The organism is Stenotrophomonas sp. YJH_SMC_91, from assembly GCF_059368495.1.
Window position 1 is genome coordinate 111975 of sequence record NZ_JCAFRT010000006.1, and the last position, 55141, is coordinate 167115.

General features: G+C 66.7%; 53 protein-coding genes and 1 other RNA gene (2 of these 54 only partly in view). 28 read left to right on the forward strand and 26 right to left on the reverse strand.

The annotated features are described in order from the left end of the window. From AC5P5X_RS10125 to AC5P5X_RS10135, 3 genes are all read left to right on the forward strand, one after another. Positions 1 to 919, forward strand: the final stretch of a protein-coding gene (locus AC5P5X_RS10125; protein WP_099497829.1) for an efflux RND transporter permease subunit. Its footprint begins 2255 nt before the window's first position; the window shows 919 of its 3174 coding nt (coding positions 2256–3174); the start codon falls outside the window, past its left edge; its stop codon occupies positions 917 to 919. Positions 920 to 983: 64 nt separating this feature from the next. Continuing rightward, positions 984 to 1721 carry an SDR family oxidoreductase gene (locus tag AC5P5X_RS10130; RefSeq protein WP_005409112.1) on the forward strand — a complete coding sequence of 246 codons (738 nt, stop codon included), beginning with the start codon at positions 984 to 986 and terminating at the stop codon, positions 1719 to 1721. Beyond that, positions 1715 to 3136, forward strand: a complete 1422-nt coding sequence (locus AC5P5X_RS10135) for an efflux transporter outer membrane subunit (protein WP_099497830.1) — start codon at positions 1715 to 1717, stop codon at positions 3134 to 3136. Before AC5P5X_RS10130 ends, AC5P5X_RS10135 begins: the two co-directional genes overlap by 7 nt. 41 nt (positions 3137 to 3177) lie before the next feature. Here the strand turns inward: AC5P5X_RS10135 and AC5P5X_RS10140 are convergent, their stop codons facing one another. Further along, positions 3178 to 3555, reverse strand: coding sequence for a VOC family protein (locus AC5P5X_RS10140; protein ID WP_099481065.1), 378 nt, complete (start codon positions 3553 to 3555; stop codon positions 3178 to 3180). Between the two features lie 139 nt (positions 3556 to 3694). Here AC5P5X_RS10140 and AC5P5X_RS10145 point away from each other — a divergent pair, with 139 nt between their 5' ends. After that, positions 3695 to 3958 (forward strand): hypothetical protein, encoded by a 264-nt coding sequence (locus AC5P5X_RS10145; RefSeq protein ID WP_005409115.1) that lies wholly within the window; start codon positions 3695 to 3697, stop codon positions 3956 to 3958. A gap of 19 nt (positions 3959 to 3977) precedes the next feature. On the opposite strand, the gene AC5P5X_RS10150 is transcribed toward AC5P5X_RS10145, so the two are convergent. From AC5P5X_RS10150 to AC5P5X_RS10175, 6 genes are all read right to left on the reverse strand, one after another. Next, on the reverse strand, positions 3978 to 4832 hold the full coding sequence (locus AC5P5X_RS10150) for an endonuclease/exonuclease/phosphatase family protein (RefSeq protein WP_032966628.1): 855 nt from the start codon (positions 4830 to 4832) through the stop codon (positions 3978 to 3980). A 138-nt stretch (positions 4833 to 4970) separates the two neighbouring features. Next, positions 4971 to 5198, reverse strand: a complete 228-nt coding sequence (locus tag AC5P5X_RS10155) for a hypothetical protein (RefSeq protein ID WP_258391076.1) — start codon at positions 5196 to 5198, stop codon at positions 4971 to 4973. 59 nt (positions 5199 to 5257) lie between these two features. Then, positions 5258 to 5494 (reverse strand): hypothetical protein, encoded by a 237-nt coding sequence (locus tag AC5P5X_RS10160; protein ID WP_024956430.1) that lies wholly within the window; start codon positions 5492 to 5494, stop codon positions 5258 to 5260. Between the two features lie 86 nt (positions 5495 to 5580). Then, complete coding sequence (locus AC5P5X_RS10165) at positions 5581 to 6285, reverse strand: PA1136 family autoinducer-binding transcriptional regulator (RefSeq protein WP_111188921.1); 705 nt, start codon at positions 6283 to 6285, stop codon at positions 5581 to 5583. A 5-nt stretch (positions 6286 to 6290) separates the two neighbouring features. Continuing rightward, positions 6291 to 7163, reverse strand: coding sequence for a glyoxalase III HchA (gene hchA, locus AC5P5X_RS10170; protein ID WP_111117866.1), 873 nt, complete (start codon positions 7161 to 7163; stop codon positions 6291 to 6293). Between the two features lie 84 nt (positions 7164 to 7247). After that, positions 7248 to 9269, reverse strand: coding sequence for an esterase/lipase family protein (locus tag AC5P5X_RS10175; RefSeq protein ID WP_495215974.1), 2022 nt, complete (start codon positions 9267 to 9269; stop codon positions 7248 to 7250). A 153-nt stretch (positions 9270 to 9422) separates the two neighbouring features. Between AC5P5X_RS10175 and AC5P5X_RS10180 the strand changes: the two genes are divergently transcribed. After that, on the forward strand, positions 9423 to 9884 hold the full coding sequence (locus AC5P5X_RS10180) for a methyltransferase family protein (protein WP_043035469.1): 462 nt from the start codon (positions 9423 to 9425) through the stop codon (positions 9882 to 9884). A 13-nt stretch (positions 9885 to 9897) separates the two neighbouring features. Here AC5P5X_RS10180 and AC5P5X_RS10185 read toward each other — a convergent pair whose 3' ends face one another. The 3 genes from AC5P5X_RS10185 to ssrA form a co-directional block, all read right to left on the reverse strand. After that, positions 9898 to 10380, reverse strand: a complete 483-nt coding sequence (locus AC5P5X_RS10185; protein ID WP_111188919.1) for a hypothetical protein — start codon at positions 10378 to 10380, stop codon at positions 9898 to 9900. 81 nt (positions 10381 to 10461) lie between these two features. Further along, positions 10462 to 11835 (reverse strand): hypothetical protein, encoded by a 1374-nt coding sequence (locus tag AC5P5X_RS10190; RefSeq protein WP_157806731.1) that lies wholly within the window; start codon positions 11833 to 11835, stop codon positions 10462 to 10464. Positions 11836 to 12013: 178 nt separating this feature from the next. After that, positions 12014 to 12367, reverse strand: a transfer-messenger RNA (tmRNA) gene (gene ssrA / locus AC5P5X_RS10195). 219 nt (positions 12368 to 12586) lie between these two features. Here ssrA and AC5P5X_RS10200 point away from each other — a divergent pair. Beyond that, the gene (locus AC5P5X_RS10200) at positions 12587 to 13159 is read left to right on the forward strand and encodes a hypothetical protein (protein ID WP_005409230.1); all 573 of its coding nucleotides are present in this window, start codon (positions 12587 to 12589) and stop codon (positions 13157 to 13159) included. Positions 13160 to 13284: 125 nt separating this feature from the next. Here AC5P5X_RS10200 and smpB read toward each other — a convergent pair whose 3' ends face one another. Continuing rightward, positions 13285 to 13788 carry an SsrA-binding protein SmpB gene (gene smpB, locus AC5P5X_RS10205; protein WP_005409231.1) on the reverse strand — a complete coding sequence of 168 codons (504 nt, stop codon included), beginning with the start codon at positions 13786 to 13788 and terminating at the stop codon, positions 13285 to 13287. Between the two features lie 57 nt (positions 13789 to 13845). Between smpB and AC5P5X_RS10210 the strand changes: the two genes are divergently transcribed. Together AC5P5X_RS10210 and AC5P5X_RS10215 are read left to right on the forward strand one after the other, a co-directional pair. Next, on the forward strand, positions 13846 to 14271 hold the full coding sequence (locus AC5P5X_RS10210; protein ID WP_005409232.1) for a type II toxin-antitoxin system RatA family toxin: 426 nt from the start codon (positions 13846 to 13848) through the stop codon (positions 14269 to 14271). 3 nt (positions 14272 to 14274) lie between these two features. Continuing rightward, positions 14275 to 14532, forward strand: a complete 258-nt coding sequence (locus AC5P5X_RS10215; RefSeq protein ID WP_100438406.1) for an RnfH family protein — start codon at positions 14275 to 14277, stop codon at positions 14530 to 14532. Between the two features lie 36 nt (positions 14533 to 14568). Here the strand turns inward: AC5P5X_RS10215 and AC5P5X_RS10220 are convergent, their stop codons facing one another. Beyond that, positions 14569 to 14961, reverse strand: a complete 393-nt coding sequence (locus tag AC5P5X_RS10220) for an outer membrane protein assembly factor BamE (protein ID WP_005409234.1) — start codon at positions 14959 to 14961, stop codon at positions 14569 to 14571. A gap of 103 nt (positions 14962 to 15064) precedes the next feature. Here AC5P5X_RS10220 and fur point away from each other — a divergent pair, with 103 nt between their 5' ends. Beyond that, a complete protein-coding gene (fur, locus tag AC5P5X_RS10225) occupies positions 15065 to 15472 on the forward strand; it encodes a ferric iron uptake transcriptional regulator (protein ID WP_005409235.1) in 408 nt (135 codons plus the stop codon). Between the two features lie 114 nt (positions 15473 to 15586). Here the strand turns inward: fur and AC5P5X_RS10230 are convergent, their stop codons facing one another. After that, on the reverse strand, positions 15587 to 16813 hold the full coding sequence (locus AC5P5X_RS10230; protein ID WP_111188918.1) for an SGNH/GDSL hydrolase family protein: 1227 nt from the start codon (positions 16811 to 16813) through the stop codon (positions 15587 to 15589). Positions 16814 to 16910: 97 nt separating this feature from the next. Between AC5P5X_RS10230 and AC5P5X_RS10235 the strand changes: the two genes are divergently transcribed. Next, complete coding sequence (locus AC5P5X_RS10235; RefSeq protein WP_005409237.1) at positions 16911 to 17828, forward strand: LysR family transcriptional regulator; 918 nt, start codon at positions 16911 to 16913, stop codon at positions 17826 to 17828. Between the two features lie 109 nt (positions 17829 to 17937). On the opposite strand, the gene recN is transcribed toward AC5P5X_RS10235, so the two are convergent. After that, positions 17938 to 19599 carry a DNA repair protein RecN gene (gene recN / locus AC5P5X_RS10240; RefSeq protein WP_099484002.1) on the reverse strand — a complete coding sequence of 554 codons (1662 nt, stop codon included), beginning with the start codon at positions 19597 to 19599 and terminating at the stop codon, positions 17938 to 17940. Positions 19600 to 19714: 115 nt separating this feature from the next. Between recN and hrcA the strand changes: the two genes are divergently transcribed. The 4 genes from hrcA (at position 19715) to dnaJ (ending at position 24742) form a co-directional block, all read left to right on the forward strand. Continuing rightward, positions 19715 to 20779 carry a heat-inducible transcriptional repressor HrcA gene (hrcA, locus tag AC5P5X_RS10245; protein WP_005409239.1) on the forward strand — a complete coding sequence of 355 codons (1065 nt, stop codon included), beginning with the start codon at positions 19715 to 19717 and terminating at the stop codon, positions 20777 to 20779. A gap of 63 nt (positions 20780 to 20842) precedes the next feature. Beyond that, complete coding sequence (gene grpE, locus AC5P5X_RS10250) at positions 20843 to 21358, forward strand: nucleotide exchange factor GrpE (RefSeq protein WP_111188874.1); 516 nt, start codon at positions 20843 to 20845, stop codon at positions 21356 to 21358. A 182-nt stretch (positions 21359 to 21540) separates the two neighbouring features. Continuing rightward, positions 21541 to 23463 carry a molecular chaperone DnaK gene (gene dnaK, locus AC5P5X_RS10255; protein ID WP_005409241.1) on the forward strand — a complete coding sequence of 641 codons (1923 nt, stop codon included), beginning with the start codon at positions 21541 to 21543 and terminating at the stop codon, positions 23461 to 23463. 154 nt (positions 23464 to 23617) lie between these two features. After that, positions 23618 to 24742, forward strand: coding sequence for a molecular chaperone DnaJ (gene dnaJ, locus AC5P5X_RS10260; RefSeq protein WP_111188873.1), 1125 nt, complete (start codon positions 23618 to 23620; stop codon positions 24740 to 24742). 59 nt (positions 24743 to 24801) lie between these two features. Here dnaJ and AC5P5X_RS10265 read toward each other — a convergent pair whose 3' ends face one another. Further along, positions 24802 to 25599 carry an AraC family transcriptional regulator gene (locus tag AC5P5X_RS10265; RefSeq protein ID WP_043035461.1) on the reverse strand — a complete coding sequence of 266 codons (798 nt, stop codon included), beginning with the start codon at positions 25597 to 25599 and terminating at the stop codon, positions 24802 to 24804. A 72-nt stretch (positions 25600 to 25671) separates the two neighbouring features. Between AC5P5X_RS10265 and AC5P5X_RS10270 the strand changes: the two genes are divergently transcribed. The 3 genes from AC5P5X_RS10270 (at position 25672) to AC5P5X_RS10280 (ending at position 29470) form a co-directional block, all read left to right on the forward strand. Beyond that, positions 25672 to 26871 carry an MFS transporter gene (locus AC5P5X_RS10270; RefSeq protein ID WP_111188872.1) on the forward strand — a complete coding sequence of 400 codons (1200 nt, stop codon included), beginning with the start codon at positions 25672 to 25674 and terminating at the stop codon, positions 26869 to 26871. 569 nt (positions 26872 to 27440) lie between these two features. Next, complete coding sequence (pdxY, locus tag AC5P5X_RS10275; protein WP_012479920.1) at positions 27441 to 28349, forward strand: pyridoxal kinase; 909 nt, start codon at positions 27441 to 27443, stop codon at positions 28347 to 28349. Continuing rightward, on the forward strand, positions 28346 to 29470 hold the full coding sequence (locus AC5P5X_RS10280; RefSeq protein WP_308680472.1) for a prephenate dehydrogenase: 1125 nt from the start codon (positions 28346 to 28348) through the stop codon (positions 29468 to 29470). The genes pdxY and AC5P5X_RS10280 overlap by 4 nt, the downstream gene beginning before the upstream one ends. A 230-nt stretch (positions 29471 to 29700) precedes the next feature. On the opposite strand, the gene AC5P5X_RS10285 is transcribed toward AC5P5X_RS10280, so the two are convergent. The 5 genes from AC5P5X_RS10285 to AC5P5X_RS10305 form a co-directional block, all read right to left on the reverse strand. Next, positions 29701 to 29895 carry a hypothetical protein gene (locus AC5P5X_RS10285; protein ID WP_005409247.1) on the reverse strand — a complete coding sequence of 65 codons (195 nt, stop codon included), beginning with the start codon at positions 29893 to 29895 and terminating at the stop codon, positions 29701 to 29703. A 70-nt stretch (positions 29896 to 29965) separates the two neighbouring features. Next, positions 29966 to 31738, reverse strand: coding sequence for an ABC transporter transmembrane domain-containing protein (locus AC5P5X_RS10290; protein WP_005413014.1), 1773 nt, complete (start codon positions 31736 to 31738; stop codon positions 29966 to 29968). Continuing rightward, on the reverse strand, positions 31731 to 32327 hold the full coding sequence (locus AC5P5X_RS10295; RefSeq protein ID WP_005409249.1) for an IMPACT family protein: 597 nt from the start codon (positions 32325 to 32327) through the stop codon (positions 31731 to 31733). The genes AC5P5X_RS10290 and AC5P5X_RS10295 overlap by 8 nt, the downstream gene beginning before the upstream one ends. 40 nt (positions 32328 to 32367) lie before the next feature. Next, complete coding sequence (locus tag AC5P5X_RS10300; protein WP_111189255.1) at positions 32368 to 33381, reverse strand: hypothetical protein; 1014 nt, start codon at positions 33379 to 33381, stop codon at positions 32368 to 32370. Beyond that, positions 33378 to 33896: an RNA polymerase sigma factor gene (locus tag AC5P5X_RS10305; RefSeq protein WP_258391091.1), complete on the reverse strand. Its 519-nt coding sequence runs from the start codon at positions 33894 to 33896 to the stop codon at positions 33378 to 33380. The genes AC5P5X_RS10300 and AC5P5X_RS10305 overlap by 4 nt, the downstream gene beginning before the upstream one ends. 292 nt (positions 33897 to 34188) lie before the next feature. Here AC5P5X_RS10305 and AC5P5X_RS10310 point away from each other — a divergent pair, with 292 nt between their 5' ends. Next, entirely contained in the window at positions 34189 to 36987 is a 2799-nt protein-coding gene (locus AC5P5X_RS10310; RefSeq protein ID WP_258391090.1) for a bifunctional diguanylate cyclase/phosphodiesterase, read from the forward strand. 19 nt (positions 36988 to 37006) lie between these two features. Here the strand turns inward: AC5P5X_RS10310 and AC5P5X_RS10315 are convergent, their stop codons facing one another. Both AC5P5X_RS10315 and AC5P5X_RS10320 read right to left on the reverse strand, forming a co-directional pair. Next, positions 37007 to 37600, reverse strand: coding sequence for an LOG family protein (locus AC5P5X_RS10315; protein ID WP_005409253.1), 594 nt, complete (start codon positions 37598 to 37600; stop codon positions 37007 to 37009). A 183-nt stretch (positions 37601 to 37783) separates the two neighbouring features. Then, on the reverse strand, positions 37784 to 39280 hold the full coding sequence (locus AC5P5X_RS10320) for an aminotransferase class III-fold pyridoxal phosphate-dependent enzyme (RefSeq protein WP_012479926.1): 1497 nt from the start codon (positions 39278 to 39280) through the stop codon (positions 37784 to 37786). Positions 39281 to 39491: 211 nt separating this feature from the next. Between AC5P5X_RS10320 and queA the strand changes: the two genes are divergently transcribed. From queA to fabV, 6 genes are all read left to right on the forward strand, one after another. Next, complete coding sequence (gene queA, locus AC5P5X_RS10325; protein ID WP_012479927.1) at positions 39492 to 40559, forward strand: tRNA preQ1(34) S-adenosylmethionine ribosyltransferase-isomerase QueA; 1068 nt, start codon at positions 39492 to 39494, stop codon at positions 40557 to 40559. Between the two features lie 177 nt (positions 40560 to 40736). Further along, on the forward strand, positions 40737 to 41867 hold the full coding sequence (gene tgt / locus AC5P5X_RS10330) for a tRNA guanosine(34) transglycosylase Tgt (RefSeq protein ID WP_012479928.1): 1131 nt from the start codon (positions 40737 to 40739) through the stop codon (positions 41865 to 41867). 133 nt (positions 41868 to 42000) lie between these two features. Next, positions 42001 to 42345, forward strand: a complete 345-nt coding sequence (yajC, locus tag AC5P5X_RS10335) for a preprotein translocase subunit YajC (RefSeq protein WP_005409257.1) — start codon at positions 42001 to 42003, stop codon at positions 42343 to 42345. 61 nt (positions 42346 to 42406) lie between these two features. Beyond that, positions 42407 to 44263 (forward strand): protein translocase subunit SecD, encoded by a 1857-nt coding sequence (gene secD / locus AC5P5X_RS10340; protein WP_043035689.1) that lies wholly within the window; start codon positions 42407 to 42409, stop codon positions 44261 to 44263. A 16-nt stretch (positions 44264 to 44279) separates the two neighbouring features. After that, on the forward strand, positions 44280 to 45260 hold the full coding sequence (gene secF / locus AC5P5X_RS10345; protein WP_005413022.1) for a protein translocase subunit SecF: 981 nt from the start codon (positions 44280 to 44282) through the stop codon (positions 45258 to 45260). 706 nt (positions 45261 to 45966) lie between these two features. Next, complete coding sequence (fabV, locus tag AC5P5X_RS10350) at positions 45967 to 47226, forward strand: enoyl-ACP reductase FabV (protein WP_012479931.1); 1260 nt, start codon at positions 45967 to 45969, stop codon at positions 47224 to 47226. A gap of 106 nt (positions 47227 to 47332) precedes the next feature. Here fabV and AC5P5X_RS10355 read toward each other — a convergent pair whose 3' ends face one another. The 3 genes from AC5P5X_RS10355 to AC5P5X_RS10365 all read right to left on the reverse strand — a co-directional run bounded on the left by AC5P5X_RS10355 (position 47333) and on the right by AC5P5X_RS10365 (position 51223). Then, positions 47333 to 49402 (reverse strand): EAL domain-containing response regulator, encoded by a 2070-nt coding sequence (locus tag AC5P5X_RS10355; protein WP_005413024.1) that lies wholly within the window; start codon positions 49400 to 49402, stop codon positions 47333 to 47335. Between the two features lie 91 nt (positions 49403 to 49493). After that, positions 49494 to 50678 (reverse strand): BaiN/RdsA family NAD(P)/FAD-dependent oxidoreductase, encoded by a 1185-nt coding sequence (locus tag AC5P5X_RS10360; protein ID WP_005409262.1) that lies wholly within the window; start codon positions 50676 to 50678, stop codon positions 49494 to 49496. After that, the gene (locus AC5P5X_RS10365) at positions 50675 to 51223 is read right to left on the reverse strand and encodes a YaeQ family protein (RefSeq protein ID WP_005409263.1); all 549 of its coding nucleotides are present in this window, start codon (positions 51221 to 51223) and stop codon (positions 50675 to 50677) included. Before AC5P5X_RS10365 ends, AC5P5X_RS10360 begins: the two co-directional genes overlap by 4 nt. Positions 51224 to 51348: 125 nt before the next feature. Here AC5P5X_RS10365 and AC5P5X_RS10370 point away from each other — a divergent pair, with 125 nt between their 5' ends. Beyond that, positions 51349 to 52227, forward strand: coding sequence for a pseudouridine synthase (locus AC5P5X_RS10370; protein ID WP_060379941.1), 879 nt, complete (start codon positions 51349 to 51351; stop codon positions 52225 to 52227). 6 nt (positions 52228 to 52233) lie between these two features. Here the strand turns inward: AC5P5X_RS10370 and AC5P5X_RS10375 are convergent, their stop codons facing one another. Next, on the reverse strand, positions 52234 to 52722 hold the full coding sequence (locus AC5P5X_RS10375; protein ID WP_005409265.1) for a YaiI/YqxD family protein: 489 nt from the start codon (positions 52720 to 52722) through the stop codon (positions 52234 to 52236). A 301-nt stretch (positions 52723 to 53023) separates the two neighbouring features. On the opposite strand from AC5P5X_RS10375, the gene AC5P5X_RS10380 reads away from it, so the two are divergent. From AC5P5X_RS10380 to AC5P5X_RS10390, 3 genes are all read left to right on the forward strand, one after another. After that, complete coding sequence (locus AC5P5X_RS10380; protein ID WP_004153307.1) at positions 53024 to 53233, forward strand: cold-shock protein; 210 nt, start codon at positions 53024 to 53026, stop codon at positions 53231 to 53233. 183 nt (positions 53234 to 53416) lie between these two features. After that, positions 53417 to 54106, forward strand: coding sequence for a glutathione S-transferase family protein (locus AC5P5X_RS10385; RefSeq protein ID WP_033834915.1), 690 nt, complete (start codon positions 53417 to 53419; stop codon positions 54104 to 54106). Positions 54107 to 54138: 32 nt separating this feature from the next. Beyond that, on the forward strand, positions 54139 to 55141 hold the 5' portion of the coding sequence (locus AC5P5X_RS10390) for a protein adenylyltransferase SelO (RefSeq protein ID WP_329762674.1). Its footprint extends 563 nt past the window's final position; the window shows 1003 of its 1566 coding nt (coding positions 1–1003); it begins with the start codon at positions 54139 to 54141; its stop codon lies off the right edge, out of view.

Consider the following 55141-nt stretch of genomic DNA (forward strand, 5'->3'; position numbering starts at 1 on the left):
CACCCTGCAGACCTACCTGGGTTCGGCCTACGTCAACGACTTCAACCAGTTCGGCCGTACCTGGCAGGTGATCGCCCAGGCAGACGGTCCGTTCCGCGAGACGGTCGAGGACATCGGCAAGCTGCGTACCCGCAACGACCGCGGCGAGATGGTGCCGATCGGTTCGATGGTCACCATCAAGCAGACCTTCGGCCCGGACCCGGTGCTGCGCTTCAATGGTTACCCGGCAGCGGACCTGGCCGGTGAAGCCGACCCGCGCCTGCTGTCCTCGGCCGAGGCGATGACCAAGCTGACCGAGATCGCCGGCAAGGTGCTGCCGGTGGGCATGACCACCGAATGGACCGACCTGAGCTACCAGCAGGCGACCCAGGGCAAAGCCGCCTTCATCGTGTTCCCGGTGGCGATCATGCTGGCCTTCCTGGTGCTGGCCGCGCTGTACGAGAGCTGGTCGCTGCCGCTGGCGGTGATCCTGATCGTGCCGATGACCCTGCTGTCCGCGCTGTTCGGCGTCTGGCTGACCGGCGGTGACAACAACGTGTTCGTGCAGGTCGGCCTGGTGGTGCTGATGGGCCTGGCGTGCAAGAACGCGATCCTGATCGTCGAGTTCGCCAGAGAACTGGAGATGGGCGGCAAGGGAATCGTTGAAGCTGCGCTGGAAGCCTGCCGCCTGCGCCTGCGCCCGATCGTGATGACCTCCATCGCGTTCATCGCCGGCACCGTGCCGCTGGTGCTGTCGCACGGTGCAGGTGCCGAAGTGCGCTCGGTGACCGGTATCACCGTGTTCGCCGGCATGCTGGGCGTGACCCTGTTCGGCCTGTTCCTCACCCCGGTGTTCTACGTGGCCCTGCGCAAGTTCGTCACCCGCAACGGTGGTGGCCAGCTGGTGCAGCACGGCGAGCCGACCATCCACCACCACTGACATGGAACCCCGTCGCCGCCGGTCAATGGCCGGCGGCGGCTTCCCCCTCACAAGGCATGCATCCATGAATACCCATCAGAACAAGATCGCGCTGGTCACCGGCGCCACCCGTGGCATCGGCCTGGAAACCGTGCGCCAGCTGGCCCAGGCGGGCGTGCACACGCTGCTGGCCGGTCGCAAGCGTGAGACCGCCGTTGAGCTGGCGCTGAAGCTGCAGGCTGAAGGCCTGCCGGTTGAAGCCCTGCAACTGGACGTGACCGACGCGGCCAGCATCGCCGAAGCGGTCGAGCAGGTACGCCAGCGCCATGGCCGCCTCGACATCCTGGTCAACAATGCCGGCATCATGATCGAGAATCCCGCGCAGGCGCCGTCGGAGCAATCGCTCGAGACCTGGAAGCGCACCTTCGACACCAACGTGTATGCGCTGGTGGCGGTCACCCAGGCCTTCCTGCCGCTGGTCAAGCAGGCCAAGTCCGGCCGCATCGTCAATGTGTCCAGCATGCTCGGCTCGCAGACCCTGCACGCGGATCCCTCCTCGGGCATCTATGACTTCAAGATTCCGGCGTACAACGCCTCCAAGGCCGCGGTGAACAGCTGGACCCTGAGCCTGGCCTACGAACTGCGCAACACGCCGATCAAGGTCAATACCGTGCATCCGGGTTACGTCAAGACCGACATGAACGGCGGCAACGGCGAGATCGAAATCAGCGAAGGGGCGCGGTCCAGCGTGGAAATGGCACTCATCGGTGAATCCGGTGCCAGCGGCAGCTTCACCTACCTGGGTGAGGTGCTGCCATGGTGATCCGCACGTTGGCGATGGCCGTCTCCAGCCTGGTGCTGGCGGGCTGTGTCAGCGTCGGCCCGAACTACAAGGCGCCGGTGCAGGAACCGGTGGTGCTGCAGGCGGCGCAGCAGCCGGTGTTCAGCACTACCTCGCCGGTGGCCAGCTGGTGGGCGCAGTTCGATGATCCGGTGCTGGAAGAACTGGTGCACGGCGCACTGTCGGACAACCTGGACCTGCGCGTGGCCGTGGCCCGCGTCAGCCAGGCCCGTGCGGTGTTCGTCGAAAGCCGTTTCGACCAGGCCCCGCACATCACCGCGGGCGGCAGCTACGACCGCCGCAAGCAACCCGATCCGCAGCTGGGTGGGCAGCGGGTGTTCAGTGAAAGCTACCAGCTAGGCTTCGATGCCGGCTGGGAGCTGGATCTGTTCGGCCGCAAGCGCCGTGCAGCAGAAGCCGCGCGCGCCGACCTGGACGCCGAGCAGGCCAACCTGGCCGATGCGCAGGTACTGGTCGCCGCCGAAGTGGCACGCAACTACTTCGAGCTGCGCGGTACGCAGAAGCGCATCGCGGTGGCCCAGCACACCCTGGTCAACCTGCGCGATACGCAGAAGCTGACCGAGGCGCGCTGGGAGCTGGGCGCCGGCAGCGAGCTGGACGTGCAGAGCAGTCGCGCCCGGCTGAAGGCGATCGAGGCCGATATCCCGCTGCTGGAAGTGGCCGAAACGCAGTCGCGCAATCGCCTGGCGGTTCTGCTGGGCCAGCGTCCGGAAACGCTGACCGCCATGCTTGCGCCGCACGACGTGCCGGCATTTGCCAAGGCGCTGCCGCTGGGCGATACCCGCGAGCTGCTGCGCCAACGCGCCGACGTGCGCGTGGCCGAGCGTCGCCTGGCCGCTGCCACCGCGCGGGTGGGCGTGGCCACTGCGGACCTGTTCCCGCGGCTGTCACTGTCCGGTTTCGTCGGCTTCCTTGGCGGCGACGCCAGTGGCCTGGTCAATGGCAACAACAAGGCCTGGTCGCTGACGCCGTCGCTGAGCTGGGCCGCGTTCGACTTCGGCACCGTGCGTGCACGCCTGCGTGCCAGCAAGGCTGAAGCCGAGGGCGTGGCGGCGCAGTATGAGCAGGCCGTGCTGCTGGCGCTGGAAGACACCGAGAACGCGCTGACCCGCTATTCCAAGCAGCAGGCGCGGCTGGCGATCGTGGTCGAGCAGGCGCAGGCGGCACGCCGGGCTGAGTCGCTGGCGCAGATCCGCTACCGCGAGGGCTCGGAAGACTTTCTGACCCTGCTGGATGCGCAGCGCACGCAGCTGGCGGCCGACGATGCGTTGGCGGCGGCTGAGTCCGAGGTCAATGTCAGCGTGGTGGGCGTGTACAAGGCACTGGGTGGCTGGGGGCAATCACCGCAGCCGCCGAGCGTGGCGCAGGTGCAGTAACCGTAGGGGACGGAAGCAGTGGCTTCCGTCCCTTTCTTCTGTCAGGGCCAGTGATTGGCCGGTGTGTCGCGCTCGCGCATGCTCACGATGCAGAAGCGATGGCCGGTGGGTGCTTCCATCACCCACCAGCGTTTGACGAAGCCGATCCGGCGCGCGCCGAGTTTTTCCAGTCGATCTGCCTCGGCATCGATGTCGTCGCTCTCGATGTCCAGGTGCACCCGTGAGGGGTGAGCGACACGTTGCACTTCCACGTTCAGGCCTGCGGGTGCGCCCTGCAGGTCGGCGTACTCGGCGCCATCTTCGCCATACGATGGCTGCGCCTGCAGACCGAGGGCGGCCGCCCAGAAGCGTGCGCCTTCGTCAGCGGGCGTGTCCTGGCAGTCGATGATGAATCCGGCCAGACGGCTCTGGTGCGCCATGACGTCCTCCGCAGATTGGGAATGGAGGAAGGGTAGCGCGTCGCGTGCTGTGGACGTTGTCACAGTCATGACGTTTCTGACTCTGCCAGAACCGGGGCCTGCGGTGTAACTAGTGGGGCAGATTCCGGGAGGGATGGCGATGAGCGACGACAAACGTGATACCCAGCGCATGCTGTTTGGTGATCCGGGACCGCCTGGCGCAGGGCTGTCGGTAGCGGTCGTAGTGCTGATGGTGTTGGCTACCATGGCGGCTGCGATCGGCTTCATGCGCCTGCCGGACCAGATGCTGGGGCTGGGCCTGATCGGCATCTCCGTGTTTCTGGCGGTCGGCGCCCGCATCTGCCAGGCACGCAACCAGCATCAGGCGCTGTACCGGCTGATGTCGCGACAGCCTCCGCCGTAGCTGCGGCTGCCGTACAGGTTCAGTGCTTCGGCCAGTCCAGCTCGACCACCAGCGGGAAATGATCCGACGGCAGCACGCCATCGATGCGACGGTCATCGGTCAGGAAGCTGCGTGCATGGAAGCCACGCACCAGCACCCAGTCCAGCTGCACGGTGGCCTTGCCGGTGAAATCGTGGAAGGTCAGGCGTGGCCCCTGCGGAACCTTCACCTGGGTACGGGTGTCCTGCAGCAGGCGGGTGAATGCCTTGTAGGTGTCACCACCGGGCTCGCTGTTGAAGTCACCCGTCAGGACCACCGGCAGATCGGCCGGCAGGGCTTCCACGCGCTTGCCGATCAGCTCGGCACCCTTCACCCGGCGCGGTTCATCCTCGTCGCGGTAGGGCAGGTGGGTATTCATGAAATAGAAACGACGGCCATCGTCCAGGCGGCGGAACAGGGCCCAGGTGACCATGCGCGGGTACAGGTTGCCCCAGGTGATGCTGCCGGGTGCGTCGGGTGTATCGGACAACCAGAAGTTGCCGGACTCCTCGATGGCCAGCACCTTGCTGTCGTAGAACACGCCCATGTGTTCGTCACCGCTGCCACCACGGCGGCCTTCGCCGAACCAGCGGTAGCCGGGCAGGTGTTCGGACAGGTAGTCGGCCTGCTCCTTCACCAGTTCCTGGGTGCCGATCACAGCCGGGTGCGCATCGAGGATGACCTTGACCATGGCATCGCGGCGGTCGGGCCAGCGCTTGCCCGGTTCGGTATCGGCCGGGGTGCGTACGTTGAAGGACATTACTTTCAGTGGCGCCGGTGCAGCAGCCCAGGCGACGGCAGGCAGCGCAAGCACCAGCAGCGCACACAGCGCGGGGCGACGGAAACGCGACAACATCGTGGAATCCCTCCATTCCATGAAAACGGTTTCATGAAGCATGCCATGGAAGGCGAGGGCAGCGGTATGCCGGGATGGGCGACTGGGAGATGCCGGACGGGCGCTGGACGCTCCGCCCGGCAGATGCCCCTTGCCCGATCAGGGGTCGTAGATCATCCCGTTCTCGTCGCGGTTGTAGTGGTCGCTGACTACGCGGGTGCCGTCGTCATGGACCACGTACAACGTGCAACGATGGTGGAACACGTTGCCGCTGATGCGGAAGGGCACGCACTCCTCCTGCAGGCCGACCTCTTCGGCTGCATTCGCCGGCGGCGAGGGCACCAGGGCAGCAAGTGCAACTACTGCAGCGAAAGAAAAAGCGGTCATTCGGTTGTGCAGCGTCATTGATCACACTCCTTGGAGTCGTAGTCGGTGTCCGATGCAGATCAGTCTGCCGGGAGGTACCACTGACCGTTCTCGTCTATCCAGTACACCGACGTGAGAACGGTGCCGTCTGCCAGAGTGCGGGTGACGGTGCAGCGCTGATGCACGAGGTTGGGCCCAAGTCTTACGGGCACGCAATCGGTCGTCGATCCGGGGGACCCGGCCGCGTGGCCGGTTGCCGGTACCACACTACCCAATGCCAACATCAATGCGGCCATCGCGGCCAGTTGCAGTTTCATAAGCATCATCCTTGCTTCTGCAATCGCGCACATGCGCATGGCGTGTGTAACACGCGAACCAGGCCGCCGGAAGTGTCTTGCCCGGATCAGTCTTCGATCTCGCCGCGACGGCTGGCAGCACGCACTGCCTGCGCGGTGGTCGCCACACCCAGCCGTTGCCGCGCGTGGCGCAGGTGGTTCTCCACGGTGCGCGTGGAAAGCCCAAGCGTGGCCGCGATCTCAGCTTGGCGACGGCCAGCGGCGACCCAGCGCAGCACTTCGCGCTCGCGGTTGCTCAGTGCGCTTCCCGAAAGCTCGGCAGGCGATTCGGCCCGATGGCGAGCGGCACGGAATGCTGCAGCTGCAGCAGCTTCCAGCTGCAGGCGCGCGCTGGCCGATGCATCGATCGCTGTCCCGGCAAAACTGATCGCGCCTTCCAGGCCGGTGGTGCCGAACACCGGCACCTGCAGACCGTGCAGGCCTTCACCACGTGGCTGCTTCACCACCTGATAGCGTTCGCCGCGAACACCCTGGCGCTTGCTCCAGAAGAACGGCGCGTCACTGTCCAGTACGTGGCGATTGACCGGGCAGGCGTGCAGGTAGCGCGCGAGGTCGGTACTGCTGCCGTCGCCGAACCAGTCGCCCTCGATCCAGTACACGCGCTGTGTACCGCGCTCCAACCCCGTGCCGGTGGCGAACACCAGCACGCGGTCGTAGCCGAGCGGTGCAGAGATGCTGCGTAGTACGGCGCCCACCGCACTCAGTGAGCGGGCGCGTTCCAGTTCCAGCAACGCCTGCACCAGTTCGCTCATCCGGGTCAGCGGCTGGCCAGGGCGTCGAGCAGCGTGCGTGCGGCCAGCTTGCCCAGCGCATTACCGGCCAGCGGGCTGTCGCCGGTCAGCAGCAGGCGATCCTGCAGCACGCTGCCATCGATGCCGTCATTGACGATCTGCACGCCCTGCTGCGCCAGGCGCTCACCGAAGAACCACGGGAGCTGCCCGGGCATGTAGCCGATCTCCGGCGTCTGCCGGTCCATCGCATCGGGGAAGGCACAGATGCGGTAGCCGCGGAACAGCGAACCACCATCGGCCTCGTCAACGCCTGCGGCCAGCAATGCGGCCGGGCCGTGGCAAAGGGTGATGATGTGACGTTGCTCGGCCATCGCCCAGTGCAGGGCCGCCTTTACCGCGCGACTCTGCGGCAGTCCGATAAGTGCGCCATGGCCACCGGGGATGAACACGGCTGCATAATCCGATGCGGCATCGAGGCCTGCCACCACCTCATCCAACGGCAGTGGCTGGCGGAAGCGGGCTTCGTAGCGGTCGTACAGTCCGCCGATCTCCGTGTCCTCACGCGGGAACGCCCACCACTCGAACTTGGCGGCGTTGCCGGACAGCGTGGCCACATCGATGTCGAAGCCGGCCTTGTCCAGATGGTACATCGGCAGCAGGGTTTCCACCGGATGGTTGCCGGTGGAGAACAGGTGGCCGTTGGCAGTGGGCAGATAGCGCTCGTCCGCAGCGATCATCAGCACCTTCCAGCGGCCATCGCGGCGCGCGTCGGGATAGTCGGCACCGGACAGGTTGCTCTTGGGCGATGTGAACTGCGACAGCGAGTAGGGCGACGGGAAGAAGGCGTCGCGCTCGGCCGGGTCGGGGCTGGGCTGGCGGCTGGGCTCTTGCGTGTTCATGCGGACCTCCAGTGGGGTGGTGGGATCCAGCATAGAAGGGCTGATGCGTACAGGCGATGAGGGTTTTCCCTCAGCCGCGAGCAGCTACTTCACCGTGGCCGAATGCTGCTGCATGTCTTCATGCAGGATCCGCCGCAGTTCGACGATGGCCGGCGTGGCTTCCTGCACGCTGTGCCCGGATACGATCACCTTCTCCGAATCCGCGTGCGGCAGGTGCGAGCTCCAGTAGGGCACCAGCCCGTCGTCGGTCTTTTCCAGCGGCCCATCGGCCTTGGCGCGCGCGATGATCGAGTGGTAGTGCACCTTCGGCGACATCGGCAGGTCGGCCACCGCGCGGACGAAGGGATCGTCCTTGTCCAGATTCTGGATGCTGTTCATCTGGTAACCGTGCTTGCCATCATTGCGGTCGATCTGGCCGTCGTTGGCGATGGTGGCGACGTCTTCCAGCACGGTCAGCGGCAACCGCACCAGGCGACCGATCCAGCGGCCCAGGCGGGTGCCCGCCACGTCGGTGCCGCGGTGTGGCGTGGCGATGAATACCACGCGCGATACTTCCGGTTCCGGCAGGAAGGTCAGCACCGGTGCGCCCTTGGTACGCAGCAGTTCACGCTGTGCCGGCGTCATCTGCGCAGTCTCCAGCAGGGTGTCGACCAGATGATCGCCGGAAGAGGAGATCATCAGCCGCGCGATCACGCCACCCATGCTGTGCCCGACCAGCACCATGTCATGCGAAGCCTGCGCCTTGCCGCTGGGGTCGAAATGCTTGAGCACTTCGGACAGTGTATGACGCATCGCATCGTGGCTCATCGCGATGGGCATGTTGGTCGGGTAGTAGAACTGCCAGACCTGGAAGTCCTGGCGGATCTCGTCGTCGCGCATCAGTTCGTTGGCGACGTTCACCCAGGCTTCCGGGCTGCTGGCCAGGCCATGGATCATCAGCAGCACGCGGCGGTTGGGATCGTAGGGCTGCATCATGTACAGGTGCGGCGTGTCGATGCCGCCCTTGCCACCGAACAGCGAGCGCAGCGACTGGTGGCTGAAGTTGGAACGGGCCAGCCACAACGCATAGCCGGCGGTGAAGTTCGCGGCCAGCGGAACCTGTTGGCCATGCAGGGTGACTTCCGTGACCTGGTAGGGATCGTGGATCTCCAGCTCAGGCTCGTCGTCGTGCAGCACTTCCCACAGGTTCTTTCCCGAGAAGCGCAGCAGCACCGTCATCGAAGGGGAGGGCATCTCGCTCCAGCTCTGCGCGGCCGAGGTGCTTGCCTGCGCGGCGGGCGTCGCTGCCGAAGGCGGGGTGGCCGTGCTGCCAGCCGGATCGTTCATCACCGCCACCAGCTCGGCACCGAAGCCATCGCGGCGATGCACGCCGCGCAGCGTGCCAGTGAACGACAGCGAGGCCGCCGGTACCAGTTCGGTAGGGGTACGCGTATCCAGCGGTGATGCTTCGCCTGAAGGGGCCAGCACGAAGGTCCAGCGACCCAGCTGGAAGTGGCTGGCCTGGCCGTGCACGCGGCCCGTGGCATAGGCGTCGTACAGTTGTACCGAGGCTTCCTGCACGGCCAGGTTGTAATAGTCGCGCACCTGGGTCTGGCGATCTTCGAAGCCGCGCTGGTTGGCGGTGCGCTCGGTGAAGAAGAGATACGCATAGGCCTGGCGCGCGACCTGCATCCACGCATCCAGGCGCGGTTGGAAATCGGCATCCAGCTCGGTGATCGCGCTCTTGGCGCGGCCGGATGCCGAGTACTCACGCTTCGGCGCCGGCAGGGTCATCGCATACTGCAGCCACAACTCGGCCAGGCTGGAGCGTTTGTCTTCCTCGCGCACCACGATGCTGCTTTCCATCGCCTCGATGCAGGGCAGGCCCGGTTTGGCGCATACGCCTTCATCGAGGCCGGCCACCCGCAAGGTCTCCGTGGTCGCCGCGCTGAGCTTGCCGGAAGTGAGGATGTCACCGCGCTTGAGCGCGATGTACTGGCCGGGCGTGACCGAGGCCACCTGCACCGACGGCCCGAACTGGCGCAACGTGGCGCAGCCGCCCAGGGTGAGCAGCACAGTGATGATGAGGGTCGTGCGGCCGATGAAGCCCAAGCCCGTGATTGTCATACGATCCTCCTGCGCGGTGGCGCCACTCTAGCGGCCGGCCTGTCAAAGCGGAAGATACCGGGCGGTCGGTTTGGGGCGCTCAGGCGCTGCTATCCAAGCGATTCAGCCGGTTCCGTGTGACACTGGGGTGAATGGAGTTATGCAGGGACTGCGATGACGTGGCTTGAGACCCGGATCCCGCCGCCGCTGGTGATGCTGCTGTGCGCGGGGATCGGCTGGCTTGGGAGCCGACTGTGGCCGGAGGCGGTCTTGCCACTGCCGATGCGGGCGCTGATGTCAGGCGGGGTGATGGCGATCGGTGTGGCGCTGAACCTGCTGCCGAAGCTTGCGTTCCAGCGGGCGCGCACCACGGTCAATCCGCTGCGCCCTTCGGCATCAAGCGCGCTGGTCACGCGCGGCATGTACCGTTACACGCGCAATCCGATGTATCTGGGCCAGGCAACGATCCTCACTGGCGCAATGTTGTACCTGCAGAACACGATCGCGTTGCTGGCTGTGCCGTTGTTCGTGCTCTACATCACCTGGTTGCAGATCATGCCGGAAGAGCGGGCGTTGCTGGCCCGCTTCCCCGACGTGTATCCGATGTTCCGCCAACGTGTGCGGCGTTGGCTGTAGCGGGCATCACCCATTATCGAGAGATCTGGCACTTCACGGCAGCGGAATAGCCTTCGTAGTCATCGCCTGCGATCACGTGCAGGGTGTGGCGCTTGTCAGTGGTCTTCACGTATGAAGGTTCCTGCGTGTTGGCGTGTTCGTTGACCGTGTTCACTGACCACGCTTTGGCCAGATGCGTGGCGTCAACGCCGATCAAGTAGACGAAGAGGCTCTTCTCGCCCTCGGCCACGTTCACATCGGCACTGGTGACGGTGCCGCCGAACAGGGCGACCGGCTTGTCCTCCGGCTCGAAGGTGCCACCCGGTTTCCTGGCCAGGCCAGCGGCCTGGAGTGCATCGATGGCGTCGGCCTCGCTGAAGTCCGAGCCGGCCTTGCAGGCCAGCAGGGCTTCCAGCGTGGCGGTGCCGGGGGGCGCGATAGCCGGTGCCGCGGCGTGCGTGGCTGGGGGTGCGGCGAGGGTGACGAGGAACAGGGTGAGAGCGACGGGAGCTTTCATGGCAGATCCTTTAATGTGTCGCGGGATAGCCGGTGGCGGGGCGAACAGATCCCGGCCACCGGCCACATTCGGCGTGATGGGTCAGTCGAACCAAACCAGCGGCATGTCGGCATTGAGCGACATGTGGCGGAAATCTCCTAGCACCTGGGCCACGGCCTGCACGGTGTGGCAGCCCGTTCCCAGCGCGGACGATCCCGCGCTCAGGTAGCTGGCGGAGATGGTACGGGTGCTGACCGAGTCCGGTCTGGAGCCCAACTGCTGGGTGCCGAGGCTGCCCACCTGCTGGCCATCGATCTTCAGGAACAGGAACACGCTTCCGCCACCGTCGTTCGGGTCACCCTGCACGCGGGACTTTGTCGAGAAAAGCACCACGCCGTTGTGCCCCTGCGGAATGCAGACCTGGCCCTCGCCAATGACCACCTGCGAGCCCGCTGACGGACAGCCCGGCGCGAAGCCATTGGTCCCGACGCAGACATAGGCGAAGCGGCGGTAGGGGCCTGCGGCGGCGTAGTTGAATCCAGGATTCAACCCCTTTCCGACCACGCCAAAGCCGTTGGACAGCGTCACCAGTCGGGAGTTGGCGCCGAACTTGTACTTTACGTTGTTGGTGTTGGCGTCCTGCGGCTGGTAGTACGGCGATTCGGACGCGACGAAGCTGACAGTGCTGTAAGCCGGCGGATTGACGAACAGGCCTTGCGAATAGAAGGGAGCCTGCGTTTCTGCGCCACTGAAGATGTCATTGATCGACCAGGTCATCGATTCGATGCCGGGCTCCTGCTCGTTCAGGAAAATTCCCATCATGCCATCGCCGTAGTTGCCCCATGCGAACGCGCGGCCGGAAGCCATGGCCACGATGGGGCCACCGGGATTGCCGGCCTGGGCAGTCATCAGCAGCTTGCGGTCCTTGGCCTGCAACGCCATTCCTTCAGGGCTGCCGACAGTATTGAAGTCCAGCTGCGCGGTGTCACTCGGAAGGCTGCTGTTGGTTACCGAGCCAGCAGATGTGATGAGCACGGAAAGGTTGCTGGCGGAGCCGAAATTGACGGCCGAACCGATGGCCTGTCCGGCCAGGTTGACCGTATGGTGTCCGGCGGGCAGGTACTTGGCACCGATGACATTGAAGGAGTGCTGTTGGGCCGATGTCGACTGCCGCCAGTCGATGTAGCTGTCGTTGGAGACCACCTCACCGTTGATGGTGATGTAGGCGTTGGCGGCAGAGCGGCCGCCAGGGAAGTACCGTCCATCGGACTGCACGTATACCCATCCAGGGGCGTTCAGATCGATGGTGCTCGAAAGCAGGGTTGCCGTGCCGGGTTGTACGCGCTGGTCAGCGGCCAGCTGCAGATAGCGGGAGCCTGGCGTGGCAGCGGAAGCCTGCCCCAGTGCCAACGCCACGGCCAAGCCCACAAACAGTGTGATGCGCTTCATCTGATGTCCTTTCAGGTTTCGGGTCACGTCGTGTGACGCAGGGACTCTACTGGATCCGGATCTCAGCTTCTGTGACTGGCTCCCGATGCGGGTGGCATCGGGGAATGTCGGGACAGCAGAGGAAGCGCCATCCTCGGAAAACAAAAAAGCCGGAACTCCATTGACGGGAGATCCGGCTTCTTGCGGCCTCGACAGGCCATACAAATGGTGGAGGTGGGCGGAATTGAACCGCCGTCCGAAGGCACTCCATCCCCAGCACTACATGCTTAGCTCACCGTTGGATCTCGTCCCCGAACAGCACGGCGTGCAAAGCGCATCCGGGAACCAGCCTGTTGTGTTCTAGTGCCGGACTGACAGGCAGCCACCCAGCGCGATTCCATGATAGTGACTCTACACCGCGAGCATGGACACAAGCGGTTTCGAGGCTTAGGCCTTAAGCGGCCAGAGCGTAGTTGTCGTCGTTGGCAACTAGAGTTTTGCAGCTGGATTTACGAGGAAAGCTACCCCCTCGGCATGCGCCAGGCGACTTCACAACCCCCGTCGAAACCAATGCACCCCCGGTTTCTACAGTGCTGCAAGGTACAGGGCCGATCCCGCGTTGCCACGGTCAGGGCCTGCCCAACGGTTGCAATGCTACGGCAAAACAGCTGAACAGTCACCTTTGCAGTCCACAACACGTTGTAGAGCCGCCGTCATAGCGGATTGGTAACGTCATTGGCACGAATTTGCGACACACTGGCGACGACCATCCGAGCCAGGACAGACACGGAGACTGTGGGTGACCGATGCAAGCCAACAACGCAGCCTGCGACAGCTGATCGGGCCGGTCGGTGCCGACTATCAGCGGCGCGCGTTGCCGCCCGGCTGGGTCTGGGCCGTGCTGGCGGTGCTGCTGGCGGCCACCTGGGTGACGGAGTTGCCGGCCACGGCCGCGGCGGCACTGGTCGCCAGCGCGGTGGTGGTGCACTGGTCGCAGCGCGGTCGCATCCATTGGCTCGGCTGGCGCCTACCGGGCCTGGCCGTACTGGCGGCCCTGCTGTGGGGGCCGGAAGTGCTGTCGCAGTGGTTCGAGCACGGGCTGGCCGTGGTCCTGATGTCGCTGGCCAGTCTCAGTATTGGCGTGCACGTGTGGCAGTCGCGGCAGTTGGCGCGCCAGCTGCAGGGCGCCGCCGATGCGCTGGATGATGCCCAGTTGCTGTCGTTGCTGCCCGATGATGCCGCGCAGCTGGCCCAGCAGTGGCGGGAAGGCGATGACCGCTACGCGCCGGAACTGGCGGTGGTGATGCACCTGGCGGTGATGCACGCGGCGCTGGCGCCGCGCATGCGCGGGCAGGGCATGCTGGCGGGGTGACCCGCCTTTTGTAGCGTCGAGCCATGCTCGACTGCTTTTCTTACCGAAGCCGAGCATGGCTCGGCTCTACAGAAGACCAAGACAGCCGAGCATGGCTCGGCTTTACAGGGTGATGCGCAGCGGCCTTACGCGTCGCGGTTGCCGCGACGCATCACGCGCTGCTTCTCGATCGCCCAGTCGCGGTCCTTGGCGGCATCGCGCTTGTCGTGGGTCTGCTTGCCCTTGGCCAGCGCGACTTCGAGCTTGATCTTGTTCTTGCTCCAGTACATCGCGGTGGGCACGATGGTGTAGCCATCGCGCTCGACCTTGCCGACCAGCTTGTCGATCTCGCTCCGGTGCAGCAGCAGCTTGCGCTCGCGCCGGTCGTTGGCCACCACGTGGGTGGAGGCCTGGATCAACGGGGTGATCTGGGCGCCGATCAGGAAGATCTCGCCGTGCTTCACGTAGGCGTAGGCATCGATGATGTTGCCGCGGCCAGCGCGGATCGACTTCACCTCCCAGCCCTGCAGTGCCAGGCCGGCCTCGAAGCGTTCTTCGATGTGGTACTCGTGGCGGGCACGCTTGTTCAACGCGATGGTCTTGTTGGCCGTCGCGCTCTTTGCTTTATCCTTGCCGCTGTTCTTGCTCATTTCCGTATTGTCTCCGATTCGGGCCCGCCCGGTCGATTGCCGAAACGTCCTGTATTCATGCCTACTATCCGCCGCAGCGCCCTGGTCGAACATTCGTCCGCGCGCATGTTCGACCTGGTCAACGATGTCCAGGCCTATCCGCGCCGCTTCCGCTGGTGCTCGGCTGCCCAGATCCTGGAGCAGGGCGAGGACCGGCTGGTGGCGCGCCTGGACCTGGGCCTGGGTTCGTTCAGCACCTGGTTCCAGACCGAAAACACCCTGCAGCGCCCGCACAGCATCGACATGCAGCTGCGCGATGGCCCGTTCAAGCAGTTGCACGGCCGCTGGGAATTCCATGCGCTGGCCGAGGACGCCTGCAAGGTCACCCTGACCCTGGAATTCGAGCCCAGCTCGCGCCTGCTGGGGCCGGCCCTGGCGATCGGCTTCCAGGGTCTGGCCGATCGGATGGTCAATGATTTCGTCCGCGTCGCCGACGAGGCCTGAGCGATGATCGAGGTCGACGTGGTGCTGGCCTGGCCGCAGCAGGTGCTGTCGCGCCGGCTGCAGCTGGACGAGGGCGCGACCGTGGCCGATGCCATTGCCGCCGCCGCGCTGGAAGGCAGTGACCGATGCCCGGCCGTGGCCGTGCATGGCGTACTGGCGCGCCCGCAGCAGGTGTTGCTGGAGGGTGACCGCATTGAGCTGCTACGCCCGTTGCTGGCCGACCCCAAGGACAACCGCCGGCGCCGCGCGCTCGGCGGTTGATGCCCGCAACCCGTCCGTGGGGACGGGCAGGGGGCCTCAGCGGCCCTTCTTCTTCTTGTCCTTCGGCAGGTTGCGGCCGAACTGGCGCACGGTCTGCTGGGCCAGGGCCTTGTCGTTGCCCGGGAAGTAATCGCCTTCCCAACGGGTCACGGTGTCATTCTCGAAGAACACCACGAAGTTCTTCACTTCAGTACGTCCCAGGCGGTTCACCCGCTGGCTGGAGGTGTAGTCCCAGCGCTGGGCGTGGAACGGATCGGGAATGGACGGGGTGCCCAGCAGCGCGGTGACCTGCTGCTTGCTCTGCCCGACCTGCAGCTTGGCCACGGCATCTTCCCGGATCAGGTTGCCCTGATAGATGGGTTGCTTGTAGATGATGCCGCACCCGGTGGTGGACAGGGCGACGGCGGCGACCAACAGGAGATTGCGCATCGGGACTGGCGGTTGGGGAAATCAAACCGATGATACACTCCCGGCGTGCCACCGCGACCCAATCCGAGGCAGCTGGCGCTAAATCGCCAATGAACGGAGACCTATGGAAACCCACGACCTGCGTAAAGTCGGCCTGAAGGTGACCCATCCGCGGATGCGGATCCTGGCGCTGCTCGAGCAGCGCAATGCCCAGCACCACATGACCGCCGAAGACATCTACCGCCAGCTGCTGGAGCATGGCGACGAGATCGGCCTGGCGACGGTGTACCGGGTGCTGACCCAGTTCGAGGCCGCCGGCCTCGTGCTCAAGCACAATTTCGAGGGCGGCCAGGCGGTCTACGAACTTGACCGTGGCGGCCACCACGACCACATGGTCGACGTGGACAGCGGCAAGATCATCGAGTTCGAGAGCCATGAGATCGAGGAGCTGCAGCGCAAGATCGCAGCCGACCACGGCTACGAACTGGAAGAGCACTCGCTGGTGCTGTACGTGCGCAAGAAGCGCAAGTAAGCCGATCCAGCCAGCCAGATGCGACGAAACCCCGGGCCTGCCCGGGGTTTTTCGTTGCTGGGTCGCGTGCTGGGGTCAGAGCCCTTTGCTGGCGCAAAGGGATCCGACCCCGGCCTACCCCTGACCTCCAAGCAGCACGTCCAGATCCACCGCCTCGGCCATCGCCCGGTTCCCCGCATCACCCGGATGCAGGTGATCGCCGGAGTCGTAGGCAGCGGCCATCCGTGACGGATCGGCCGGATCGCGCAGGGCCGCGTCCAGGTCGATCACCGCGTCGAACGGCCCGTCGGTGCGCAGCCAGGCATTGAGCTGGCGGCGCAGGGCGTCCTTGTCCGGGTGGTAGTAGTCGTCCAGCGGCGTGCCGGGCAGGGCGCCGGCGAACGGCATCAGGGTGGCGCCGAGGATGCGTAGACCCCGCCGATGGGCCTGTTCGGCCAGGGCGCGGTAGCCTGCCTGCAGCTCGGCAAGCGTGGGCCGCGCCTGCTTGCGCGCGAAGGCAGTGCCGGGCCAGCTGATGTCATTGATTCCAACCAGCACGATCACGCTGGACACGCCAGGCTGATCCAGTGCATCGCGTTGGAAGCGGGCGAGCGCGGATTCCCCCATGCCGTCGTGCAAGAGGCGGCCACCCGAGATGCCGGCATTGACCACCGCCGCCCCGCACGGGACCAAACGTGCGGCCAGATGGTCGGTCCAGCGCTGGTCCTGGTCGAGGCTGGCGGTGGCGCCGTCGGTGATCGAATCGCCGATCACCACCACGCTGCGTGCGCTGGTCGGCGCCTCGACCTCGATGCCGGCCAGGAACAGGCGGGCCGTGGTGCTGCTGGCCCCGCTCAGTGCCTGGGCCTGGCTCTGGTCGCCAGGCGCAATCCAACTGGTCTGCCTGCCCTCCCAATGGAACGTCTGTACCGGCATCGGCCCCGGCACGAAGACGCTGACCTGCAGCGCCTGCCGGTCAGCCGTGGCCAGTGGCAGCGGATCGCTCAGCCGTTCCTGCCCGGGGCCGATCAGCACTCCGGGCTGGCCTTCGAAACTGAGCGGCTGCGGGGTGTCCCCCGCCCGGGCGGCCACGCTCGCCGCCCCGATCCGCAGTGGTTGAGTGCCGTAGGCATTGCTCAGCCGCACCCGCAGCCGAGACCCGCCCAGGCTGATACGTGCCGTCTGGCGGAAGGTCTGGTCCTGCAGTGCGGCTGGGACCAGGGTCGGAAACAGGAATTCCGGGCCCCAGACCGGTTGCGGGCTGGCCTGCCAGCTGGCGACCCAGTGTGGCGCAGGGGCGGCGCTGGCGGCACTGGACAGGCCGATCAATGCGGTGGTGACGAGCTGGCTGAAACGATTCATCGGGCAATCCCGGGTGGAGGGATTGCCATGGTGATTCCGTACTCATCTGTGAACTAGACTGCGCATGGACAATCATCTGTGAACTGGATTCATTGCCATGGCGCGCTCCGACATCAACCGATCCGGCGAACTGGAAGTGTTCGTGCGGGTGATCGAGACCGGGGGCTTTTCCGCAGCCGCCCGAACATTGGAGATGACCCCGTCGGCGGTCAGCAAGCTGGTGGCGAGGCTGGAACAACGTCTGGGGACGCGCCTGCTGCAGCGTTCCACCCGCCAGCTGCAGCTGACTCCCGAGGGCTGCGCGTTCTACGAGCGCGGCCTGCGCGTGCTGGCCGACCTGGACGAGGCCGAGCGCTGTGCCAGTGCTCACGCCGAGCCGCGTGGACGCCTGCGGGTCAATTCCAACGTGCCGTTCGGCCAGCATTTCCTGTTGCCGTTGCTGCCGGCGTTCCTGCAGCGCAATCCGCAGGTAGGCGTGGACCTGACCCTCAACGACGAGGTGATCGACCTGCTGGAGCAGCGCACCGACGTGGCGGTGCGGGCCGGTCCGCTGAAGAGCTCGAGCCTGGTGGCGCGGCGGCTGGGCGCGACGCGGATGATGATCGTGGCTGCACCGGCCTACGCGCAGCGGCACGGGCTGCCACGCACTGCCGAGGAGCTGCAGTCGCACAACCGGCTGGATATCGGCCATGCGCGCGCGATGCAGGGCTGGCCGTTGCTGCAGGACGGGCGCGAACGCATGCTGCTGCCCAGTGGCAACGCCCGCGCCAGCAACGGCGATGCGCTGCGCCAGCTGGTGCTGGGTGGGTTGGGCATGGCGCGGCTGGCAGCATTCCAGGTGCAGCAGGATATTGCCGCCGGGCGCCTGCTGCCGGTGCTGGAAGAGGCCAACCCCGGTGACCTGGAAGAGGTGCACGCGGTGTTCCTGGGGCAGGGCGGCTACCTGCCGCTGCGGGTGCGCGCGTTTCTTGATTTCCTGGTGGAGAACGTCGACCTGACGCAGCCACGGGGGTAGTGCCGGCCGCTGGCCGGCAACCTCACGATCTTCGACCCCTCGCATCGGTTGCCGGCCAGCGGGCGGCACTACCGTGCGGAAGCCGGGCCCACGCACGGTAGTGCCGGCCTCAGGGCTGCAGCAGCTTGCGCGCGGCGGCGCGCGCTTCCTTGCTCACTTCCACGCCGCCGAGCATGCGTGCCAGCTCTTCCTCGCGCGCCTTGCTGTCCAGCTTTTCCACGGCGCTCTGGGTCATGCCTTCCACCGGGCCCTTGCTGACCCGGTAATGGGCATGGCCCTTGGAGGCAACCTGCGGCAGGTGGGTCACGCACAGCACCTGGCGCTTCTCGCCGAGCGCGCGCAGCTTCTGGCCGACGATGTCGGCTACCGCGCCGCCGATGCCGGAGTCGACTTCGTCGAACACCATGGTCGGTACTGCATCCAGGTCCAGCGCGGCCACTTCGATGGCCAGCGAGATGCGTGACAGTTCGCCGCCGGAGGCCACCTTGCGCAGGGCGCGCGGCGGCTGGCCGGCATTGGCTGCGACCAGGAATTCCACGCGCTCGGCACCCTGCGGGTCGGGCTTGGCGGCGTCCTGCGGTTCCAGCTCGATCAGGAACTGGCCGCCGCCCATGCCCAGCTCTGCGATGATGCCGGTGGTGGTGGCCGACAGCTCGGCAGCAGCGTTGCGACGGCTGGCGGTCAGCACTTCGGCCTGTGCGCGCCAGGCGGCGGCGGCCTTGTCGATCTCGCCGGCCAGGCGCTGCAGGCGTTCGTCGGCGCCGCGCAGCTGTTCCACTTCGGCGTGCATGCGCTCGCGCTGCGCACCCAGCTCGTCCATCGGCACGCGGTGCTTGCGGGCCAGGTCGTGCAGACGGCCGAGGCGGCGCTCGTTCTCCTCGAACTGTTCCGGGTCGGCGTCGAGGTCGTCATGCACCCGATCCAGCAGCGACAGGGCTTCGTGCAGCTGGATCGAAGCGTTCTCGATCAGGCCATCCACCTCGCCCAGGCGCGGGTCGTGCTCGATCAGGCGCGACAGCTCGTGGCGCACCTGCTGCAGCAGGTCCAGCGCGGAGCTGCCGTCGTCGCCGTTGAGCTGGTTGCTGGCGGCCTGGCAGGCGCTCAGCAGGGCGCTGGCATGGGCCTGGCGGCGGTGGCTGGCGCCGAGTGCGGCAATCGACTCCGGCTCCAGGTCTTCACGGTCCAGCTCGCGCAGCTGGTGCTCCAGGAAGCCGATCCGGTCACTGACGTCGCCCTGTTGCGACAGCGCCAGCGATTCATCGACCAATGCCTGCCAGGCCGCGGCGGCGCGTCGCACCTGGCGGCGTTCGTTCTCGTTGCGCGCATAGGCGTCGAGCAGGGCCAGCTGCGACGGGCGCGTCAGCAGGGCCTGCTGTTCGTGCTGTCCGTGGATCTCCACCAGCAGCGAGGCCAGGTCGCCCAGTTGCGCCAGGGTCACCGGGCGGCCGTTGATCCAGGCCCGCGAACCGCCATCGGCGCGGATGACCCGGCGCAGCTGGCACTGCTCCTCGTCGTCCAGCTCGTTGTCGGCCAGCCACTGGCGTGCAGCCTGCAGCTGCTCCAGCGCAAACTCGGCCGAAAGCTCGGCGCGCGCGGCGCCGTGGCGGACCACGCCGCTGTCGGCGCGCAGGCCGGACAGGAAGCCCAGCGCGTCGACCATCAGCGACTTGCCGGCGCCGGTCTCGCCTGAAACCACGGTCATGCCTGGCCCGAACTCCAGTTCGGTGGCGCGGACGACGGCGAAATCCTTGATCGAAAGATGTCTGAGCATGGGTAAGGGGGTATCAGCAGCCGCGCAACGCTAGCACGCGGGCGAGGGAGGTCCAATGACTTGCCAAGGTGATGCGCCGCCATTATCTAGTGTCCGTGTCTCACAGGTTGATTCCATGCACGGTTCTCCCGACCAGCTTGCCCCGCGTGCGCGCCATCTGCTGCGCACGCTGATCGCGCGTTACATCCAGGACGGCGAGCCGGTCGGCTCGCAGACGCTGGCGCGCGTGGCCGGGCTGGAGGTCAGTCCGGCCACCATCCGCAACATCCTGGGTGACCTGGAAGACCTGGGGCTGCTGGCCTCGCCGCACACCTCCGCCGGGCGCGTCCCGACCGCACATGGCTACCGGGTCTTCGTCGACAGCCTGCTGCAGATGCAGCCGCCGGGCGAAGGCGAGCTGGCCCGGTTGCGCCAGGAACTGGCTGGCGGCGGCAGCACCCAGGCCCTGCTCGGCAGCGCCTCGGAGCTGTTGTCGGCGATGAGCCACTTCGTCGGCGTGGTCAGCGCGCCGCGACGCGAGCAGTTCGCCTTCCGCCAGATCGACTTCGTGGCGCTGGACGGGCGCCGGGTGCTGGCGATCCTGGTGTTTGCCGACAACGAGGTGCAGAACCGCGTCATCGAGACCCGGCAGGAGTTCGCGCCGGGCCAGCTGGAGCAGGTCGCGAACTACCTCAATGCCCATTTCGCCGGCCTGCCGATGGCCGAGATCCGCACCCGACTGCTGCTGGAACTGCGCGATGCCCGCTCCGAGCTGGAACAGCTGCTGGCGCACAGCATCGAGCTGGCCGAGCAGGCCCTGCAGCCGGCGGCCGACGACATGCTGGTGGCCGGCCAGACCCGCCTGATGGGGGTGCAGGACCTGTCCGACCTGGAGCGCCTGCGCGAGCTGTTCGAGCTGTTCTCCAGCAAGCGGGAGATCCTGCAGCTGCTGGAGCGGACCATCCAGGCGCCCGGCGTGCGCATCTTCATCGGCGAGGAGACCGGGATGATGCCGCTGCAGGGCGTCTCGCTGGTCACTGCCCCTTACACGGCCAATGGCCAGGTGCTGGGCGTGCTGGGGGTGATCGGCCCCAAGCGGATGGCCTACGACCGCGTGATCCCGCTGGTCCAGGCTACCGCCGATGTACTGGGCGCGGCGTTTTCGCCAGCCGGCCGCCCGCCGGGAACATCCGACGCTTGAAACGCAGCATCCCGCCCACACTAGGGTGGGTGGAGGCGGAGATTGACCGCCAGGGACCCAGACATGAACCACGAACAGCCAGATATCGAATCCCAGCAGAGTGCCGCCGATGCGGCCGCCACCGCCGGCGTCAACGACGAAGTCGAGCGCCTGCGCGCCGAAATCGAACAGGTCAAGGCCGATGCCCTGCGTGAGCGCGCCGACCTGGAGAACCAGCGCAAGCGCGTTGCCCGTGACATCGAACAGGCCCGCAAGTTCGCCAACGAGAAGCTGCTGGGCGATCTGCTCCCCGTGTTCGACAGCCTGGATGCCGGCCTGAAGGCCGCCGGCGACGACCCGCACCCGCTGCGCCAAGGCCTGGAGCTGACCTACAAGCAGCTGCTGAAGGTGGCCGCCGACAACGGACTGGTCCTGCTGGACCCGATCGGCCAGCCGTTCAACCCGGAACACCACCAGGCCATCAGCCAGGTGCCGACGCCGGGCGCCGCCCCGGGCAGCGTGGTGACCGTGTTCCAGAAGGGCTACCTGCTCAACGAGCGCCTGCTGCGGCCGGCGCTGGTGGTGGTGGCCGCCGATTGATGGACCAGGCCGGGCTTTGCCCGGTCCCGGTTGTGCCAGGCCATGCCTGGCAAGGTTTTCCAGGCGCTGAACACAGCGTTCGGGAGACGGCTTGAATGTTCCACGAGCCTCCCCCACATCGTATTCATCCACCGGCCGAACGGCCGGACTGACACCAACAAGCATCCTCAGGAGTCTCCCCCATGGGCAAGATCATTGGTATCGACCTCGGCACCACCAACTCGTGCGTGGCGATCATGGACGGCGGCAAGGCCCGCGTCATCGAGAATTCGGAAGGCGATCGCACCACCCCGTCAATCGTCGCCTACACCAAGGACGGCGAAGTCCTGGTCGGCGCCTCGGCCAAGCGCCAGGCCGTGACCAACCCGAAGAACACCTTCTACGCGGTGAAGCGCCTGATCGGCCGCAAGTTCACCGACGCCGAAGTGCAGAAGGACATCGCGCACGTCCCGTACAGCATCCTGGCCCATGACAATGGCGACGCCTGGGTGGCCACCAGCGACGGCAAGAAGATGGCCCCGCAGGAAATCTCGGCCAAGGTGCTGGAAAAGATGAAGAAGACCGCCGAGGACTTCCTCGGTGAGAAGGTCACCGAAGCGGTCATCACCGTGCCGGCCTACTTCAACGACAGCCAGCGCCAGGCAACCAAGGACGCCGGCCGCATCGCCGGCCTGGACGTCAAGCGCATCATCAACGAGCCGACCGCGGCCGCGCTGGCCTACGGCCTGGACAAGGGCGACAACAAGGATCGCAAGATCGTGGTGTACGACCTGGGCGGCGGCACCTTCGACGTCTCGGTGATCGAGATCGCCAACGTCGACGGTGAAAAGCAGTTCGAAGTGCTGGCCACCAACGGCGACACCTTCCTGGGTGGCGAAGACTTCGACAACCGCGTCATCGAGTACCTGGTTGAAGAGTTCAACAAGGACCAGGGCATCGACCTGCGCAAGGATCCGCTGGCCCTGCAGCGCCTGAAGGATGCTGCCGAGCGCGCCAAGATCGAGCTGTCCAGCGCCCAGCAGACCGAAGTGAACCTGCCGTACGTCACCGCTGACGCGTCGGGTCCGAAGCACCTGAACATCAAGCTGACCCGCGCCAAGCTGGAAGCCCTGGTGGACGACCTGATCAAGAAGTCGATCGAGCCGTGCCGCGTCGCCCTGAACGATGCCGGCCTGCGTTCGAGCGACATCAGCGAAGTGATCCTGGTCGGCGGCCAGACCCGCATGCCGAAGGTGCAGCAGGCGGTGACCGAGTTCTTCGGCAAGGAACCGCGCAAGGACGTCAACCCGGACGAAGCCGTGGCACTGGGTGCTGCGATCCAGGGCGGCGTGCTGGGCGGCGACGTCAAGGACGTGCTGCTGCTGGACGTGACCCCGCTGTCGCTGGGCATCGAGACCATGGGCGGCGTGTTCACCAAGATCATCGAGAAGAACACCACCATCCCGACCAAGGCCTCGCAGGTGTTCTCCACCGCCGAGGACAACCAGTCGGCCGTGACCGTGCACGTGCTGCAGGGTGAGCGCGAACAGGCCCGCTTCAACAAGTCGCTGGCCAAGTTCGACCTGTCCGGCATCGAGCCGGCCCCGCGTGGCCTGCCGCAGGTGGAAGTGTCCTTCGACATCGACGCCAACGGCATCCTGCACGTGTCGGCCAAGGACAAGAAGACCAACAAGGAACAGAAGGTCGAGATCAAGGCCGGTTCGGGCCTGTCCGAGGAAGAGATCGCGCGCATGGTCGCCGACGCGGAAGCCAACCGCGAAGAAGACAAGAAGTTCCAGGAACTGGTGCAGGCCCGCAACCAGGCCGACGCCCTGATCCACGGCACCCGCAGCGCCATCACCGAGCACGGCAGCAAGGTCGGCGGCGATGTCATCGGCAAGGTCGAGGCGGCCCTGGCCGACCTGGAAACCGCGATGAAGGGTGACGACAAGGCACAGATCGAAGCCAAGTCGAAGGCACTGGAAGAAGCTGGCCAGTCGCTGTTCGCCGCTGCTTCGGCCGACCAGGGCGGTGCCCCGGGTGCCGACGCCGGCAATGCCGGCAAGGCGCAGGACGACGTGGTCGACGCCGAGTTCACCGAAGTCAAGGACGACAAGAAGTCCTGATCCGGACCGACACGGGACGCTGGCCACCAGCGTCCCGTTGTCGCATCAGGGTCCTGACCGCCCACCGGCGTGTCGGGGCGCCCGACGCAAGAGCGGACCTGGTTCCGCTCTTCCGCTTTGACGAATCCCGACTTTCCGGAACCAGATCCACGATATGAGCAAGCGCGATTATTACGAAGTGCTGGGCGTTGACCGCACCGCCACCGACGACGAGCTGAAGAAGGCGTACCGTCGCTGCGCGATGAAGTTCCACCCGGACCGCAACCCGGGTGATGCGGCGGCCGAAGCCTCCTTCAAGGAGTGCAAGGAAGCCTACGAAGTGCTGTCCGACGGCAACAAGCGCCGCATGTACGACAGCCATGGCCACGCGGCGTTCGAGCACGGCATGGGCGGCGGCGGGCCGGGCGGCCCGGACATGAACGATATCTTCGGCGATATCTTCGGCAACATCTTTGGCGGCGGTGGCGGTGGTCCGCGCCAGGCGCGTCGCGGCGCCGATATCGGCTACGTGATGGAGCTGGACCTGGAAGAAGCCGTGCGCGGCGTCGAGCGCCGCATCGAGATTCCGACCCTGGCCGAGTGCGGCGACTGCGATGGCAGTGGCTCGGAAGACGGCAAGGTCGAAACCTGCAATGTGTGCCATGGCCGCGGCCAGGTGCGCATCCAGCGCGGCATCTTCGCCATGCAGCAGGCCTGCCACAACTGCGGCGGCCGTGGCCAGATCATCGCCAAGCCCTGCAAGACCTGCCACGGCAACGGCCGTGTCGAGGAAGACAAGGTGCTGTCGGTGAAGGTGCCGGCCGGCGTCGATACCGGCGACCGCATCCGCCTGCAGGGCGAGGGCGAAGCCGGTCCGGCCGGTACGCCACCGGGCGACCTGTACGTGGAAGTGCGCGTGCGCGAGCATGCGATCTTCCAGCGCGATGGCGACGACCTGCACTGCGAAGTGCCGATCCGCATCTCGCAGGCGGCACTGGGTGACACCGTGCGCGTGGCCACCCTCGGCGGCGAAGCGGAGATCCGCATTCCGGCCGAGACCCAGACCGGCAAGCTGTTCCGCCTGCGCGGCAAGGGCGTGCGTTCGGTGCGCAGCCGCAGCGAGGGCGACCTGTACTGCCGCGTGGTGGTGGAGACTCCGGTCAACCTCACCCCTGAGCAGCGCAAGCTGCTGGAACAGTTCGAAGCCACCTTCGTCGGCGAGGAAGCACGCAAGCATTCGCCGAAGTCGGCCACCTTCATGGATGGCGTGAAGGGCTTCTGGGACCGGATGACGTCCTGAGTTTTCAACGCAAGTGTTGAACGGTAGCGCCGGGCCATGCCCGGCGTTTTCGTTTGCGATCAGCGGAAAAACGCCGCCGGCGTCTGCCCCAGCTGGCGCTTGAACATGCTGGTGAACGCGCTGGGGCTGTCGTAGCCCATCGCCAGCGCGACATCGATGACCTTGTCGCCGACCGCCAGCCGCTCCAATGCGGCCAGCAGTCGCGCCTGCTGTCGCCACTGGCCGAAGGTCATGCCCAGCTCGTGGGCGAAGTGGCGCTGGATGGTTTTCACGTCCACTTCCAGCGCCTGTGCCCAGTCCTGCAGCGTGGCGTCATCGCCGGGGTGCTTCTGGATGTGCTGGCAGATCCGCTGCAGGCGCGGGTCGGTGGGCGAGGGCAGGTGCAGCGGGAGCACGTCCATGCGATGCAGTTCGTCCAGCAGCAGGCGCACCACGCGGCCATCGCGGCTGTCTTCGATGTGCTCGCCCTTGATCAGGGTGGCTGCCTGCAGCAGTTCGCGCAGCAGCGGTGCCACCTGTACCGCGAACGGTTCGGCCGGCAACTGCGGGGCGAACGACGGATCGATGTACAGGCTGCGCATGTGCACGGCGGCAATGCAGTCCACCGCGTGCACCATGCCCGCCGGCATCCAGATCGCACGGGTGGAGGGCACGACCCAGCGACCGACTTCCGAGCGCACCACCATCAGCCCCGAGATGGCATAGACCAGCTGGTGGCGCTGGTGCTTGTGGCCTGCGATATGGGTGCCTGCCGGGTACTGGGTAACCCGATAGGTGACCGGACGATGCAGTGGCACATCACGCCACGGCGCAGCCGGGTCGACATCGCCGGCAATGTCCTTTTTGCGATAGGCCATGACCCGAACGCGGCAGAAGGGAGGGGAGGGTAACCGTAGCATGCGTGGCTCGCCCCCAACCTGACTGCGTCCATGTCCGCCTTGGCTTCTCCCGCAACGACCTCACGTCCGGTGGCTCCCGGTGTGCTGGCAGCTATTTCCACCTCGCATGTCGTCAACGACATGATGCAGTCGCTGATCCTGGCCATCTATCCAGTGATCAAGGGCGGCTTCAACCTGAGCTTCACCCAGATCGGCCTGATCACGCTGACCTACCAGCTGACCGCTTCGATCTTCCAGCCACTGGTTGGCGCCGCCACCGACCGTCGCCCGGCGCCGTACTCGCTGCCGATTGGCATGGCCTCGACCCTGTGCGGCATGCTGCTGCTCGGCTTCGCGCCGAACTATGCGGTGGTGCTGATGGCTGCGGCGATGGTCGGCATTGGTTCGGCCATTTTCCATCCGGAAGCATCGCGCATTGCGCGGCTGGCCTCGGGTGGCCGCCATGGCTTCGCACAGTCGGTGTTCCAGGTGGGCGGCAATTTCGGTGCCGCGCTCGGTCCATTGATTGCTGCAGCGGTGATCGTGCCGCATGGCCAGCATGCCGCGTCGTGGTTTGCCGGCGCCGCGCTGATCGGCATTGCACTGCTGACCTATGTCGGCCGCTGGTACGCGCTGCACCTGGGCACCCCGCGCCCGGCCAGCACCGCCTCGATGGCGCCGCGCCATCCCCCGCGCACCGTGGCCAAGGTGCTGGCGATCCTGCTGGTGCTGATCTTCAGCAAGTACTTCTACATGGCCAGCATCGGCAGCTACTTCACCTTCTACCTGATCCACCACTTCGGCATTCCGGTGGCACAGGCGCAGCTGCATCTGTTCGCATTCCTGGTGGCGTCCGCCGCCGGCGGCTTCCTCGGTGGCCCGCTGGGCGATCGCATCGGCCGCAAGCCGATCATCTGGACCTCGATCCTTGGCGTTGCACCGTTCGCACTGATGCTGCCGCATGCCGATCTGTTCTGGACCACGGTGCTGGCGGTGCTGATCGGTTTCGTGTTGTCGTCGGCGTTCTCGGCGATCGTGGTGTACGCACAGGAAATGATGCCGCACCGCATCGGCATGGTGTCCGGCCTGTTCTTCGGCTTTGCGTTCGGCATGGGTGGACTGGGTGCTGCCGTGCTCGGCCTGCTGGCGGACAAGACCAGCATTGAGTACGTCTACCAGTTGACTGCGTTCCTGCCGCTGCTCGGCATCGTGGCGGCGTGGCTGCCGCCGTCGCGGCCTGCTGTTCACTGAGGGGTGCTTCTTTTTGCAGGGCTGCGCCCTGCACCCGCAGAGGCAACGGCAAAAGCCAAAGCGCGCTATCCGTGGGTGGGCGGGGTGGGGTCGGTTGAGGGGGACACTGCAAGTACGTCCATGTAGCTCGGTCGCGCCGTTTTCCGGGATCTGTCGGAACAGCGTTCTGCTTTGGTGGGTGCCGACCGTTGGTCGGCACGGGGTCGGATATCGATATTTGACAGACGTGTCGATCAACGGACGACACCTACCAACAGCCGCAGTTGCCAGTAGAGCCACGCCATGCGTGGACGAATTCATTCGGTATCCGACAGATGTGCCGACCAACGGTCGGCACCCACCAGCAGCTGTCGGCCAACTGTCGAAGGCGGGGCGGTGTCGGCGTGCGGGGTGTCAGCGGCATGGATGCCGCTGCCAAGCCTACAAGGACGTACTTGCGGCGTCCCCGCACGCCGACACCGCCCCGCCATCCCACGGATAGCCCGCTCTGGCTTTTGATGTTGACGTTGATTCTGCAGGCGCAGGGCTGCAAGCCCTGCCGAACCCCCCACCGGGCGTAGAATGCGGCCATGAGCGAATCCCTTGATAACCACCTGGTCCACGGCCGCCGCCAGCGGCCCGACGGCCCGTCGCCGATCGATGTCATCTCGGTCCAGTCGCAACTTGTCTACGGCCACGCCGGCAACAGCGCCGCCGTGCCGCCGATGCGCGCTCTCGGCGTGCGCGTAGCAGAAATTCCGACCGTGTTGCTCAGCAACGCGCCGTTCTACGACACCACGCGCGGTCGCGTGCTGCCCGCCGACTGGTTCGCCGACCTGCTGCTCGGCACCCACGAGCGCGGCCTGCCGCAGCGGGCGAAGATGCTGGTGTCCGGCTACTTCGGCAGCACCTCCAACGGTGCCGCCTTCGCCGACTGGCTGGACGACATCCTGCCGGCCTGCCCGCAGCTGCGTTACTGCCTGGATCCGGTGATTGGTGATACGCACACCGGCCCCTACGTGGAACCGGGCCTGGAAGCGATCTTCGCAGAGCGCCTGCTGCCGCATGCCTGGCTGGTGACCCCGAACGCCTTTGAACTCAATCGCCTCACCGGCATGCCGGCGCTCGCCGAGGCCGATGCCATCGCCGCCGCACGCACGCTGCTGGATCGTGGCCCGCACTGGGTGATCGCGCACAGCGTGGGCGGCACCCCGGGTGAACTGGTGACCCTGGCTGTCGGCCGCGAGGAGACCTGGCGCTGGACCTCGCCCCTGCTGCCGGTGGACGTGGCCGGTACGGGTGATGTGCTGATGTCGCTGGTGGTGTCGTTCCTGCTGCGCGGCGAATCGATGCAGCAGGCGATCTCGCGTGCGATTGCCGGCACCCACGCGGCCCTGGAGGCGACCCTGGACAACGGCTTCGAAGAATTCGACGTGATCGCTGCAGCGCCTGCCGCGCTGGCCGAGGGGACGCGCTTCCGCGCCGAACGCGTGGCATGAGCGGCCTGCTCGAACGCACGCCGCGCACGGTCGGCATCGTCGGCAGTGCCGGCGCCTACGGGCGCTGGCTGACCCGCTTCTTCCAGCAGCACATGCAGCTGCGGGTAATCGGCCATGATCCGGCTGATCCGGGCTCGCATACGCCGGAACAGTTGCTCGCGCAGGCCGATGTGCTGGTGTTCTCGGCGCCGATCCGGCATACGCCGGCGTTGATCGCCGAGTACGTGCGGCAGTCGGCCGGCCGCGAGCAGGACCGGCTGTGGCTGGACGTGACCTCGGTGAAGGAGGCACCGGTGCAGGCGATGCTGGCCTCGCAGGCCGAGGTGGTCGGGCTGCACCCGATGACCGCGCCACCGAAAGCGCCGACCCTGAAGGGTCGGGTGATGGTGGTCTGCGAAGCGCGGCTGCGGCACTGGCAGCCATGGGTCGATTCGCTGTGCACGGCCCTGCAGGCTGAGTGCGTGCGGGCCACGCCACAGCATCACGACCAGATGATGGCGCTGGTACAGGCGATGGTGCATGCCACCCACCTGGCCCAGGCCGGCGTGCTGCGCCAGTACCAGCCGCAGCTGGGCGACCTGGCCGCGATGATGCCGTACCGGTCGGCATCGTTCGAACTGGATACGGCGATCATCTCGCGCATCCTGTCGCTGAACCCCGCGATCTACGAGGACATCCAGTTCGGCAACCCGTACGTGGCGCCGATGCTGGAGCGCTTGGTCGGCCAGCTGCAGACCCTGCAGGCCCAGGTCGGGCAGGGCGACGACACTGCACGCGATGCATTCCGTGAGGGGCTGCTGTCGGCCAACCGCAGTGCCTTCGGCGAGCAGGCACTGGCCGAGGGCAACTACACCTTTGAACGCGTGGGCTATCTGCTGGCTGACCTGACCGAGCGCAATGCGTTGTCGGTGCACCTGCCGGAAGACCGGCCGGGCTCACTGCGTGAGCTGCTGAACGTGTTCGAGCAGCACCGCATCAGCCTGGCCTCGATCCATTCCTCGCGCACGCCTGGCGGCGAAGTGCATTTCCGGATCGGGTTCGTGGCCGGCAGCGATCCAGGCGCGATCAGTCGCGCGGCCGCCGAAGTGCACGCCAGCGGCATCGGGCGGGTGCTGGGCTGAGCACATTCATCCACAGGCGGTGTGGATGATTTCTGAGCAAAGGTGTGGATAACCTCGCTCAGCCCTTGGTAGTAAAGGCTGTCAAGATGCTTGGTCAAAAATTGATCACGCTTTTTGTAGGGTCGAGCCATGCTCGACCGCCTTTGGCAAAAAGCGTGTCGACCAAGGTCGACACCCACCAGAGCGGAGCGGTACGAAATCCGGTGGCGCCGGGCCATGCCCGGCGAACCTCAGATCGTCAGCCTCAGCTCACCGCCACTGGTGGTGAACTCGCGGCCGTCGCGTACCAGCGGCCGTCCATCATCCAGCTCGTAGCGTGGCGTGGCTTCGGAATGGTGCCCGCTGCCATTCGCCTCGGGCTTGAACTCGATGATGATGTGGCTTTCGCCGTTGCTGTCGACGGCGGGGAACTGACGGAACGACATCGTGCACCTCCTTCAGCGGATGCTGCTGTTGCGCGGCCAGCTTGGCCGCGCCGATGTTAGGCGGACGTCATCAATCGATGAACTGCAGGCGTGCAAGTTCAGCGTACAGTCCGCCTTCGGCCAGCAGCTGCGCGTGCGTGCCCTCGGCGACGATGCGGCCCTGGTCCATCACCACGATGCGGTCGGCCTTGAGCACAGTGGCCAGGCGGTGGGCAATGACCAGCGTGGTGCGGCCGGCCATCAGCCGCTCCAGCGCCTGCTGCACGCTGTGCTCGCTCTGCGCGTCCAACGCGCTGGTGGCTTCGTCCAGCAGCAGGATCGGCGCGTCCTTCAGCAGTGCGCGGGCAATCGCCACACGCTGCTGCTGGCCACCGGACAGGCGGGCGCCGCGCTCGCCCAGCTCACTGTCATAGCCCTGCGGCAACGCGCGCAGGAATCCGTCCGCCTCGGCGGCGCGTGCGGCATCTTCCACCTCGCTGTCGCTGGCCTGCAGGCGGCCATAGCGGATGTTGTCGCGCGCGCTGGCGGCAAACAGCGTCGGCTGCTGCGGAACCAGCGCCAGCTGTCCGCGCAGTTCGGCCGGGTCGACCTGGCGCACGTCGATGCCATCCACGCAGATGCGGCCACTGGCCGGATCGTGGAAGCGCAGCAGCATCGACAGCACCGTGCTCTTGCCTGCGCCGGACGGGCCAACCAGGGCCACGGTCTCGCCCGGGCGCACGTGCAGGTTGAAATGGTCCAGCGCCGCCTGGTCAGGCCGCTGCGGGTAATGGAACACCACGTCGTCGAACCGGATCTCGCCACGCAGCGGCTGCGGCAGCACGTGCGGCTGCGCCGGCGCGCGGATCTCGATGTCTTCCTGCAGCAGTTCGCCGATGCGGCCCATGCCGCCGGCCGCGCGCTGCAGTTCGTTCCAGACTTCGGCCAGCGCACCGACCGAGCCACCACCGATCAGCGCGTACAGCACGAACTGGCCAAGGGTGCCTGCGCTGAGGCGGCCGTCGATGACATCGTGCGCGCCCAGCCACAGCACGCCGACGATGGCGCCGAACACCAGCAGGATGGCGCTGGCGGTGACCAGCGACTGCGCACCGATGCGGCGGCGGGCGGCCTTGATGGCATCGCCCAGTGCATGGTCGAAGCGGCCGCGCTCGTAGGGTTCGCGTGCATGCGCCTGCACCGTCCTTACGGCGCCCAGGGTCTCGCTGGCCAGGCTGTTCGCATCGGCGATGCGGTCCTGGCTGCTGCGCGCGACGGTGCGCAGCTTGCGCGCACCGATGATGATCGGCAATACCGCAAGCGGAATACCCAGCAGCGACCACGCCGCCAGCCGCGGGCTGGTGACGAACAGCATCGCCAGGCTGCCGACCACCGTGACGCTGCTGCGCAATGCCACCGACATGGTCGAGCCGACCACGCTGCGCAGCAGCTCACTGTCGGCGGTCAGGCGCGAGACCAGCTCACCGCTGCGGCTGCGGTCATGGAAGCCGGCACCGAGCTGGATGAGGTGTGCGTAGAGGCGGCTGCGCAGGTCAGCCACGACCTTTTCGCCCAGCAGCGACACGAAGTAGAAGCGCGCGGCGGTGGCCAGGGCCAGCACCACGGCCACCAGCATCAGCAGGGCGAAGGCACGGTTGATCTGGCCGCCGCTGCTGAAGCCATGGTCGATCATCTGCTTGACCGCCGGCGGCAGGCTCAGCGTGGCCGCCGAAGACACCGCCAGGGCCATCAGCCAGGCGGTGAACAGGCCACTGTGGCGGCGCACGAACGGCCATAGCGTGCGCAGGCTGCCAAGGCGGCGCAGCGGCGGGGGCGAGGCGGGGGCGCCGTCCTTGTCAGTCATCCTGGTGGTCGTCTTCTATGCGGATACGGTCACGAGTGGCGTCGCGCAGGCGGATTTTCAATGCGTCGACCTGATCGGCCGGCAATTCGACCCGCAGGCACACCCCGTTCGCGTCGAACTGTTCATCGCGCTTCTCCGCGCCGAACCCCGGAAGGGCCGCATGCAGGGTGCCCAGGTCTTCGAAGCCGGCCTGCAGCTGCAGCCGTGCCATGGCGACCAGCGCCAGCCGCGGCGCGGTGCGCAGGCATTCTGCGGCGGCGCCACCGTACGCCCGGACCAGGCCGCCGGCGCCGAGCTTGATGCCACCGAACCAGCGCGTCACCACCACCATCACCCGGTCGAAGCCCTGCCCGTCGATCGCGGCCAGGATCGGCCGCCCGGCGGTGCCTGCCGGCTCGCCATCATCGCTGGAGCGGTAGTCCTGGCCATGCCGGTAGGCCCAGCAGTTGTGCGTGGCGTCGGCCACGGCAACCTGTTGCAGGAACGCCAGCGCTGCGGGGGCGCCGTCGATCGGCGCGGCATGGGCGATGAAACGGCTGTGTTTGACTTCCAGCGTGTGGCTGACGGGCTGGGCGAGGGTATCGAGCATTCCCGCCATTCTACGGTGTTGCCGGGTACCCCCGCCCGTTTCAGTCGTCCAGCAGCGGGCGCAGGTCGCGCGGCAGGCGCGCTTCCGGATATTGCTGGATGTAGCGCTCCAGGCTGGCGCGGGCGAGGTCGCGCTGGTCCTGGTCACGGCGCTCGCGGATTTTCTGCAGCCACTGCCGGCGTGGCAGGCGCGCGTCGGCGTCCACCTCGGCCTGCACGGTATCCGCGCTCAGGCCCGCATCGCTGCCGCGGCGCATGATGCCCGGAGCCGAACGGCTGGGAGCCTCACGCTTCATCGAGGTGATCTCCACCCGATCCAGCGCCTCCGCCCGCTCGACCTCGGCGGCATTGGCTGCCGGTGCAGGTGCCGCGGCCGTGCGTGCTTTCAGTGCCCCGGACGCTGCCGGCGCGAATGCCGGTGCAGGTGCCGGTGCCGAGTAGGCGGCGGATGCCGGTGGCGCAGGCGGCGCTGCGGCCGGTGTTGCCGTCGGCGCTGGCGGGAGGGCCGCAAAGGCGGTATCGGCGGCCGCATCCGCAGCCATCGATCGTGCAGCCTGGGCCGGCGCTTCAGCGGTCTCGGCCGGCGCCGGCTCGGGCGCGCGTGCGATGGCCGGTGCCGGGGCAGCGGCAACAGGGGCGGCCTCGGGTGCTGCGGGCGCAGCGCTTGGTTCGGCGGCCGCCACAGCGCTGTCGGCTGCACTGCGGTCAGCGGCCTGATCGGCAGCCGCAACGTCTTCTGCCGCTGCCGGTGCCGCAGCAACAGCGGCCTCACCGGCCGGAACCGGCGGCGGTTCCGGACGCAGCTGCCAGGCGATGCCGATGGCAAACACCATCGAGGCGGCGATGCCGAACACCGCCGGCCAACGCGGGCGTGTGCGCTGCGTGCGCGGCGCCTCGGGAGAGGCGACCGCATCGGCCGCCGGCGCGTCCACGGCAGCGCGGGCCGCGGCCAGGATGGCAGCGTCCAGTGCGGCGGGCGGAGCCTGCTCGGCGCGACGGCCGAGCAGCCGGGCCAGCTCGCGTTCTTCCGGCGTCAGCGGTTCGTCTCGGTTCATGCGTTCAATCCCGCACGCAGCTTGTCCATCGCATAGCGCAGCCGCGATTTCACGGTTTCCCGGCCTACGCCGGTGATCTGGCCGATCTCCTCCAGGCTCAGTTCCTGATCCAGCCGCAGTTGCAGCACTTCGCGCTGCTCAGGCGGCAGTTGTTCCATCGCCAGCTGGATGCGGCGACGTTGTTCGAATTCGGAAAGCTCGCCTTCCGGGGTCTGCCCATCCTCGATCACGGCCAGGCGCAGATCGGCATCGGCCGGGGCAGCCGGGCGGTGGCGGGCGGCGCGCCAATGGTCGTTCAGGCGGTTGTGGGCGATGCGGAACAGCCAGGTGCTGAACGCCGCGTCCGGTTGCCACCCGGCACGGGCGCTGATCACCCGCTGCCAGACGTCCTGGAAGATCTCCTCGGCCAGCGCGGTGTCGCGCAGTTGCCGCAGCAGGAAGCCGAACAGGCGCTTGCGGTGGCGCCCATACAGGCTTTCGAACGCGCGCAGGTCGCCACCGGCCCAGGCCAGCATCAAGGCTTCATCGGTTGGCAGTGCGCTGGCTTCCACGGCGTACAGGGTAAGGCCTGCAGGCGGTGGCGCATAGCCGGTGGCAGGGGCGGGCAGGGCGAGGTTCATGGCATGGAAGCAGCTACGGACAGCACGAAAAACGTACGGGCGCACGATTCGGGGTTTACGGGCTTCCATTGCCCCCCGGGTGGCGCGCTATGCTCGGCGGCTCAGGGGAGGCGACGCACAGACGGCGCCAAGAGATTGTCATTTGTCCACGCATGCTGAATCGGCGGAAGAGCCACTACACGAGGCCGTGTTGAGCACGGCGCTGGTGCGCGCGTTGCATGCGCTTTTGCCGGAAACGGCCGTGGTCCGCGTTGGCTGGGACGACCCGCAGCTGGGGAGTGGCCGAGGGGGCTGGCCCTTGCATGCGATTGACAGCGCTGCGTCCGTGGAGCCCGCCACCGGCGATGGCCAGCACGGCTGGGAGTATGACGGTGCGCGGCTGCTGCTGTCGGTTGCGGGCGCGGTGCCTTCACCCGCGTGGTGGGGGCTGGCCCGGCAGGCGATGGAGCTGGCGCTGCAGCGCGGCCGCCAGGCCGGCCAGATCAAGGCACTGGAAGAGGCCGAACGGCTGCAGCAGGCCCTGTTCCAGATTGCAGATCTGGCCGGTGCCGACCTGGAAATGCCCGAGATGCTGCGCCACGTGCATGGTGTGCTGGGCACGCTGATGTATGCCGAGAACTGCTACATCGTGGAATACGACGATGTGCGCGACCAGATACGCTTCCTGTACTTCGCCGATCAGGTCGATGACTTCGTCGCCGATCCCACGCAGAGCCATGACGCCAGCGAGATGCCGCGCAGCCTGACCGTGGCGCTGTTGCGCCATGGCAAGCCGCTCAGTGGTCCCTCGCGCAGACTGCTGGCGCAGGTGATGGAACAGGAGCACGACCCGCAGCGTGGGCCCGAAAGCCTGGACTGGCTGGGCGTGCCGATGCTGCGCGACGGCCGCGTCTGCGGCGCCATCGTGGTTCAGAGCTATGAACAGGCGGCCCGCTATGGCGAGGCCGAGCGCGCATTGCTGGGCTTCGTTGCGCAGCACGTACAGACCGCGATGGACCGGCGCCAGGCGCAGGTGCGGCTGGAGCAGCAGGTGGCGCGGCGCACCCAGGAACTGCAGCGCGCCAACCGCAGCCTGCAGGATGAGGTGGCCGAGCGTCGCCGTGCCGAACAGTTGCAGACCGCGCTGTACAACATCGCCGAGATGGCGATGTCAGCCGACAGCCTGGACCAGTTCTATGGTCAGGTGCATGGGGTGGTCGGGCGCCTGCTCGACGCACGCAATTTCTACATCGCCCTGGTCAACCCGGCCGGCAACGGCCTGGACTTCGTGTATTCGGTGGACGAGCACAATGCCAGCCGCGCGCCACGGCCGTTCAGCCGGGGCCTGACCGAATACGTGGTGCGCAACCGGCGCCCGCTGCTGGCGTCACGCGCGCAGATCGATGCGCTGCTGGCCAGTGGTGAAGTGCGCGAGTCCGGCGCGCGCTCGCATTGCTGGCTGGGCGTGCCGTTGCTGCGCGACGATGAGGTGGTGGGGGCGATCGTGGTGCAGAGCTACAGCGAGAACAGCACGTTCAGCGTGCACGATCAGCGGCTGCTGACCTTCGTTGCGCAGAACATCGGAACCGGGCTTGCGCGCCAGCGCGACCAGCAGCGGCTGCGTTCGGCACATGCCGAGCTGGAAAAGCGCGTTGAGGAACGCACCCGCGAACTGGCCGAGGTCAACGAAAAGCTGCTTGGGCAGATCGGTGAGCGCCTGCGTGCCGAGCAGCGCCTGACCCACCAGGCCATGCACGATGCGCTGACAGGCCTGCCCAACCGCCTGCACCTGCTGGATCGCCTGCAGGATTCACTGGCGCTGGCCAAGCGCGAGGGCGGACCGGTGTTCGCCGTGCTGTTCCTCGATCTGGACCGCTTCAAGCTGGTCAACGACAGCATCGGCCATGCCGCCGGCGACCGCATGCTGGTGGAAGTGGCCAAGCGCATCGTGTCGATGGCAGGTGCCGAAGATGTGGTGGCCCGGCTTGGCGGTGATGAGTTCGCTGTGCTGCTGCAGTGCCCGCAGGGCCTGGCGCAGGCACTGGATTTCGGCCAGCGGCTGCTGCTGGCGTTGCAGGAATCGATGTGGATCGCCGGGCGCGAACTGTTTCCGTCCGGCAGCCTGGGCATTGCCCTGTGGAATCCGCGCTACCGCACCGGAGAAGAGCTGCTGCGCGATGCGGATGCGGCCATGTACCGGGCCAAGGCGCAGGGCCATGACCGCTGTGCGATCTTCGACGAGGACATGCGCGAAGAAGCCATGCGCAGCCTGGACCTGGAAGCCGACCTGCGCCGTGCGATCAACAACCGCGATTTCGTGCCGTTCTACCAGCCGATCGTGCGCTTGTCCGACGGCGAAGTGGTCGGTCACGAGGCGCTGCTGCGCTGGCAGCATGAGCGCCGTGGCCTGCTGCTGCCCGGCGCGTTCCTGGAGCTGGGTGAAGAGAGCGGCCTGATCGAACAGGTGGACTGGCTGATCTACGAGCAGGTCATCGCGGGGCTGGCACGGGGAGGCGAAGGCTACGTCTCGGTGAACGTATCGCCCCGGCATTTCCGCTCGGCAGAGTTCAGTGATCGCCTGTTCGGCCTGCTCGACAGCTGTGGTGCCGATCCGCGCCGGCTGCGCCTGGAAATCACCGAGGTGGCGTTGCTGGACGACGGCCCGCACACGCTGCGTATCCTGCAGGGCCTGCGCGAGCGCGGCATCCAGGTGCAGCTGGACGATTTCGGTACCGGGTTCTCCGCGCTGTCCTACCTGCACCGTTTCCCGATCAGCACGCTGAAGATCGACCAGAGCTTCATCGCCGGCCTGCACGGTCCGGAAGTGCAGAGTACGCGGGCGCTGGTGGAAGGCGTGCTGTCGCTGGCGCGCACGCTGGGCATTGAGACCATTGGCGAAGGCATCGAGACCGACGCGCAGCGGCAGACCCTGCGTGAACTGGGCTGCGACTACGGCCAGGGCTACCTGCTGGGGCGGCCCGCGCCGTGGGCGCACGCGGCGGCCTGAGCCACCGCGTGCAGCTGCATCATCGCAGGGCGGCGCGGCGCTTCTCGTCGATCCACTTCGAGGCCTGGGCCGGCTGGTAGTTCTTCATCCACTCCAGCATCTCTTCGATGTCCGAGCCGTACCACAGGTCCTGGCGCTGGTCCGGATGCAGGAAGCGTTCTTCCACCATGCGATCGATCATGCCGATCAGCGGGGCGTAGAAGCCGTCCACATCGAGGAATGCGCATGGCTTGTTGCCGATGCCCAGCTGGCGCCAGGTCAGCATCTCGAAGATCTCTTCCATGGTGCCGAAGCCGCCGGGCAGGGCGACGAAACCGTCGGCAAGATCGAACATGCGCGACTTGCGCTCATGCATCGAACCGACGATCTCCAGTTCGGTCAGGCCACGGTGCGCCACTTCCCAGTCGGCCAGCTGGCGCGGGATCACGCCGGTCACCTCGCCGCCAGCGGCGAGCACGGCATTGGCCACGGTTCCCATCAGGCCGACGTTGCCGCCGCCATACACCAGGCGCAGGCCGTCGCGGGCGATGCGGTCACCCAGGGCAATGGCGCGTTCGGTGTAGGCCGGCTTGCTGCCAGCGTTGGAACCACAGTACACACAGATCGATTTCATGGATCTTCCTGTCTCTTGGCCGGAAACGAAAACGCCCCGTCGCCAACCGCAGGGCGGTCGGGGACGGGGTGTCCTTGGATTATGAGCCCTTCTGTAGAGCCGAGCCATGCTCGGCTGATCTTCGTTCAGATCGCGGCAAAGGCCGAGTCGAGCACGGCTCGACTCTACAAACGCCAAGCAGGCTTACGCGGCAGCGGCCTGCTCGCGGCGCGGGCCTTCACGCAGGGCGCGGCCGACCATGCCCACCAGCAGGTCCAGCTCCTCGCTGTCCATGCCGAAGTGCGGGGTGAAGCGCAGCGAGTTCTCGCCGCCGTGGATCACGTTGATGCCGTGCTGGCGCAGCCATTCCTCGGTCGAGTTGGCACCGTAGCACTTGAACTGCGGGGCCAGCTCGCAGGAGAACAGCAGACCGGTGCCCTGCACCTTGGTGATCAGCCCGCCCAGCTCGTTCTTCAGCTGTTCCAGCTTGCGCACGGCCTCGGCACCGCGTTCGGCGATGTTGGCGCGCACCTGCGGGGTCAGCTGGGCCAGGGTGGCGCAGGCCACGTCCAGCGCACGCGGGTTGCTGGTCATGGTATTGCCATAGATGCCCTTGCGGTACAGCTGCGCGGCATGCTCGGTCACCGCCAGCACCGACAGCGGGTACTGCGCGGCGTTGAGGGCCTTGGAATAGGTCTCCATGTCCGGCGGGTCGAGGCCTTCGAAGCCCGGGTAATCGACCACCGACAGCACGCCATGCGCGCGCAGGCCGGCCTGGATCGAGTCGAGCAGCAGCAGGCTGCCGTGGGCACGGGTCAGTTCGCGGGCAACGGCATAGAACGACGGCGGCACCGAACGCCCCGGATCGCCTTCGCCCATCACCGGTTCCAGGAACACCGCCTCGATGAACCACTGGTTGCGTGCGGCGTCCTCGAACACCTTGCGCAGGCCGGCTTCGTCGTACGGCGCCACGGTGATCACCGAGTCCTCACCGCGGTAGCTGGCCAGGTGCTGCATGTAGCTCTTGCGGCTGGAATCGGAATACAGGGCAGGGCGATCGGTACGGCCATGGAAGCTGCCCTTGACCACCACGCGCTTGATCGCAGCGCCAGCGTGGCGCGCACCCGGGTCGGTCTGCAGCTTGGCGTTGACGTCGGCGATGCGCGCGGCCAGGCCAACCGCTTCGGAACCGGAATTCAGGCACATGAAACGGGCGAACGGGCAGCCGCCACGGCGGTGGCCGATCTCGGCGCGCAGGGCGGTGATGAAACGCTGCTGCGACAGGCTGGGGGTCATGATGTTGGCCATCACCTGCGGGCGGGCCATCGCCTCCAACACGGCGTCAGGGGCGTGCCCGAAGCCGAGCATGCCGTAGCCGCCGGCGTCGTACAGCACGGCGCCCTTCAGGGTGACCACCCATGGGCCGCGCGCAGCCAGTGCCACGTACGGGGTCACCGCGTCATCGGCGTAGAAATTGACGAAACCGTCCTGCATCGCGTCGATCTGCGCCTGTTCGTCCTGCGCCAGCAGCGGCCCCAGGTCGGCCTGCACGCGCGCGAACTCCTCGGCAGCGGCGTCCACCGCAGCGATCAGCTGCGGGTGGTTGGCGGACAGGGCGGTCAGGGTGGCATCGTCCAGCCCGGTGGTGAGACGGGTGCCGGGCTGGCTGCGCAGGGGGGCGAGGCGTTCGATGAAGCTCATTGCAGATCTCCTGAAACAATGGGTCGCACGGGTCTTCAAAAGCAAAACGCGCGTCATCACGCGCGCTTGGGGGCAGGCTCGTGCAGCGGACTTCCGGCTCGATGCTAGCACTTGTTTTTTTGCGCGATAACCCCGCAGAAACCTGCTGCATAGCAGCATTTTCCGCGACGTTCGCCGCGAAGCACGCCGGCTCGCAGACGCTGGACGTACAATGCGCGCCATTGTCGACCTGTTGCCGCCCACTGCCTTGAAGAAGTCCGATTTCCATTACGACCTGCCGGCTGAACTGATCGCGCAGGCCCCGCTGGCCGAACGTTCCGCAAGCCGCCTGCTGCTGGTACCGCCGGCGCCCGATGCCTTCACCGACCTGCAGGTGCGCGACCTGCCGTCGCTGCTGCAGCCGGGCGACCTGCTGGTGTTCAACGACACCCGGGTGATCCCGGCGCGCCTGTTCGGGCAGAAGGCCAGCGGTGGCCGCGTGGAGATACTGATCGAGCGCCTGCTGGGCGGCCAGCAGGCACGTGCCCAGGTGGGCGCCAGCAAGTCACCGAAGGCCGGCAGCCGCATCGCGCTGGATGCCGGCGGTGAAGCAGAGGTGCTGGGCCGCGATGGCGAGTTCTACGTACTGCAGTTCCATGTGCCGGAATCGCTGGAACAGTGGCTGCTGCACGCCGGCCGCCTGCCGCTGCCGCCGTACATCCAGCGCGAGCCGGGCGTGGACGACCGCGAGCGCTATCAGACTGTGTTCGCGCGCGAAGTGGGGGCGGTGGCGGCGCCGACCGCCGGCCTGCATTTCGACGAACCGCTGCTGGCCGCACTGAAGGACAAGGGCGTGGAGTTCGGGCACGTCACCCTGCACGTGGGTGCAGGCACCTTCCAGCCGGTGCGTGCCGATGACCTGAAGGACCACGTGATGCACCGCGAGTGGCTGAACGTGGGTGCCGAGCTGGTGCAGCAGGTGCGGCGCACGCGCGCCGCCGGCGGCCGCGTGATCGGCGTCGGCACCACCGTGGTGCGCGCGCTGGAAAGCGCGATGCGCGACGGCGAGCTGCTGCCGTTTGCCGGTGAAACGCAGATCTTCATCACCCCGGGTTACCGCATCCGCAGCGTCGACGCGATGGTGACCAACTTCCACCTGCCGGAAAGCACGCTGCTGATGATGATCTCCGCGTTCGCCGGCAAGGAGCGCGTGTTCGAGGCCTACCGGCACGCGATCGAGCAGCGCTACCGCTTCTTCAGCTACGGCGACGCGATGCTGCTGTTCCCGCAGGCGGGGTAGGGCGCTGACCTCTGCCTGCTTGTGGTGGGTGCGCACCGTTGGTGCGCACTTGCAGGTGCCTGGAGACCAGGAAAGCCACGCATGGCGTGGCTCTACTGCCGTGCCGTTCAGGCCTGAATGGGCGGTCGAGCCGGTTTTGGGAGACAATGAGCAACTATTTGCCCGAATGACCGCTCCATGTCCCGACTGCAGTTCCAGCTCCAGACCCGCGACGGCCGTGCCCGCCGTGGCCGCCTGACCTTCCCGCGTGGCACGGTGGAAACGCCGGCCTTCATGCCGGTGGGGACCTATGGCTCGGTCAAGGGCATCCTGCCGGACGATGTGCGCGCGCTGGGCGCCGAGATCATCCTCGGCAACACCTTCCACCTGTACCTGCGCCCGGGTTTGGACATCATCGCCGACCACGGCGGCCTGCACGGCTTCTGCCGCTGGGACGGCCCGATCCTGACCGACTCCGGTGGCTTCCAGGTGTTCTCGCTGGCCCACCGCCGCAAGATCACCGAGCAGGGCGTGACCTTTGCCTCGCCCACCGACGGCGCCCGTGTGTTCCTGGGCCCGGAAGAGAGCATGAAGATCCAGAAGGTGCTCGATTCGGACGTGGTGATGATCTTCGACGAGTGCACCCCGTACCCGGCCACCGAGGATGTGGCGCGTCGGTCGATGGAGCTGAGCCTGCGCTGGGCCCAGCGCAGCCGCAACGCGCATGACGAGCTGGGCAATGACGCGGCCCTTTTCGGCATCGTCCAGGGCGGCGTGCACACCGACCTGCGCAGCCGCTCGGCCGAGGCCCTGCAGGCGATCGGCTTTGACGGCTATGCCGTCGGCGGCCTGGCCGTGGGCGAGCCGGAGCACGAGCGCAACGCCATGCTCGACCACCTGGACCCGGAGCTGCCAAGCGACCGTCCGCGCTACCTGATGGGTGTGGGCCGGCCGGAGGACCTCGTCGAGGGTGTCGCACGTGGCGTGGACATGTTCGACTGCGTGATGCCCACCCGTAACGCCCGCAACGGCCACTATTTCACCTCGTTCGGCACCGTTCGCATCCGAAATTCCCAGTACGCGCGGGACATGGACCCGATCGAGCCGGGCTGCGGCTGCGTGGCCTGCACCGGCGGTTACACGCGTTCCTACCTGCGCCACCTGGACCGCTGCAACGAGATGCTGGCGCCGATGCTCGGTACCCTGCACAACCTGTTCTATTACGAAAAGCTGATGGCCGACATCCGCGCGGCCATCGAGGCGGGAACCTTCCTGGCCTTCCGCGAGTCCTTCTACGCGGCACGCGGGGCGGTGGCCCCGCCCCTGTAACCCGAACGCCCCTGCCAAACGGCCCAAGGACGAACGCCCGGGGCCGTGGCATACTTCAAGGCTGACCCAGATCCGCGGTCGACACCTCGTGCCCGTGAAAGGGCCGAAGCGCCGCCCAACCAAAGGACCAACGATGAACCTGCTTGCTTTCCTGATTCCCGCCGCCCACGCCCAGGCCGCCGGCGGCCAACCGCAGGGCATGGGCCTGACCACGCTGCTGTTCCCGGTCATCCTGATCGCCATCATGTACTTCCTGATGATCCGCCCGCAGATGAAGCGGCAGAAGGAGCACAAGGCCATGCTGGAGAAGATCAAGCGTGGCGATGAAGTGCTGACCAACGGCGGCATCGCCGGCATCGTCACCGACATCGGCGACAACTTCATCACCATTGAAGTGGCTGACAACGTGCGCATCCGCGTGCAGAAGGGCGCTGTCGGCAACGTGCTGCCGGCCGGTACCCTGAAGTCGGCCCAGTAAGCCACTCCCTTTCCGATGCACAACCGCGGCGCCGGGGATGGCGCCGCGCGGGACCCAAGCAATGCTCGAATTTCCACGCTGGAAGTACGTCGTCATCCTGATCGTACTGGCGCTCAGCGCGCTGTACGCGCTGCCCAACATCTACCAGAAGGACCCGGCCCTCCAGATCACCGCCAACCGTGGCGGGCAGATCGACGATGCGCTGCGCGACCGTGTGCTGGCCGACCTGAAGACGGCCGGAGTCACCCCCGTCGGTGTCGAGAAGGAAGGGGAAAGCCTGATTGTCCGCCTGCCGGACCTGAAGGCGCAGTCCGCTGCCAGCGACGCCCTGCGCGACACCGTCGGCGAAAAGTACACCGTGGCCCTGAACCTGGCCTCGACCGTGCCGGACTGGCTGGCCAACCTCGGCGGTCGCCCGATGGTGCTGGGCCTGGACCTGCAGGGTGGTGTGCACTTCGTGCTGCAGGTCGACCAGAAGGCCGCCCTCGACAAGCGCCTGGACGCCTACACCGAAGACGTGCGCAGCACCCTGCGTGACGCGCGCATCGCGTACCAGTCGGTGGAGCGTCGCGCGGACAACAGCATCGTGGCCAACCTGAGCCCGTCCGCCGGTGATGACGCCGCACAGCGTGCCCGTGCGGCGCTGGTGAAGGCGCAGCCGACGCTCGGCTACGACGTCAGCGGCAACCGAATCACGGTGACCGTGCCGGAGACCGAGATCGCGCAGATCGCCAATGGCGCCATCGAGCAGAACATCAACACCCTGCGCAACCGCGTGAACCAGCTCGGCGTGGCCGAGCCGATCATCCAGCGCCAGGGTGCCGACCGCGTGGTCGTGCAGCTGCCCGGCGTGCAGGACACTGCCGAAGCCAAGCGCATGATCGGCGCCACCGCCACCCTGGAATACCGCGCGGTGGTCGAGGGCAATGCCCAGGACGCCATCGACTCCGGCCGCATTCCGCCGGAAGCGAAGGTCTATCAGCGTCGTGACGGCGGCGGTCCGATCCTGCTGAACAAGCGCGTGATCGTCACCGGCGACCAGATGGTCGGCGCGCAGGCGGTGACCGACTCCACCAGCGGTGCCCCGGCGGTCAGCGTGACGCTGAACAACGTCGGCGGCCAGCGCATGTTCGACTTCACCAGCGCCAACGTGAACAAGCCGATGGCGGTGGTGTATACCGAACGCGTGCCGACCGTGACCCTGGTTGACGGCCAGGAAGTGCGTGGCTTCAAGGTCAACGAGGAAGTGATCTCGGTGGCCAACATCAACGGCGTGTTCGGCAAGAACTTCCAGACCACCGGCCTGCAGAAGAAGGAAGCCGACGACCTGGCCAAGCTGCTGAAGTCCGGCTCGCTGGCCGCGCCGATGGACTTCGTCGAAGAGCGTGTGGTCGGCCCGAGCCTCGGCGCCGAGAACGTCAAGAACGGCATGCGCGCAGTGGTGTTCGCGTTCCTGTTCACCCTGGTGTTCTTCAGCGTCTACTACCGCATGTTCGGTGTGATCACCTCGATCGCGATGCTGTTCAACCTGCTGATCGTGGTGGCGGTGATGTCGCTGTTTGGCGCGACCATGACCCTGCCGGGCTTCGCCGGCCTGGCGTTGTCGGTCGGCCTGTCGGTGGACGCCAACGTGCTGATCAACGAGCGTATCCGTGAAGAGCTGCGTGCCGGCGTGCCGGGCAAGACCGCGATCGTGACCGGTTACGAGCGTGCCTCGGGCACCATCCTCGACGCCAACCTGACCGGCCTGATCGTCGGTGTGGCGCTGTTCGCATTCGGTACCGGTCCGCTGAAGGGCTTCGCACTGACCATGATCATCGGTATTTTCGCCTCCATGTTCACCGCGATCACCGTGTCGCGTGCGCTGGCGACGCTGATCTACGGCCGTCGCAAGAAGCTCCAGAACGTGGCCATCTGACGGGACGACACGCACAATGAAACTGTTTCCGCTGCACATCCTCCCGAACGACACCAAGATCGACTTCATGCGCTGGCGCCATGTCGCCATGGCAGTCACCATCGTGGTGTTCCTGGCCTCGGTCGCCATCATCGGCATCAAGGGCTTCAACTACGCGCTGGACTTCACCGGCGGCACCCTGATCGAAGCCCGCTTCGACAAGCCGGTGGACGTCGAGCAGGTCCGCAACAAGCTCGAGCAGAGTGGCTTCGAAGGCGCCCAGGTCCAGAGCGTCGGTGGCAACACCGACCTGCTGATCCGCCTGGCCCCGCACGGTGAGCATGCGCCGGGTACCGGTGACGCCGCCGCCGAGGACAAGGCCACCGCTGCCGCCGTGGTGAAGGCGCTGTCTTCTGCCGACAACCAGGCCACCGTGCTGCGCAACGAGTTCGTCGGCCCGCAGATCGGCAAGGATCTGGCGATGAATGGCCTGTACGCCACCATCTTCATGCTGGCCGGCTTCCTGATCTACATCGCAGTGCGCTTCGAGTGGAAGTTCGCGGTCACCGCCAGCATCGTGGCGATGTTCGACCTGATCGTGACGGTCGCTTACGTGTCCCTGCTGGGTCGTGAGTTCGACCTGACCGTGCTGGCCGGCCTGCTGTCGGTGATGGGCTTTGCGATCAACGACATCATCGTGGTCTTCGACCGCGTCCGCGAGAACTTCCGCAGCCTGCGCGTGGACTCGATGGAAGTGCTGAACCGTTCGATCAACCAGACGCTGTCGCGTACGGTGATCACCGCGGTGATGTTCTTCCTGTCGGCGCTGGCCCTGTACCTGTACGGCGGCAGCTCGATGGAAGGCCTGGCCGAGACGCACATGATCGGTGCGGTGATTGTGGTGCTGTCCTCGATCCTGGTGGCGGTGCCGATGCTGACGATCGGTTTCCTGCGTGTCAGCAAGCAGGACCTGCTGCCGAAGGCGAAGGACGTCGAGGCCCTGGCCCGTCGCCCGTAAGCGTTCGCGCTGCACGCAATGCACAGAGAACCCCGCGCAAGCGGGGTTTTTTGTTGGCAGGGCTTGCAGCCCTGCACCTGCAGAGGCAACAGCAACAGCAACAGCAACAGCGGGCATTCCGTGGATTGGTGGGGCGGTGTCGGAGTGCGGGGGCGCCGCAAGTACGTCCCTGTAGGCTTGGCAGCCGCATCCATGCGGCTGACACCCCGCACTCCGACACCGCCCCACCTTTGACAGATTCCTGCGGCTGTCGGTAGGTGTCGACCTTGGTCGACACATTTGTCAGATATCGAAACAATTCTGGGGTCAGATCCGTTTTCCTTCGGAAAACGGATCTGACCCCAAGAGCTGTTCCGACAGATCGCGGAAGACTGTCGAAGGCGGGGTGGGTCCGGTTGCGGGGGTGTCCGCGGCATGGATGCCGCGGCCAAGCCCCCAAGGATGGGTTTACGGCGTCCCCCGCAACCGGACCCACCCCGCCAATCCTCAGGAACCCAGCTTCTGACGTTGCTGTTGAGGTTGCCGGCCAGCGGCCGGCACTACCGCAGGTGCAGGGTGCAACCCTGCAAAAGAAACACCACCCTACGCCAGCGTCGGTTGTGCATTCGGCCCCCGCGCACTACGATCCTGCGGTTCGCGCGCGCAGGCGCGCACCCGTATTCCTGCTGAGCGCCCCGTGCGCCGCATCTGCCAACCCGAGGTATCCATGGTCATCAAACCGCGCGTCCGCGGCTTCATCTGCGTCACCACCCACCCGACCGGCTGCGAGGCCGCGGTCAAGCAGCAGATCGACTACATCCGCGCGCGTCCGCCGATCCAGAACGGCCCCAAGCGCGTGCTGGTGATCGGCGCCTCCACCGGCTACGGTCTGGCTGCGCGCATCACCGCTGCCTTCGGCAGCGGCGCCGCGACCCTGGGCATCTTCTTCGAGCGCCCGGGTACCGAATCCAAGCCGGGCACCGCGGGCTGGTACAACTCGGCTGCGTTCCACAAGTACGCCGACGAAGCCGGCCTGTACGCCAAGAGCATCAACGGCGATGCCTTCTCCGATGAAGTGAAGGCGAAGACCATCGAAATGATCAAGGCCGATCTCGGCCAGGTCGATCAGGTCGTCTACAGCCTGGCGGCGCCGCGTCGCAAGCACCCCAAGACCGGTGAAGTCATCAGCTCCACGCTGAAGCCGATCGGCGAGCCGATCACCCTGCGCGGCCTGGATACCGACAAGGAAGTAATCACGGAAACCACCCTGCAGCCGGCTACCCCGGAAGAGATCGCTGGCACCGTCGCGGTGATGGGTGGCGAAGACTGGCAGATGTGGATCGACGCGCTGGCCGACGCCGGCGTGCTGGCCAACGGCTGCACCACCACGGCCTTCACCTACGTGGGCGAAGAGATCACCCAGGCGATTTACTGGAACGGCTCGATCGGCGCCGCCAAGAAGGACCTGGACACCAAGGTGCTGGGCCTGCGCGAGAAGCTGGCGAAAATCGGCGGCGACGCTCGCGTGTCGGTGCTGAAGGCCGTGGTCACCCAGGCCAGCTCGGCCATTCCGACCATGCCGCTCTACCTGTCGCTGCTGTTCAAGGTGATGAAGGAAAAGGGCACCCACGAAGGCTGCATCGAGCAGCTGGACGTGCTGTACGACATCCTCTACGGCGGCAAGGCCGACGGCGTGGCGATCGATCGCCTGCGCCACGATCTGGTCGATGGCGATGGCCATACCGTCGCGCTGGTCGACGAGGAAGGCCGCCTGCGTGCCGACTACAAGGAAATGGCGGCAGACGTGCAGGGCAAGGTGGTCGCGCTGTGGCCGCAGGTCACCAATGAGAACCTGTACGAGATCAGCGACCTGGCCGGCTACAAGGCCGACTTCCTGCGCCTGTTCGGTTTTGGCGTGGAGGGTGTCGACTACGAGGCCGACGTCAATCCGGACGTGAAGATCGATAATCTGGTCGACATGACCTGACCAATGAAAAGGCCGGCGAAAGCCGGCCTTCTCTTTTGGTGGGGCCGGCCGCTGGCCGGCAACCCTGGGGACCAAGGACGCCGGCCAGCGGCCGGCACTACCGCGGTCACCCGAACTCGAACCCCATCTCCGGCAGCGCCGGGCCGACGAAGTCGCCCTGCACGTAATCCACGCCGGCACTGAACAGCAGGGTCATCGAATTGGCGTCGCTGACGAACTCGGCGATGGTGCGGATGCCGGCCTCCTGCGCGCGTGCGGTGATCTGGCTGATGCGGTCGATGTTCTCGCGGGTGGCCGCCAGATCGCTGGTGAAACCGCGGTCCAGCTTGAGGAACTGCGGCTGGAAGTGGGCGAGCAGCTGGAACGAGTCCAATCCCGAACCGAACTGCTCCAGCCCGATGCGGCAGCCCAGTGGCGCCACTTCGGCAAGGAACTGCTGCGCACTGCGCAGGTGGGTGAACACCTTCGCTTCCGGCGCATGCAGCCACAGCCGTTCGCCGGGCACGCCCTGCGCCTGCAGCTCGCGCCGCAGGGTGGCGATCATCTCTGGGTCGTCGAACGATTCCGGCGTCACCTTCACCAGTACCTGGGTGGCGTGGCCCTGGCGTGCGCGCTGACCCAGTACGGCGATGGCCTGCGAAACCACCCAGCGGTTGATCTCCGCCAGCAGGCCGTACTCCTCGGCGATGCCCAGGAACGCGGTCGGGCTCAGCAGTTCGCCGTTGTGCTCCAGGCGCAGGTAGGCCTCGTACAGCTCCAGCGGCTCGCCCTGCAGGTTCAGCACCGGCTGGTAGTGCAGCTGGAAGCCGTCGCCGGCCAGTGCTTCACGGATACGGGTGACCCAGCGCAGCACGCGTTCTTCCTCGACGCGGTCGGCCGCAGCCGGGTCGAAGATGCGGCAGGTATTGCCCAGTTCGGCGGCGGCATGCGTGCACTCGCTGGCGCGTGCGAGCACCTGGCCGATGCTGGCGATCTTCTCGCCCACCTGCACGCCACCGATGCTGACCGTCACCGTAGCCGAGCGCGCGCCGATGCTGAACACATGCGCTGCATACGCTTCGCGGATGCGCTCGGCCAGTGCCACGGTCTGCGCGTAGGGCCCGGCCTGCAGCACGGCGAAATTGTGTTCGCCGAAGCGGGCCAGCTGCGCGTCCTCGCCAACGACCTCGGCCAGCAGGCCGGCAAGGGCGCCGATCAGCGCGTCGGCCGAGGCCAGGCCGATGTCCGGCAGCAGGCGCGCGTAGTGGTCCGGCTCGATCAGCAGCAGGCCGAACTGGCCTTCGCTGCGCCCGGCCTGTGCCACTGCGCTTTCCAGCTGCAGCATGAAGGTCGGGCGGTTGAGCAGGCCCGTGACCTGATCGCGCTGGCGCAGGTCCTCGACCTCGCGGGCCAGCTCCGGATCGAACTCCATGCGGCGGCGAAGCACCACCTGCAGGCAGGATTCGCCTTCGTAGGTGGCGGCGGTGAATTCCATGGTTGCCGCGAACGTACTGCCATCCTCGTGGCGGGCATCGAGCTGGTACTGCGGCGGCGGCGCCTCGCCACGGCTCAGGCCCTTCAGCAGCTGCTTGAAGCCTTCCACATGCTGCGCGGCGACCATGTCCAGCAGCGAGATGCCTTCGATGTCGTCGAACTGCTCGTAGCCGAACATTTCCAGGTAGGCATCGTTGGCACGGATGTGCATCCCTTCGTGCACGTAGGCGATGGGATCGCGCGAAGAGGCGATCAGCGCATCGCAGCGGCGCTCGGTCTCGCGCATCTGCGCTTCGATGCGGCGCAGGCCGCGACGGGCCTGCAGGTCCACCCATTGGTCGCGGACCACGGCCAACAGATGCTCGGAGCGCTGGCGCAGGGCGAGGGCACGGATGCCGTGGCTGCTGGCCTGCACCAGCTCGTCCTCGTCGATGCGATCGGCCAGCAGCACCAGCGGAATGTCCTTGCCGCTGGCGGCGATGTGCTGGGCCACCAACGGCAGCGGGATGCCCTGCGAGGGGGACGCCAGCACCAGGTCGATGGCCTGGCTGGACAGCACCTGGGACAGCTCGGCCGCATCCTGTGGACGCCAAGGGCGCACCGCGATGCCGCTGTTGCGCAGCGTGCTGACAATGGCTTCGGCATTCTCGCCGCTGTCATCGACGATCAGCAGGCGGATGGTGATGTCGTTCGCGTTCTGCATGCACTGCTCCCCAATCTGCGAATCTAGATACACGATGCGCGGCGAACCGTCCATGCGCGCGCCCCTTGCACGCATCGAACGGCGATCTGGTTCACACCACGCCACCGGCCGCGTGGCCGCTGGCCCAGGCCCACTGGAAGTTGTAGCCGCCCAGCCAGCCGGTCACATCCAGCACCTCGCCGACGAAATGCAGGCCGGGTACGCGCTTGGATTCCATTGTCGAGGACGACACCTCAGCGGTATCCACGCCGCCCAGGGTGACTTCGGCGGTGCGATAGCCCTCGGTGCCGCTGGCCACCAGCGGGAACGCGCCCAGCAGCTGCGCGGCCTGGCGCAGCACCGGCTCGTCCAGCTGGCGCACAGGCCGGTCGGGCAGCCAGTGCTCGCACAGGCGCTGCGCCAGCCGCTTCGGCAGTACCTCGGCCAGCACCGTGCGCAGCTCGGCGGCCGGGCGCTCGCGCTTCATCTGGCGCAGCCACTCGCCGGCATCCTGGCCGGGCAGCAGGTCCAGCTCCAGCGCATCGCCGGGTTGCCAGAACGAGGAGATCTGCAGGATCGCCGGGCCGCTCACGCCGCGGTGGGTCAGCAGCATGAAGTTCTGGAAGCTCTTGCCGTTGCAGCGCGCCTCGATCGGCAGGGCGACACCACTCAGGTCGGCCAGCCGTTCCTGGTGCTTGCCGCTGAGCGTCAGCGGCACCAGCCCGGCGCGGGTCGGCAGCACCTGATGGCCGAACTGGCGAGCAATCTCGTAGCCAAAGCCGGTGGCGCCCATGCTCGGAATCGACAGGCCGCCGGTGGCAACCACCAGCGAGGCGCAGTGGAACAGGCCCTGCGTGGTGTGCACACGGAATCCGTCGCTGCCGTGCTCGATGCGCTGCACGCTGCATTCGGTGCGGATCTGGGCACCGGCCGCCTGGCATTCGTCCACCAGCATCTTCACGATCTGCTTGGACGAGATGTCGCAGAACAGCTGGCCCAGCTCCTTTTCGTGATAGGCGATGCCGTGCTTGCTGACCAGCTCGATGAAGTGCCAGGGCGTGTAGCGCGCCAGCGCCGATTTGCAGAAGTGCGGGTTGGCCGACAGGAAGTTGGCCGGGGTGGTGCCGGTGTTGGTGAAGTTGCAGCGGCCACCGCCGGACATCAGGATCTTCTTGCCGACCTTGTTGGCATGGTCGATCACCTGCACCTGGCGGCCGCGCTGGCCAGCCGTGATCGCGGTCATCAGCCCGGCCGCGCCGGCGCCGATGACCACCACGTCGCAACGGATCGTGCTCATGCCTTGGCGCGCTTACGCCAGTTCGGGACCACGTCGAGCTGCATCTGATCGTTGAGTAGCTGCACTTCACCGTCCTGGATCAGCACGCTCCAGCGCATCGCGCGCTGGATCTGCTGGCCCCACAGTTCGACGAAGGCACCATCGAGGTCAACCACCGACAGGTTGTCGAAGCGCGCCAGGCCCTTGCCCTGCTTGCCCCACCAGATCTCCGAGGCGTTGCCGCCGTAATTGACCACCTGCACCTGCCGGCTGCGGTTGCTGGCCTTGCGGATGCGGGATTCGTCGGGATGGCCCAGGTCGATCCATTGCAGGATGTCGCCGGTGTAGTCGTGTTCCCACAGGTCCGGCTCATCGTCGGTACTCAGGCCGCGGCCGAATTCCAGGCGGTCGCCGGCGTTCAGCGCGAAGGCGAGCAGGCGCACCATCAATCGTTCGTCGGTCTCGGACGGGTGCTGGGCCAAGGTCAGGTTGTGGGTCGCGTAGTAGCCGCGATCCATGTCGCTGATCTGCAGTTCGGCCTTGCGGATGGTGGCGGTAAGAGCCATGGGGGATCCGTGGACTAAAGACGTCAATGATAGAGGTTTGCTCCAAGGGTGTCCGTTGCCGGGCTGTCTGCGCAGCGTCAACGGTGGCACTCTTGGCGCTCTTTCCCGTGGCCGGAATGGACGCCATGACCCTGCCCAGCCACCTGCAGCTGCCCCCCGGCCACTGGCCCAGCCTGCTCGATGGCCTGTGCGCGCGTTTCCCGCGCATCGGTCGCGCGCAATGGCAGGACCGCTTCGCCCGAGGCCGTGTGCAGGATGCGCAGGGCAGGGCACTGGCGCCGGACATGCCCTGGCAGGTGGGGCTGGAAATCCAGTACTTCCGCGAGGTTGCCGACGAGCCGGTGATTCCCTTCGCCGAGACCATCCTGCATCTGGATGCGCACCTGCTGGTGGCCGACAAGCCGCACTTCCTGCCGGTAACGCCGGCGGGTGGGTATGTGCGCGAAACCCTGCTGTCGCGCCTGGTCGCACGCACCGGCAACACCGAACTGGCGCCGTTGCACCGCCTGGACCGGCTGACCGCCGGCCTGGTGCTGTTCTCGACCCAGGCAGCCACGCGCGATGCCTATCAGCGGCTGTTCCGCGAGCGGCGCATCGAGAAGACCTATGAGGCGTTGGCACCGGCGCTGCCCGGGCTGGCGTTTCCGTTGCTGCGGGACAGTCGTCTGGTGCCGGGGGAGCCGTTCTTCCGCATGGCCGAAGTGCCGGGCGAGCCCAATGCGCGCAGCCTGATCGAGCCGATCGAGGCCGAAGGGCCGGTCTGGCGCTACCGGCTGAAGCCGGAAACCGGTCGCAAGCATCAGCTGCGCGTGCATATGGCGATGTTGGGCGCCCCCATCGAGGGCGATGACCTGTATCCGCAGCTGAGGCCGCGCCGGGATGACACGTTCGAGTCGCCCCTGCAGCTGCTGGCGCAGGGGCTGGCCTTCGATGATCCGCTGACCGGGGAACCGCGGCGGTTCAGCAGCCAGCGCCGCCTGTGCCTGCCCGCCCAGAGCGGGTAGGGCCGTTCAGCGAACCGGGCGCCGCGCCAGCCAGCGGTCCAGCTCGGCGGCGAACAGCTGCCGGTCGCGCTGGCCCAGCGGCGGCGGGCCGCCGGTCTGGACCCCGGCGCCGCGCAGTTCTTCCATGAAATTGCGCATCGACAGCCGCTCGGCCATGTTGTTCGGCGTGTACAGCTGGCCGCGCGGGTTCAGCGCCACAGCCTTCTTCTCCAGCACCAGCGCGGCCAGCGGGATGTCCTGGGTGACGACCAGGTCTCCGGCAGCGACCCGTTCGACGATGGCGCTGTCGGCCACGTCCAGGCCCTGGGGCACCTGGATCGAACGCAGCCAGCGTGAGGGCGGGGTGCGGATCCACTGGTTGGCAACCAGGGTCAGTTCGATGCCAACGCGTTCAGCGGCACGGAACAGGATGTCGCGAATGACGGTGGGGCAGGCGTCCGCGTCCACCCAGATGCGGGGGAGGGCGGGTTCAGCTTGGGTTTCAGCTTCAGTCATTTACCCAGTGTAGGGTAGGAAAATCCTGAATGGGGACTCGGGGTTAGCCTCGATCGGCTGCCAGCCCTTGTCACGTCTAGCGGGCGGGGCCAGCCGATGAACGTCCGGGCTATCGCTTTTTGCAGAAAACACGCGTATCGTTCGTCCCACTGTGTTTGCTAGGGTCACCGTGAATCGTGGCCTGGTGCAGTTGATCTCACGATCCGCTCATCGATCCGCTTTACCAACGCCTGCAACTCAGTCTCGGCCCCGATACCCGGTGGCTGCGATTTTTTCAACATGTGTTTCAGGAGTTAGTCAAATGTCTGATCGTCAGACCGGCACCGTCAAGTGGTTCAACGACGCCAAGGGCTTCGGCTTCATCACCCCGGAAAGCGGCCCGGACCTGTTTGTGCACTTCCGTGCCATCCAGGGCACCGGCTTCAAGACCCTGCAGGAAGGCCAGAAGGTTACCTTCATCGCCGTCCAGGGCCAGAAGGGTATGCAGGCTGACCAGGTGCAGGCGGTCTAATCCGTCTGCTACCGTTTGGTAGCCAGAACGCCGGAAGCGAAAGCTTCCGGCGTTTTTTATTGCCTGCTGCTTTGTAGAGTCGAGATTGCTCGACTGTCTCTGGAAAGCAGTCGAGCACGCTCGACTCTACAAAGGGCATGCAGCTGGCGCGGTACGATGCAGGCCTCCCCAAGGATCATCCCCATGCGCATCGTCCACCACCTGGAAAACTCCCGTTCCCTGCGTGTGCTGTGGATGCTGGAGGAGCTGGGGCTGGACTACGAACTGCGCCGTTATCCCCGCGATCCGAAGACGCTGCTGGCACCGCCCGAACTGCGTAACGTGCATCCGCTGGGCAAGTCGCCGGTGCTGCAGGATGGCGAGCTGGTACTGGCCGAGTCCGGCGCGATCCTCGACTACCTCGCAGACCGCTACGACACCCAACGCCAGCTGTCGCCGTCACCGATGCCGGCCGATGGCGCCGAGCGCATTGCCTACCGCTATTGGCTGCACTACGCCGAAGGCTCGGCGATGCCGCCGCTGCTGCTGACCCTGGTGATGGGCCGCATCCGCAACGCGCCGATGCCGTTCTTCGCCCGCCCGATTGCGCGCAGCATCGCCGACAAGGCCGAGCGCGGCTTCATCGGTCCGCAGCGACGACTGCACCTGGACTGGATGGAGCGCCGCCTGTCCGAAAGCCCGTGGTTCGCGGGTGAGCGGTTCAGCGCAGCCGACATCCAGATGAGCTTCCCGATCCAGGCTGCGGCCGCACGGGGTGGTGGCCTCGACGACAAGCCGGCGCTGCGTGGCTTTCTCAAGCGCATCAGCGAGCGGCCGGCCTACCAGCGTGCCGAGGCCCACGGCGGTCATCTGCAGGCGCTCAGCGGCAATTGAGGCGGGCGGCGGTCGTCCCCATCTTCAGCACCATGGATACCGACAGCCCCCGTTTCGACAACCGCCTGCTGCACACCCTGCCGGGCGACCCCGAATCCGGCCCGCGCCGCCGCGAAGTGCTGGGCGCGGCCTGGTCGCCGGTGATGCCGACTCCAGTGACGGCGCCTACGCTGCTGGCTTGGGCGCCGGACGTCGCCGCGATGCTCGGCTTCGATACCGCTGAAGTCGAAAGCGAAGGCTTCGCGCGGGTGTTCGGCGGCAATGCGCTGTACGCCGGCATGCAGCCGTGGGCGGCCAATTACGGTGGCCATCAGTTCGGCCACTGGGCGGGCCAGCTCGGCGACGGCCGCGCGATCTCGCTGGGCGAACTGGACGCACCGGATGGCCGTCATTGGGAACTGCAGCTGAAGGGTGCCGGTCCCACGCCGTATTCGCGGGGTGCTGATGGCCGCGCAGTGCTGCGCTCATCCATCCGCGAATTCCTGTGCAGCGAAGCGATGCATCACCTGGGCGTACCGACCACGCGCGCGCTGTCGCTGGTCGGCACCGGCGAAGACGTGGTACGCGACATGTTCTACGACGGCCACCCGCGTGCCGAGCCCGGCGCCATCGTGTGCCGGGTATCGCCCTCGTTCCTGCGCTTTGGTTCATTCGAACTGCCAGCGTCACGCGGCGAAACTGCCTTGTTGCGGCAGCTGGTCGACGCGTGCATCGCCCGCGACTTTCCGGAGCTTGAAGGGCAGGGTGAGGCGCTGTACGGCGACTGGTTCGCGCAGATCGCGGTGCGCACTGCCGAGATGATCGCGCACTGGATGCGCGTCGGTTTCGTGCATGGCGTGATGAACACCGACAACCTGTCCGTGCTCGGCCTCACGCTCGACTACGGTCCTTATGGCTGGGTCGAGGACTTCGACCCGGACTGGACACCGAACACCACCGATGCCCAGGGGCGTCGCTACCGCTTCGGTACACAGCCGCAGGTGGCGTACTGGAACCTGAGCCGATTGGCACAGGCGTTGTCACCGTTGTTCGCCG

Bases quoted from the DNA above. Each gene is read 5' to 3' on its own strand.
- AC5P5X_RS10130 (WP_005409112.1), top strand. From the start codon at position 984: ATGAATACCCATCAGAACAAGATCGCGCTGGTCACCGGCGCCACCCGT.
- AC5P5X_RS10135 (WP_099497830.1), top strand. From the start codon at position 1,715: ATGGTGATCCGCACGTTGGCGATGGCCGTCTCCAGCCTGGTGCTGGCG.
- AC5P5X_RS10140 (WP_099481065.1), bottom strand. From the start codon at position 3,555: ATGGCGCACCAGAGCCGTCTGGCCGGATTCATCATCGACTGCCAGGAC.
- AC5P5X_RS10145 (WP_005409115.1), top strand. From the start codon at position 3,695: ATGAGCGACGACAAACGTGATACCCAGCGCATGCTGTTTGGTGATCCG.
- AC5P5X_RS10150 (WP_032966628.1), bottom strand. From the start codon at position 4,832: ATGTTGTCGCGTTTCCGTCGCCCCGCGCTGTGTGCGCTGCTGGTGCTT.
- AC5P5X_RS10155 (WP_258391076.1), bottom strand. From the start codon at position 5,198: ATGACCGCTTTTTCTTTCGCTGCAGTAGTTGCACTTGCTGCCCTGGTG.
- AC5P5X_RS10160 (WP_024956430.1), bottom strand. From the start codon at position 5,494: ATGAAACTGCAACTGGCCGCGATGGCCGCATTGATGTTGGCATTGGGT.
- AC5P5X_RS10165 (WP_111188921.1), bottom strand. From the start codon at position 6,285: ATGAGCGAACTGGTGCAGGCGTTGCTGGAACTGGAACGCGCCCGCTCA.
- hchA (WP_111117866.1), bottom strand. From the start codon at position 7,163: ATGAACACGCAAGAGCCCAGCCGCCAGCCCAGCCCCGACCCGGCCGAG.
- AC5P5X_RS10175 (WP_495215974.1), bottom strand. From the start codon at position 9,269: ATGACAATCACGGGCTTGGGCTTCATCGGCCGCACGACCCTCATCATC.
- AC5P5X_RS10180 (WP_043035469.1), top strand. From the start codon at position 9,423: ATGACGTGGCTTGAGACCCGGATCCCGCCGCCGCTGGTGATGCTGCTG.
- AC5P5X_RS10185 (WP_111188919.1), bottom strand. From the start codon at position 10,380: ATGAAAGCTCCCGTCGCTCTCACCCTGTTCCTCGTCACCCTCGCCGCA.
- smpB (WP_005409231.1), bottom strand. From the start codon at position 13,788: ATGAGCAAGAACAGCGGCAAGGATAAAGCAAAGAGCGCGACGGCCAAC.
- AC5P5X_RS10210 (WP_005409232.1), top strand. From the start codon at position 13,846: ATGCCTACTATCCGCCGCAGCGCCCTGGTCGAACATTCGTCCGCGCGC.
- AC5P5X_RS10215 (WP_100438406.1), top strand. From the start codon at position 14,275: ATGATCGAGGTCGACGTGGTGCTGGCCTGGCCGCAGCAGGTGCTGTCG.
- AC5P5X_RS10220 (WP_005409234.1), bottom strand. From the start codon at position 14,961: ATGCGCAATCTCCTGTTGGTCGCCGCCGTCGCCCTGTCCACCACCGGG.
- fur (WP_005409235.1), top strand. From the start codon at position 15,065: ATGGAAACCCACGACCTGCGTAAAGTCGGCCTGAAGGTGACCCATCCG.
- AC5P5X_RS10230 (WP_111188918.1), bottom strand. From the start codon at position 16,813: ATGAATCGTTTCAGCCAGCTCGTCACCACCGCATTGATCGGCCTGTCC.
- AC5P5X_RS10235 (WP_005409237.1), top strand. From the start codon at position 16,911: ATGGCGCGCTCCGACATCAACCGATCCGGCGAACTGGAAGTGTTCGTG.
- recN (WP_099484002.1), bottom strand. From the start codon at position 19,599: ATGCTCAGACATCTTTCGATCAAGGATTTCGCCGTCGTCCGCGCCACC.
- hrcA (WP_005409239.1), top strand. From the start codon at position 19,715: ATGCACGGTTCTCCCGACCAGCTTGCCCCGCGTGCGCGCCATCTGCTG.
- grpE (WP_111188874.1), top strand. From the start codon at position 20,843: ATGAACCACGAACAGCCAGATATCGAATCCCAGCAGAGTGCCGCCGAT.
- dnaK (WP_005409241.1), top strand. From the start codon at position 21,541: ATGGGCAAGATCATTGGTATCGACCTCGGCACCACCAACTCGTGCGTG.
- dnaJ (WP_111188873.1), top strand. From the start codon at position 23,618: ATGAGCAAGCGCGATTATTACGAAGTGCTGGGCGTTGACCGCACCGCC.
- AC5P5X_RS10265 (WP_043035461.1), bottom strand. From the start codon at position 25,599: ATGGCCTATCGCAAAAAGGACATTGCCGGCGATGTCGACCCGGCTGCG.
- AC5P5X_RS10270 (WP_111188872.1), top strand. From the start codon at position 25,672: ATGTCCGCCTTGGCTTCTCCCGCAACGACCTCACGTCCGGTGGCTCCC.
- pdxY (WP_012479920.1), top strand. From the start codon at position 27,441: ATGAGCGAATCCCTTGATAACCACCTGGTCCACGGCCGCCGCCAGCGG.
- AC5P5X_RS10280 (WP_308680472.1), top strand. From the start codon at position 28,346: ATGAGCGGCCTGCTCGAACGCACGCCGCGCACGGTCGGCATCGTCGGC.
- AC5P5X_RS10285 (WP_005409247.1), bottom strand. From the start codon at position 29,895: ATGTCGTTCCGTCAGTTCCCCGCCGTCGACAGCAACGGCGAAAGCCAC.
- AC5P5X_RS10290 (WP_005413014.1), bottom strand. From the start codon at position 31,738: ATGACTGACAAGGACGGCGCCCCCGCCTCGCCCCCGCCGCTGCGCCGC.
- AC5P5X_RS10295 (WP_005409249.1), bottom strand. From the start codon at position 32,327: ATGCTCGATACCCTCGCCCAGCCCGTCAGCCACACGCTGGAAGTCAAA.
- AC5P5X_RS10300 (WP_111189255.1), bottom strand. From the start codon at position 33,381: ATGAACCGAGACGAACCGCTGACGCCGGAAGAACGCGAGCTGGCCCGG.
- AC5P5X_RS10305 (WP_258391091.1), bottom strand. From the start codon at position 33,896: ATGCTGGCCTGGGCCGGTGGCGACCTGCGCGCGTTCGAAAGCCTGTAT.
- AC5P5X_RS10315 (WP_005409253.1), bottom strand. From the start codon at position 37,600: ATGAAATCGATCTGTGTGTACTGTGGTTCCAACGCTGGCAGCAAGCCG.
- AC5P5X_RS10320 (WP_012479926.1), bottom strand. From the start codon at position 39,280: ATGAGCTTCATCGAACGCCTCGCCCCCCTGCGCAGCCAGCCCGGCACC.
- queA (WP_012479927.1), top strand. From the start codon at position 39,492: ATGCGCGCCATTGTCGACCTGTTGCCGCCCACTGCCTTGAAGAAGTCC.
- tgt (WP_012479928.1), top strand. From the start codon at position 40,737: ATGTCCCGACTGCAGTTCCAGCTCCAGACCCGCGACGGCCGTGCCCGC.
- yajC (WP_005409257.1), top strand. From the start codon at position 42,001: ATGAACCTGCTTGCTTTCCTGATTCCCGCCGCCCACGCCCAGGCCGCC.
- secD (WP_043035689.1), top strand. From the start codon at position 42,407: ATGCTCGAATTTCCACGCTGGAAGTACGTCGTCATCCTGATCGTACTG.
- secF (WP_005413022.1), top strand. From the start codon at position 44,280: ATGAAACTGTTTCCGCTGCACATCCTCCCGAACGACACCAAGATCGAC.
- fabV (WP_012479931.1), top strand. From the start codon at position 45,967: ATGGTCATCAAACCGCGCGTCCGCGGCTTCATCTGCGTCACCACCCAC.
- AC5P5X_RS10355 (WP_005413024.1), bottom strand. From the start codon at position 49,402: ATGCAGAACGCGAACGACATCACCATCCGCCTGCTGATCGTCGATGAC.
- AC5P5X_RS10360 (WP_005409262.1), bottom strand. From the start codon at position 50,678: ATGAGCACGATCCGTTGCGACGTGGTGGTCATCGGCGCCGGCGCGGCC.
- AC5P5X_RS10365 (WP_005409263.1), bottom strand. From the start codon at position 51,223: ATGGCTCTTACCGCCACCATCCGCAAGGCCGAACTGCAGATCAGCGAC.
- AC5P5X_RS10370 (WP_060379941.1), top strand. From the start codon at position 51,349: ATGACCCTGCCCAGCCACCTGCAGCTGCCCCCCGGCCACTGGCCCAGC.
- AC5P5X_RS10375 (WP_005409265.1), bottom strand. From the start codon at position 52,722: ATGACTGAAGCTGAAACCCAAGCTGAACCCGCCCTCCCCCGCATCTGG.
- AC5P5X_RS10380 (WP_004153307.1), top strand. From the start codon at position 53,024: ATGTCTGATCGTCAGACCGGCACCGTCAAGTGGTTCAACGACGCCAAG.
- AC5P5X_RS10385 (WP_033834915.1), top strand. From the start codon at position 53,417: ATGCGCATCGTCCACCACCTGGAAAACTCCCGTTCCCTGCGTGTGCTG.